Source organism: Burkholderia sp. AU33545, assembly GCF_020419685.1.
Lineage (GTDB): Bacteria > Pseudomonadota > Gammaproteobacteria > Burkholderiales > Burkholderiaceae > Burkholderia > Burkholderia diffusa.
On record NZ_JAIZRQ010000004.1, the window covers coordinates 685,942 to 740,580 of the forward strand.

Annotated in this window: 53 protein-coding genes and 1 pseudogene (1 of these 54 only partly in view); 26 read left to right on the plus strand and 28 right to left on the minus strand. The window is 69.0% G+C overall.

The features are described from left to right. Nucleotides 1-125 precede the first annotated feature (125 nt). Nucleotides 126-557, plus strand: a complete 432-nt coding sequence (locus LGM71_RS17060) for an Lrp/AsnC family transcriptional regulator (protein WP_006753967.1) — start codon at nt 126-128, stop codon at nt 555-557. Between the two features lie 62 nt (nt 558-619). Here the strand turns inward: LGM71_RS17060 and LGM71_RS17065 are convergent, their stop codons facing one another. Then, nucleotides 620-1,543, minus strand: a complete 924-nt coding sequence (locus LGM71_RS17065; protein ID WP_175814659.1) for a LysR family transcriptional regulator — start codon at nt 1,541-1,543, stop codon at nt 620-622. Between the two features lie 255 nt (nt 1,544-1,798). Between LGM71_RS17065 and LGM71_RS17070 the strand changes: the two genes are divergently transcribed. Further along, nucleotides 1,799-2,650 carry an SDR family oxidoreductase gene (locus LGM71_RS17070; protein ID WP_124620780.1) on the plus strand — a complete coding sequence of 284 codons (852 nt, stop codon included), beginning with the start codon at nt 1,799-1,801 and terminating at the stop codon, nt 2,648-2,650. Between the two features lie 150 nt (nt 2,651-2,800). On the opposite strand, the gene LGM71_RS17075 is transcribed toward LGM71_RS17070, so the two are convergent. Genes LGM71_RS17075 through LGM71_RS17090 form a run of 4 tightly spaced genes read right to left on the minus strand, consistent with a single transcriptional unit; the run spans nt 2,801 to nt 6,420 of the window. Continuing rightward, nucleotides 2,801-3,394 (minus strand): peroxidase-related enzyme, encoded by a 594-nt coding sequence (locus LGM71_RS17075; RefSeq protein ID WP_226115476.1) that lies wholly within the window; start codon nt 3,392-3,394, stop codon nt 2,801-2,803. Continuing rightward, a complete protein-coding gene (locus LGM71_RS17080; protein ID WP_226115477.1) occupies nt 3,391-3,921 on the minus strand; it encodes a CMD domain-containing protein in 531 nt (176 codons plus the stop codon). Before LGM71_RS17080 ends, LGM71_RS17075 begins: the two co-directional genes overlap by 4 nt. A 46-nt stretch (nt 3,922-3,967) precedes the next feature. Beyond that, nucleotides 3,968-5,410, minus strand: coding sequence for an NAD(P)-binding domain-containing protein (locus LGM71_RS17085; RefSeq protein WP_226115478.1), 1,443 nt, complete (start codon nt 5,408-5,410; stop codon nt 3,968-3,970). Beyond that, the gene (locus tag LGM71_RS17090; RefSeq protein WP_226115479.1) at nt 5,407-6,420 is read right to left on the minus strand and encodes a LysR family transcriptional regulator; all 1,014 of its coding nucleotides are present in this window, start codon (nt 6,418-6,420) and stop codon (nt 5,407-5,409) included. The genes LGM71_RS17085 and LGM71_RS17090 overlap by 4 nt, the downstream gene beginning before the upstream one ends. 60 nt (nt 6,421-6,480) lie before the next feature. Here LGM71_RS17090 and LGM71_RS17095 point away from each other — a divergent pair, with 60 nt between their 5' ends. Genes LGM71_RS17095 through LGM71_RS17115 form a run of 5 tightly spaced genes read left to right on the plus strand, consistent with a single transcriptional unit; the run spans nt 6,481 to nt 11,449 of the window. Beyond that, nucleotides 6,481-6,762 (plus strand): hypothetical protein, encoded by a 282-nt coding sequence (locus LGM71_RS17095; protein ID WP_226115480.1) that lies wholly within the window; start codon nt 6,481-6,483, stop codon nt 6,760-6,762. 13 nt (nt 6,763-6,775) lie between these two features. Beyond that, nucleotides 6,776-7,969, plus strand: a complete 1,194-nt coding sequence (locus tag LGM71_RS17100; RefSeq protein WP_175814671.1) for an ABC transporter substrate-binding protein — start codon at nt 6,776-6,778, stop codon at nt 7,967-7,969. A 38-nt stretch (nt 7,970-8,007) separates the two neighbouring features. Then, complete coding sequence (locus LGM71_RS17105) at nt 8,008-9,819, plus strand: ABC transporter permease (protein WP_226115556.1); 1,812 nt, start codon at nt 8,008-8,010, stop codon at nt 9,817-9,819. 11 nt (nt 9,820-9,830) lie between these two features. Beyond that, nucleotides 9,831-10,688, plus strand: a complete 858-nt coding sequence (locus LGM71_RS17110; protein WP_226115481.1) for an ABC transporter ATP-binding protein — start codon at nt 9,831-9,833, stop codon at nt 10,686-10,688. Continuing rightward, nucleotides 10,685-11,449, plus strand: coding sequence for an ABC transporter ATP-binding protein (locus LGM71_RS17115; protein ID WP_174909045.1), 765 nt, complete (start codon nt 10,685-10,687; stop codon nt 11,447-11,449). The genes LGM71_RS17110 and LGM71_RS17115 overlap by 4 nt, the downstream gene beginning before the upstream one ends. A gap of 92 nt (nt 11,450-11,541) precedes the next feature. Here the strand turns inward: LGM71_RS17115 and LGM71_RS17120 are convergent, their stop codons facing one another. Together LGM71_RS17120 and LGM71_RS17125 are read right to left on the minus strand one after the other, a co-directional pair. Then, entirely contained in the window at nt 11,542-12,963 is a 1,422-nt protein-coding gene (locus tag LGM71_RS17120) for a sensor histidine kinase (RefSeq protein WP_226115482.1), read from the minus strand. Then, a complete protein-coding gene (locus LGM71_RS17125) occupies nt 12,950-13,615 on the minus strand; it encodes a response regulator transcription factor (protein ID WP_124901449.1) in 666 nt (221 codons plus the stop codon). Before LGM71_RS17125 ends, LGM71_RS17120 begins: the two co-directional genes overlap by 14 nt. 236 nt (nt 13,616-13,851) lie before the next feature. Between LGM71_RS17125 and LGM71_RS17130 the strand changes: the two genes are divergently transcribed. Further along, the gene (locus LGM71_RS17130) at nt 13,852-14,868 is read left to right on the plus strand and encodes an ABC transporter substrate-binding protein (RefSeq protein WP_059601225.1); all 1,017 of its coding nucleotides are present in this window, start codon (nt 13,852-13,854) and stop codon (nt 14,866-14,868) included. Between the two features lie 107 nt (nt 14,869-14,975). After that, on the plus strand, nt 14,976-16,295 hold the full coding sequence (locus tag LGM71_RS17135) for an MFS transporter (protein WP_151049970.1): 1,320 nt from the start codon (nt 14,976-14,978) through the stop codon (nt 16,293-16,295). A gap of 150 nt (nt 16,296-16,445) precedes the next feature. On the opposite strand, the gene LGM71_RS17140 is transcribed toward LGM71_RS17135, so the two are convergent. Together LGM71_RS17140 and LGM71_RS17145 are read right to left on the minus strand one after the other, a co-directional pair. Next, nucleotides 16,446-18,242 (minus strand): sensor histidine kinase, encoded by a 1,797-nt coding sequence (locus LGM71_RS17140; RefSeq protein WP_226115483.1) that lies wholly within the window; start codon nt 18,240-18,242, stop codon nt 16,446-16,448. Beyond that, a complete protein-coding gene (locus LGM71_RS17145) occupies nt 18,239-18,886 on the minus strand; it encodes a response regulator transcription factor (protein ID WP_151049967.1) in 648 nt (215 codons plus the stop codon). Before LGM71_RS17145 ends, LGM71_RS17140 begins: the two co-directional genes overlap by 4 nt. Nucleotides 18,887-19,168: 282 nt before the next feature. Between LGM71_RS17145 and LGM71_RS17150 the strand changes: the two genes are divergently transcribed. The 4 genes and pseudogenes from LGM71_RS17150 (at nt 19,169) to LGM71_RS17165 (ending at nt 22,625) form a co-directional block, all read left to right on the plus strand. After that, nucleotides 19,169-19,621, plus strand: a complete 453-nt coding sequence (locus LGM71_RS17150) for a hypothetical protein (protein ID WP_124620809.1) — start codon at nt 19,169-19,171, stop codon at nt 19,619-19,621. Between the two features lie 102 nt (nt 19,622-19,723). Then, the gene (locus LGM71_RS17155) at nt 19,724-21,742 is read left to right on the plus strand and encodes an LssY C-terminal domain-containing protein (RefSeq protein WP_226115484.1); all 2,019 of its coding nucleotides are present in this window, start codon (nt 19,724-19,726) and stop codon (nt 21,740-21,742) included. Nucleotides 21,743-21,745: 3 nt separating this feature from the next. Then, nucleotides 21,746-22,039: pseudogene (locus LGM71_RS17160) on the plus strand (helix-turn-helix domain-containing protein); the annotation flags it as partial. 76 nt (nt 22,040-22,115) lie between these two features. Next, complete coding sequence (locus LGM71_RS17165) at nt 22,116-22,625, plus strand: GNAT family N-acetyltransferase (protein WP_174909023.1); 510 nt, start codon at nt 22,116-22,118, stop codon at nt 22,623-22,625. Nucleotides 22,626-22,633: 8 nt separating this feature from the next. Here the strand turns inward: LGM71_RS17165 and LGM71_RS17170 are convergent, their stop codons facing one another. Continuing rightward, nucleotides 22,634-23,587: a leucyl aminopeptidase gene (locus LGM71_RS17170; RefSeq protein ID WP_151049958.1), complete on the minus strand. Its 954-nt coding sequence runs from the start codon at nt 23,585-23,587 to the stop codon at nt 22,634-22,636. Nucleotides 23,588-23,645: 58 nt separating this feature from the next. Next, complete coding sequence (locus LGM71_RS33175; RefSeq protein WP_006752127.1) at nt 23,646-23,768, minus strand: hypothetical protein; 123 nt, start codon at nt 23,766-23,768, stop codon at nt 23,646-23,648. Between the two features lie 192 nt (nt 23,769-23,960). On the opposite strand from LGM71_RS33175, the gene LGM71_RS17175 reads away from it, so the two are divergent. Continuing rightward, a complete protein-coding gene (locus tag LGM71_RS17175) occupies nt 23,961-24,194 on the plus strand; it encodes a hypothetical protein (protein ID WP_226115485.1) in 234 nt (77 codons plus the stop codon). Nucleotides 24,195-24,271: 77 nt separating this feature from the next. Beyond that, the gene (locus tag LGM71_RS17180; RefSeq protein WP_226115486.1) at nt 24,272-25,519 is read left to right on the plus strand and encodes a YbfB/YjiJ family MFS transporter; all 1,248 of its coding nucleotides are present in this window, start codon (nt 24,272-24,274) and stop codon (nt 25,517-25,519) included. A gap of 45 nt (nt 25,520-25,564) precedes the next feature. Here LGM71_RS17180 and hpaC read toward each other — a convergent pair whose 3' ends face one another. Beyond that, the gene (hpaC, locus tag LGM71_RS17185; RefSeq protein ID WP_059601253.1) at nt 25,565-26,110 is read right to left on the minus strand and encodes a 4-hydroxyphenylacetate 3-monooxygenase, reductase component; all 546 of its coding nucleotides are present in this window, start codon (nt 26,108-26,110) and stop codon (nt 25,565-25,567) included. A 331-nt stretch (nt 26,111-26,441) separates the two neighbouring features. Here hpaC and LGM71_RS17190 point away from each other — a divergent pair, with 331 nt between their 5' ends. Beyond that, on the plus strand, nt 26,442-27,074 hold the full coding sequence (locus LGM71_RS17190; protein WP_124620829.1) for a response regulator transcription factor: 633 nt from the start codon (nt 26,442-26,444) through the stop codon (nt 27,072-27,074). Nucleotides 27,075-27,107: 33 nt separating this feature from the next. Here the strand turns inward: LGM71_RS17190 and LGM71_RS17195 are convergent, their stop codons facing one another. From LGM71_RS17195 to LGM71_RS17215, 5 genes are all read right to left on the minus strand, one after another. Beyond that, nucleotides 27,108-27,851: an SDR family NAD(P)-dependent oxidoreductase gene (locus LGM71_RS17195; RefSeq protein ID WP_226115487.1), complete on the minus strand. Its 744-nt coding sequence runs from the start codon at nt 27,849-27,851 to the stop codon at nt 27,108-27,110. Nucleotides 27,852-27,907: 56 nt separating this feature from the next. Beyond that, nucleotides 27,908-29,032: an amidase gene (locus tag LGM71_RS17200; protein ID WP_175814687.1), complete on the minus strand. Its 1,125-nt coding sequence runs from the start codon at nt 29,030-29,032 to the stop codon at nt 27,908-27,910. Nucleotides 29,033-29,064: 32 nt separating this feature from the next. After that, entirely contained in the window at nt 29,065-29,598 is a 534-nt protein-coding gene (locus LGM71_RS17205; RefSeq protein WP_226115488.1) for a nuclear transport factor 2 family protein, read from the minus strand. 8 nt (nt 29,599-29,606) lie between these two features. Further along, nucleotides 29,607-29,984 carry a hypothetical protein gene (locus tag LGM71_RS17210; protein ID WP_011356094.1) on the minus strand — a complete coding sequence of 126 codons (378 nt, stop codon included), beginning with the start codon at nt 29,982-29,984 and terminating at the stop codon, nt 29,607-29,609. 63 nt (nt 29,985-30,047) lie between these two features. Then, on the minus strand, nt 30,048-31,241 hold the full coding sequence (locus LGM71_RS17215; protein WP_226115489.1) for an acyl-CoA dehydrogenase family protein: 1,194 nt from the start codon (nt 31,239-31,241) through the stop codon (nt 30,048-30,050). A gap of 140 nt (nt 31,242-31,381) precedes the next feature. Here LGM71_RS17215 and LGM71_RS17220 point away from each other — a divergent pair, with 140 nt between their 5' ends. Then, complete coding sequence (locus tag LGM71_RS17220) at nt 31,382-32,935, plus strand: ATP-binding protein (RefSeq protein WP_226115490.1); 1,554 nt, start codon at nt 31,382-31,384, stop codon at nt 32,933-32,935. A gap of 62 nt (nt 32,936-32,997) precedes the next feature. On the opposite strand, the gene LGM71_RS17225 is transcribed toward LGM71_RS17220, so the two are convergent. The 3 genes from LGM71_RS17225 to LGM71_RS17235 all read right to left on the minus strand — a co-directional run bounded on the left by LGM71_RS17225 (nt 32,998) and on the right by LGM71_RS17235 (nt 35,233). Further along, on the minus strand, nt 32,998-33,384 hold the full coding sequence (locus LGM71_RS17225; protein WP_059601269.1) for a tautomerase family protein: 387 nt from the start codon (nt 33,382-33,384) through the stop codon (nt 32,998-33,000). A 65-nt stretch (nt 33,385-33,449) separates the two neighbouring features. Beyond that, nucleotides 33,450-33,953, minus strand: coding sequence for an aromatic-ring-hydroxylating dioxygenase subunit beta (locus tag LGM71_RS17230; protein ID WP_226115491.1), 504 nt, complete (start codon nt 33,951-33,953; stop codon nt 33,450-33,452). Further along, the gene (locus LGM71_RS17235; RefSeq protein WP_226115492.1) at nt 33,950-35,233 is read right to left on the minus strand and encodes an aromatic ring-hydroxylating oxygenase subunit alpha; all 1,284 of its coding nucleotides are present in this window, start codon (nt 35,231-35,233) and stop codon (nt 33,950-33,952) included. The genes LGM71_RS17230 and LGM71_RS17235 overlap by 4 nt, the downstream gene beginning before the upstream one ends. Before the next feature lie 324 nt (nt 35,234-35,557). Here LGM71_RS17235 and LGM71_RS17240 point away from each other — a divergent pair, with 324 nt between their 5' ends. The 6 genes from LGM71_RS17240 (at nt 35,558) to LGM71_RS17265 (ending at nt 41,407) form a co-directional block, all read left to right on the plus strand. Beyond that, the gene (locus LGM71_RS17240) at nt 35,558-36,892 is read left to right on the plus strand and encodes an MFS transporter (RefSeq protein ID WP_124620843.1); all 1,335 of its coding nucleotides are present in this window, start codon (nt 35,558-35,560) and stop codon (nt 36,890-36,892) included. Between the two features lie 49 nt (nt 36,893-36,941). Next, a complete protein-coding gene (locus LGM71_RS17245) occupies nt 36,942-38,135 on the plus strand; it encodes an acyl-CoA dehydrogenase family protein (RefSeq protein ID WP_174909002.1) in 1,194 nt (397 codons plus the stop codon). Between the two features lie 37 nt (nt 38,136-38,172). Beyond that, the gene (locus tag LGM71_RS17250; RefSeq protein WP_059601279.1) at nt 38,173-38,700 is read left to right on the plus strand and encodes a flavin reductase; all 528 of its coding nucleotides are present in this window, start codon (nt 38,173-38,175) and stop codon (nt 38,698-38,700) included. Between the two features lie 3 nt (nt 38,701-38,703). After that, nucleotides 38,704-39,414, plus strand: a complete 711-nt coding sequence (locus tag LGM71_RS17255) for an ethyl tert-butyl ether degradation protein EthD (protein WP_226115493.1) — start codon at nt 38,704-38,706, stop codon at nt 39,412-39,414. A gap of 67 nt (nt 39,415-39,481) precedes the next feature. After that, on the plus strand, nt 39,482-40,402 hold the full coding sequence (locus LGM71_RS17260; RefSeq protein WP_226115494.1) for a LysR family transcriptional regulator: 921 nt from the start codon (nt 39,482-39,484) through the stop codon (nt 40,400-40,402). 87 nt (nt 40,403-40,489) lie between these two features. Then, complete coding sequence (locus LGM71_RS17265) at nt 40,490-41,407, plus strand: LysR family transcriptional regulator (RefSeq protein ID WP_226115495.1); 918 nt, start codon at nt 40,490-40,492, stop codon at nt 41,405-41,407. Nucleotides 41,408-41,460: 53 nt separating this feature from the next. Here the strand turns inward: LGM71_RS17265 and LGM71_RS17270 are convergent, their stop codons facing one another. Beyond that, on the minus strand, nt 41,461-42,444 hold the full coding sequence (locus LGM71_RS17270; protein WP_226115496.1) for a PDR/VanB family oxidoreductase: 984 nt from the start codon (nt 42,442-42,444) through the stop codon (nt 41,461-41,463). A gap of 159 nt (nt 42,445-42,603) precedes the next feature. After that, complete coding sequence (locus LGM71_RS17275) at nt 42,604-44,001, minus strand: spinster family MFS transporter (RefSeq protein WP_226115497.1); 1,398 nt, start codon at nt 43,999-44,001, stop codon at nt 42,604-42,606. A gap of 410 nt (nt 44,002-44,411) precedes the next feature. On the opposite strand from LGM71_RS17275, the gene LGM71_RS17280 reads away from it, so the two are divergent. Continuing rightward, nucleotides 44,412-45,542 (plus strand): porin, encoded by a 1,131-nt coding sequence (locus LGM71_RS17280; protein ID WP_226115498.1) that lies wholly within the window; start codon nt 44,412-44,414, stop codon nt 45,540-45,542. Nucleotides 45,543-45,574: 32 nt separating this feature from the next. On the opposite strand, the gene LGM71_RS17285 is transcribed toward LGM71_RS17280, so the two are convergent. Together LGM71_RS17285 and LGM71_RS17290 are read right to left on the minus strand one after the other, a co-directional pair. Further along, complete coding sequence (locus LGM71_RS17285; RefSeq protein WP_226115499.1) at nt 45,575-46,606, minus strand: LysR family transcriptional regulator; 1,032 nt, start codon at nt 46,604-46,606, stop codon at nt 45,575-45,577. Beyond that, entirely contained in the window at nt 46,603-47,577 is a 975-nt protein-coding gene (locus LGM71_RS17290) for an AraC family transcriptional regulator (protein WP_226115500.1), read from the minus strand. Before LGM71_RS17290 ends, LGM71_RS17285 begins: the two co-directional genes overlap by 4 nt. A 149-nt stretch (nt 47,578-47,726) precedes the next feature. On the opposite strand from LGM71_RS17290, the gene LGM71_RS17295 reads away from it, so the two are divergent. Together LGM71_RS17295 and LGM71_RS17300 are read left to right on the plus strand one after the other, a co-directional pair. Further along, nucleotides 47,727-48,833 (plus strand): NAD/NADP-dependent octopine/nopaline dehydrogenase family protein, encoded by a 1,107-nt coding sequence (locus LGM71_RS17295; RefSeq protein ID WP_226115501.1) that lies wholly within the window; start codon nt 47,727-47,729, stop codon nt 48,831-48,833. Next, the gene (locus LGM71_RS17300; protein WP_226115502.1) at nt 48,830-49,840 is read left to right on the plus strand and encodes a 3-hydroxybutyryl-CoA dehydrogenase; all 1,011 of its coding nucleotides are present in this window, start codon (nt 48,830-48,832) and stop codon (nt 49,838-49,840) included. Before LGM71_RS17295 ends, LGM71_RS17300 begins: the two co-directional genes overlap by 4 nt. Before the next feature lie 134 nt (nt 49,841-49,974). Here the strand turns inward: LGM71_RS17300 and LGM71_RS17305 are convergent, their stop codons facing one another. The 4 genes from LGM71_RS17305 to LGM71_RS17320 all read right to left on the minus strand — a co-directional run. Beyond that, nucleotides 49,975-51,312: an MFS transporter gene (locus tag LGM71_RS17305; protein WP_059601302.1), complete on the minus strand. Its 1,338-nt coding sequence runs from the start codon at nt 51,310-51,312 to the stop codon at nt 49,975-49,977. 172 nt (nt 51,313-51,484) lie between these two features. Beyond that, the gene (locus LGM71_RS17310) at nt 51,485-52,531 is read right to left on the minus strand and encodes an ABC transporter substrate-binding protein (protein ID WP_124901425.1); all 1,047 of its coding nucleotides are present in this window, start codon (nt 52,529-52,531) and stop codon (nt 51,485-51,487) included. Further along, nucleotides 52,528-53,679, minus strand: a complete 1,152-nt coding sequence (locus tag LGM71_RS17315; protein ID WP_226115503.1) for an NAD(P)/FAD-dependent oxidoreductase — start codon at nt 53,677-53,679, stop codon at nt 52,528-52,530. The genes LGM71_RS17310 and LGM71_RS17315 overlap by 4 nt, the downstream gene beginning before the upstream one ends. After that, nucleotides 53,672-54,639: the 3' portion of an NAD(P)/FAD-dependent oxidoreductase gene (locus tag LGM71_RS17320; protein WP_226115504.1), read on the minus strand. The gene runs 472 nt beyond the window's last position; the window shows 968 of its 1,440 coding nt (coding positions 473-1,440); its start codon lies off the right edge, out of view — the gene reads right to left on this strand; it ends in the stop codon at nt 53,672-53,674. The genes LGM71_RS17315 and LGM71_RS17320 overlap by 8 nt, the downstream gene beginning before the upstream one ends.

Here is a 54,639-nt window from a genome sequence, read left to right on the forward strand (position 1 = left end):
CAGATTTATCGATAGACTTGTCAAAATGCCGGCCATATCCGGCAGTTTGCCCGGTTCGCGCTGGTCGGAATGCGCAGCCTCCGGCACGCTGGCGGCCGGTTCACGCTCAACAGGAAGACCCCTTCATGATCACGCTCGACGACGTCGACCGGCAGCTGATCGCGCTGCTGCGCGACAACGCGCGACTGCCCGTCGTCGCCCTGGCGAAGGAATTGCGGGTCGCGCGCGCGACCGTGCAGAACCGGCTGACGCGGCTGGAGAAAAACGGCGTGATCGTCGGTTATACGGTACGGCTCAAGCCGGCGGCCGAACGGCACCGGATCCGCGCGCTGATGTCGATCGCGGTGCAGGGCAACCGCGGCGCCGAGGTGGTGAAGGTGCTGCGCGGGCATCCGAATGTCGCGTCGATCCACAGCACCAACGGTCGCTGGGATCTCGTCGCCGAGCTGCATGCCGATTCGCTCGAGCATTTCGATCGCGTGCTCGGCGCGATCCGGCTGATCGACGGCATCGCGAGTACCGAGACGAGCATTCTGCTGTCGACGCACAAGGCATGACGCGGGCCGTGCGGTCGGCATGAATCGACCGCGCGTGACAGGCCGGCGCCCGTCGATTCCCGTCAGCCGAACGTGTCGACGCGCGCCCGCCAGTCGCTTCGCGAAAACGACTCCGTCAGAAACTCGACGAACGCGCGCACCTTCGGTGGCGTGAGGCGCGCGTGCGCGTAGTACACGCAGATCGTGCCGGCCGTCGCCGGATAGCGCGTGAGCACGCGCACGAGCCGGCCGTCGTCGAGATACGGCAGCACATGATGCGCGCCGAGCCGCGCGAGCCCCATGCCTGCCACGGCCGCATCGCAGATGGCATCCAGATCGGTCAGCACGACGCGTCCGTCGATCGGGACCGTCACCGTTTCGCCATTCAACGTGAACGCCCAGTCGCGCACGCGGCCCGTCGTCGCGGAGCGCAACCGGATGCAGTCGTGGCGCGACAGCTCGGCGAGCGTCGCCGGTTCCCCGTGCGTCGCGAGATACGCGGGGGATGCGACCGTCAGCAACCGGATCGGCACCAGTTCGCGTGCGACGACGTTTGCGTCGTCCTCGACGCCCGAGCCGATCGCGGCGTCGAAGCCTTCCTTCACCAGATCGACGTGGCGGTTCTCGAGGCTCCAGTCGAGCCGGAGGTCCGGAAAGCGTTCGAGAAACGCCGGCATCAGCGGCAACACGTACTGGCGCCCGAACCCCGGCGCGATGCTGATGCGCAGCGTGCCGGCGGGGCGCGCGTCGCGCTCGGTCAGGGTCGCCATCGCCTGGCTCAGCGCGTTGGCCGCCGCCGACGTTTCGGCGTACAGCCGTTCGCCGGCCTCCGTCAGCGTGAGGCTGCGCGTCGTGCGGCGGAACAGCCGCGTGCCGAGGCTGCGCTCCAGTTTCGCGACATGCTTGCTGACGGCGGCAGGCGTGACGCCCAGCCGGCTGGCCGCCGCGGAGAAACTGCCGGCTTCCACGGTCCGGAGAAAGCTTTCCAGCACACGCAGATCGTTCATGACGATTCGATCGAAATCGTTGAAATTAATTCGACACATTATGGACTATTCGGCATGAATGAGCGCGACTAGGATGAGGTCCGTCGTGTCGTGTTCCGCGGACAGCCGGCGCATCATCAGCTATCCGTGACGAACACGAACGGGCGCGGAGCTGCTTGCGCGCCGGCACGGCAGCGATGGCGGCTTCGTATGTCGAAGCGGTCGTCGCGGCCCGGCAATGCGGCGCGAATTCCATTTGCGATCAGGAGGCACATCATGTCCCACACCATTCTCGTGACCGGCGCGACCGGGAACATCGGGCGCGAACTCGTCGCGCAACTGAAGGCGGCCGGCGCGCATGTGATCGCCAGCTCGAACAGCGGCAGGGCGGTCGAAGGCGTCGAAACGCGTCGCGCGAACCTTGCCGACGCCGCGAGCCTCGCGCATGCATTCCAGGGCATCGACACGCTGTTCCTGCTGCTGCCGCTGCAGGCCGACATGGTGACGCTGGCCGGCAATGCGGTTGCGGCGGCCCGGGCAGCCGGCGTCACGCATATCGTCCGCTCGTCGGGCGCGGGTGCCGACGCCGCGTCGCCGGTCGCGATCGGGCGCGTGCAAGGCGAAATCGACCGGCTCGTGATGGAGTCGGGCATCTCATACACGATCACGCGGCCCAACTGCTTCATGCAGAACTTCGTGACGTACTACGCGGGCATGATTCGCGCCGGCGCACTATATCTGCCGCAGGGCGACGGGAAGGTGTCGTTCGTCGACGTGCGCGACATCGCCGCCGTCAATGCGACGATCCTGCGGCACCCGGCCGCTCATGCCGGCCGGATCTACGAGCTGACGGGCGGCGAAGCATTGTCGAACGCCGACGTGGTCGCACGGATCGGCACGGCGCTCGGTCGCAAGGTCGAGTACGTGCCGGTGACGGACGAGGCGGCGATCGAATCCATGCGCGCCGCGGGTGCCGACGCGTGGTCGATCGATGTGCTGATGAGCCTGAACCGGATGATCGCGGCCGGCCACGCGGCGGCCGTCAGCGCCGACGTGCAGGCGCTGCTCGGGCGCGCGCCGATCGCGTTCGAGCGGTTCGTTGCGGATCACGTCGATAGCTGGCGCTGAGCGTAGGCGACGCCGCGCAGGTGCGGCGGCCTTCGCGGCGTCACGCGCGATGCACGTCGGATTCGCGCATTCGGTGTCGGCGACGCATCGCATGATCGATGCGTCGGGCGACACGCAGGCAGCGTATGCCGTCGGGGGCGCGTCGCCGAATCAGGCGTCGATTGCCGGCTCCGGAAACACCGGTTCGCCCAGCGTCAGCATCAACCGGTTCGCCCACGCGAAGATTGCGACCGCATGCGACAGGTCGAGAATGTCCTCGTGCGTCAGCCCTTCGGCTTCAAGCGCGGCGATGTCGTCTGCATCGACCGTATCGGGCCGTTCGGTCAGCGCGATCGCATAACGCACGATCGCGCGTTCGCGTGCCGTCGTGCCGGCTGTCGCCGGATCGTCGAACACCTGCTCGATCGCATCGGTGCGTTTCGCGAGCTGTGCGAAGCGTTGCGCATGCACCGACGCGCAATACACGCAGCCATTCACGCGCGACACGGCCGTGCTGGCGAGTTCGCGCTCCGCACGCGACAGCCCGCCGGGGCCGTACATGATCGCGTTGAACACGCCCGAGCGTTGCCGCAGGATGTCGGGCAGGTGGACGAGCAGCAGGTAGTAGTCGGATGTCTTCGCGTGCGGGTGACTCGCTTCGAGCACCGCCAACTGATCGGGTGTCGCGGCATCGAGCGATACCGTGTCGAGCCACGCGCGCCAGCCGAGCGTGGCGGACGTGAAGCCGTGGGCGGGCGTCGTCATGCGGCCTCCTTGGCGGCACGCGCCTGAAGCGCTTGCGCGGCAATCGCGACGCGCAACTGATACGCGACGAACGCAACGAGCTGCGACAGCGCGACGATCGCGGCCGTCGTGAGTCCGGCCGACTTCAGCGCGTCGAGATCGGACGGGCGCGCATCGACGGGCGCGTATGTCAAAAGCCGCGCATGAACGAGGATCGCGCGAAGGCGCGGGGCAAGCGCGTCGAACGCATCGGTATCGGCGCGCGCGATGTCCTCGACGGTGCCGCCCGCATCGAGCAGCCGCGTGCGATACGCCGAGGCCAGTGCGTGCGCGTTCGATCGCTGCGCGACATACCGCGCCGCATGCAGTCTTTCGACCAGCGAAAGATCGGGCAGCGTGGGATCGAACAGCACGGCTTCGCTCAGCCGCGTATGGCGCAGCACCTTGTCGCGTGCGCGGCGCAGCGCGGTGACGGCATCGCCGTCGCGCAGGCCGGCCACCGCGTCGATCGTATCCGGCGCGGCGGCCGGCGTGATGGATTCAGTCATCGTTTCGGGTTTCCCTTCGTTATCTGTGTCATCGATGAACGCGCGCTCACGCATCGGCATCGCGCCATTCGTCGCCTTGCAGCTCCGCATTCGCGTATGCGACCAGCGCGTCGAAATGCCGGTCGCGGTCGGCGTCGAACAGCCGGCTCGCAATGCCGCGCGCCAGCCGTTCGGCGCCCGCGCTGATGGCGGGGATATCGCCGGACAGCTTGCCGTGGCTCAGGCTCGCCGCATGGTTGAAGCAATGGATCTGCGTGACGGCCGGGCACGCACCGGGCTCGCGTTCCTGGAACGCGAACGCGGGGCCGAGATCGGGCGATTCGGCGAGTTCGTCGAGCTGCTTGCCCGGTTCCGGTCGATAGCGATCCTTCCAGCGCCGCACGTGCGAGCCGAACGACGCGAATTCCGCGCGCGTCGTCCAGTCCGAATGAAAGCCCGTCGCGAAGACCAGGAAGTCGACGGTGTAGCGCCCGCGCGGCGTCGTCACGACGAGGCCGTCCGCCTGTTCGGCGAGCGTCTCGATCGGGCTGCCTGCGTGAAAATGCGCGTGCTCGTGGCGCGACACGCGCAGCACGCTGTCGCGCGGCGGTGGCGTTTGCGACGTCAACGCGTAGTGCATGAAGCGCCACTTCGTCGCATCGTCGAGATCGGCGTAGCCGTGCACGAGGCCCGGGCTGCCGATGCCGGTCAGCTTGTTGATGCGCGGAATGTCCGCGCGGCGGAAGAACAGGTCGACGCGCGCGGCGCCGGCTTCGAGCGCGGTGCCCGCGTTGTCGAATGCCGATGCGCCCGCGCCGACCACGCCGACACGCTTGCCCGCAAGCGCCGCGAAATCGATCGGCTCGGACGAGTGGGCCCAGCGCGTACGCGGTGCGCGTTGCGCGACGGGCGGCGCGTAAGGGCCGCCGAGGCCGTCGCGGCCGGTCGCAAGCACGACGTGCCGCGCGAGCAGCGTCTGCGCCTCGCAGTTGCCGTGCACGTCGAGCGCGAGCAGCCCGTCGTCGCGCGGGCGCAGCGCGACGAGCGTCGTATCGTTGCGCACCTGCAGGTCGAGCACGCGCCGATACCAGCGCAGGTAGTCCATCCACTGCGTGCGCGGAATCTTGTAGAGCGCGTCCCACGCGTCGCGGCCGTGTTGCGCTTCGAACCATGCGCGGAACGTCAGCGCGGGCAGGCCGAGCGCCGGGCCCGCGAGCTGCTTCGGCGAGCGCAGCGTGTCCATCCGCGCGAACGTGACCCACGGCCCTTCGTAGCCGGCCGGCGCGCGGTCGATCACGCACTGGTTGTCGATGCCGAGCAGGCGCAGTTCGGCGGATGCCGCGAGCCCCGCCATGCCGCCGCCGACGATCGCGACGTCGAGCACGCGCGTGCCGTCGGCCTCGCGCGGCGGCACCCACGACGGCGCTGGCAGGTCGAGCCAGCGCAGGTCTTGCGCGAGCCGTGCTTCGAGTGCTTCAAGTGCTTCAAGTGCGTCGGGCGGCGTCGTCATGCGGCCTCCGGGCGGGTGCGGCGTGTACGTGTCGTGTGGGGCGGGCGCGGTGCGCGCTCGTTGCGCAGCCGGTCGCCGCGCAGCAGCGCGTCGTGCGCGGCGGCGTCGTGAAAGATCACGTCGTCGAGCAGCGCGCGCGTGGTGCGATGCAGCGCGTCGAGCAGCGCATCGACGGCGGCGGTGCGCGCCTTGCCGGCCGGCGTCGCGACGCCGAACGCGAACGGGACGTCGACGTCGAGCGCTCGCGCGACGACGCCGTCCACCGGCAGCGCGACGCCCGTCGCCGGGTCGACGATGCCGATCCCGATGCCCGCGCGCGCGGCCATCACCGCATTCAGCGACGCATTGGTTTCGATGAACACGCGCGCATCGACGCGCGCGGCTGCGAATGCCGCATCGATCCGCTGGCGCAGGCGGTGCCGGTTCGCGACCGTTACGATGCGGCGGCCCGCGAGATCGCGCAGCGCGATGCGCGGTTTCGTCGCGAGCGGGTCGCCGGCGGGCAGCACGGCGACGCATGGTGTCTGCGCGATCCAGTGCACGTCGAGCCCCGCGTGCGCCATCGGCAGCGTGACGACACCGATGTCGGCCGTGCCGCCCAGCACTTCGTGCACGACGTGCTCGGCCGATTCGCTGCGCAACTGGTAGTGCGGCGCGTGCGCGCCGTCGGGCAGCGCGGCGAGCGCGGCCGGCACGAGCGTGGCCGCGAGCGACGGCGTCGCCGCGATGCGCACGGGTTCGGTCGTTTCGTCGCCGAGCGCGCGCGCCCGCGCCTCGATCGCGCGCAGGCCGACCAGCGAGCGCTCGACTTCCTCGTACAGCAGGAATGCGCGCCGCGTCGGCGTGACGCGCGGGCCGTGCCGGTCGAACAGCGCGTAGCCGAGATCGGCTTCGAGCTCCTGGATCTGCCGCGTGACGGCCGGTTGCGAGCGGCCGAGCAGTTCGCCCGCGCCGGTCACGCTGCCGGCCGACATGACCGCGGAAAAAGCTTCGAGTTGATGCAGCTCCATGACGCGTTCCGATGATGCGATTTGCGCATTGTAGGAGTGTGAGCATGCGCGATTCATATAATGATTTTTGCTATCGACAGCGCGGAAACTGCGAAGCGCGCGATCGTCACGATGGTCGATGCTGCGTGCCGGCACCTCGGCTGCGAGCGGCGCCGCGCGGGAAACGTCAATCGAATCAACGCGATGCGATGCCTGCTCACGCACCGCGCGATACGCGCCACGCGGATGGCCGTTCGCGAACGTCATCCGCATCGCGCCGCACGCGATATCGATATGCGCAAAACTTCGTTGGAACGCCCTGAACCGGATGGTTACATGCCCTCACTCTTTTCGACTGACTGAAGGTGGGGGCGGCATGAACGTTTCGGGGAACGACGCACGCGGCGCATGGCGGCGCGTGCTGGGCACGGTGGCGGCGCTCGCTGCCGCATGGGGCTTGTCGACGGGCGGCGCGCTCGCGGCAGGCGTCTCGGGCGAGCCGGTGGTGATCGGCGTGAGCGGGCCGCTCACGGGCCAGGACGCGCAATACGGCGAGCAATGGAAGCGCGGCTTCGATCTCGCGCTCGACGAGATCAACGGCAGCGGCGGCATTCACGGCCGGCCGCTCGCGGTCGACTTCCAGGACAGCCGCAGCGATCCGCGTCAGGCCGTGGCGATCGCGCAGAAGTTCGTCGCCGATCCGCGCATCGCGATCGAGCTGGGCGATTTCTCGAGCGCGACGTCGATGGCCGCGTCGCCGATCTACCAGCGCGGGCAACTGATCCAGTTCGGCTTCACGAATTCGCATCCGGATTTCACGAAGGGCGGCGATTACCTGTGGAGCACCGCGCTGAGCCAGGCCGAGGAGCAGCCGCTGCTCGCGCGCTACGCGGTGAAGGAGCTCGGCTTCAAGCGGATCGCGGTGCTGTACCTGAACACCGACTGGGGCCGCACCAGCAAGGACATCTTCGCGAAGGCGGCGGCCGGGCTCGGTGCGCAGGTCGTCGCGGCCGAGGGCTACCAGCCGGCGGAGAAGGATTTCCGCTCGACGCTCGTGCGGATCGGCGCATCGAAGCCCGATTCGATCGTGCTGATCTCGTACTACGCGGACGGCGCGCAGATCGTGCGGCAGGCACGCACGTCGGGCGTCACGCTGCCGATCGCGGCGGTCGGCTCCGTGTATTCGCCGAAGTTTCTCGAACTGGGTGGCGCGGCCGTCGACGGCGTCTATACGGAATCGAACTTCTTCCCGGCCGAGCCGCGCCCCGAGGTGCAGGCGTTCGTGCAGCGCTATCGCGCGAAATTCCATGCCGATCCCGATTCGTTCGTTGCGCGCGCATACGATGCGCTGATCCTGTCGGCCGAAGTGCTGCGCCGCTACGGCACGACACGCCAGGCCGCGCACGACGGTTTCGCGAAAGTGAGCGACGTGCCGAGCGTGATCTTCGGCAAGGTGCGCTTCGATCCGCAGACGCGCCGCGTCGCCGGCGCGCGCACCGTGTATCTGGTCGTGAAGCAGGGGCAGTGGGCGCTGTGGGACGGCGCGAAGCCGCAACTCGCCGCGCGCTGATTCCGAATCAACTGCATGCAAGTGACGGACGCATCGTGATGGCATCCTGGCTCGACTACACGCTCAACGGCCTCATCGTCGGCAACATCTACGCGCTGCTCGCGGTCGGGCTCGCGCTGATCTTCGGCGTGTCGCACCTGATCAACTTCGCGCACGGCTCGGTCTACATGGTCGGCGCGTTCATCGGCTGGCTGTGCCTGACGCGCTTCGGGCTGCCGCTGCCGGTCGCGCTTGCGGCGGTCGTCGTGGGCTGCGGCGCGCTCGGCATCGCGATCGAGCGGATCGGGCTGCGGCCGCTGCGCCACGCGGCGCGGATCGCGCCGCTGCTCGCGACGATCGGCATCAGCTTCATCCTCGACCAGTTCGCGCAGCTCGCGTTCGGCGCGGACCCGCGCGCGGTGCCGACGCCGCTGCCCGACTGGCACCTGCGGATCGCCGGCGCGACGCTCGGCTCGCTCGACCTGCTGATCGCGGGCATCGGCATCGCCGCAGCCGCGCTGCTATACGGCTTCCTGCGCTTCACGCGCCTCGGCTGGGCCGTGCGCGCAACCGCGCAGGATCGCGACGCGGCGCTGCAGATGGGCGTCGACGTCGACCGCGTGAACCAGACCGTGTTCGCGATCGCGTGCGCGCTCGGCGGCGTGAGCGGGCTGCTGGTCGGCATGTACTACAACAGCATCGATCCGGCGATGGGCTTCCAGGCGACGCTGAAGGGCGTCGTCGCACTGCTGATCGGCGGGCTCGGCAACGTACCGGGCGCGATCGCGGGCAGCCTGCTGCTCGGTCTCGTCGAAAGCTACGGCGTCGCGCTGTTCGGCACGAGCTATCGCGATCTGTTCGCATTCGGACTGCTGATCGTATTCCTCGTATGGCGCCCGAACGGCTTGTTCAGCGCGAACCGCGCGTTGCCGCCGGAACCGATGACGGGCACGTTCCTCGCGGCCGCGAAGGCCGTTCGTGTGCCGCGCCCGGTGATCGTCGTGCTGATCGCCGCGGCGGCCGTGCTGCCGTGGCTCGGTGCATCGCCGTACGTGCTGCAGACGCTGACCAACGCGTGGCTGTACGGGCTGCTCGCGCTGAGCCTCACGCTCGTCGCGGGCACGGTCGGGCAGATCTCGCTCGGTCACGCCGCGCTGCTCGTGATCGGGGCGTATGCGTCGGCGCTGCTGTCGTCGGATCTCGGCTGGTCGCCGGCCGTGACGATCCCGTGCGCGGGCGCGATCACGGCCGTGCTCGGCACACTGCTCGTCTATCCGGCGTTCCGGCTGCGCGGGCACTACGTGTCGATCGCGACGCTCGGCATCGGCGAAGTGGTAAGCCTCGTGATCCTGAACTGGGACGGCCTCACGCGCGGCCCGCTCGGCATTACCGGCATCGCGCCGCTGCCGTGGGCGACGACCGCGCGCGCCGCGTACTGGTTCACGTTCGCGGTGCTCGTCGTCTTCGCGCTCGTGCAGGTGCGGCTGCTGCGCTCGCATCTCGGCCGCACGCTGCGCGCGGTGCGCGAGGACGACGTTGCCGCACGCGCGCACGGCATCGCGCCGAACCGCTACAAGGCGATCGCGTTCGCGGTCGGCGGCGTCGCGGCCGGCGTGAGCGGTGGGATCGCCGCGCACCTGTACAGCTACATCAATCACCAGACCTTCGATTCGCAGGTGTCGATCCTCGCGCTGACGATGGTGATCCTCGGCGGGCTCGGCAACGTGCTCGGCGGCATCGCCGGTGCGGTCGCGCTGATCGGGCTGCCGGAGCTGTTCCGTTGGGCGGCCGACTACCGGATGCTGATCTACGGCGTCGTGCTGCTGCTGCTCGTCCGGTTCCGGCCGCAAGGCCTGCTCGGCGCGGTGTGAGGAGGAATGCGATGACGACCACCCGACCCTTGCTCGACGTGCAGGGTTTGACGCGCCGCTTCGATGGCGTGACCGCGCTCGACGGCGCGAGCCTGACGCTTGCCGACGGCGAACTGCTGAGCGTGATCGGGCCGAACGGCGCCGGCAAGTCGACGCTGTTCAACCTGATCGCGGGTGCCGACCGGCCCGATGCCGGCCGCGTGACGTTCGACGGCCGCGACATCACGGGCACGGCGCCCGAACGGCTCGCGGCGCTCGGCATCGCGCGCACGTTCCAGCACGGCCGCGTGTTCGGCAACCTGAGCGTGCTCGACAACGTGCTGATCGGCGCACATGCGCGTCTGCGCGCGGCCCGGCCCGGCTGGCCCGCGCTCGGCGCGGCGGCCGAGGTGCTGCGCGCGCTCGTGCGGCCCGCGTCGGTGCGGCGCGAGGAGGCGGCACTGCGTGAAGAAGCGCGCGCGATCGTCGCCGGGTTCGGCGAACGGCTCACGCCGCGCATCGATCATCCGGCGCACAGCCTGTCGTATGCGAACCGGCGACGCGTGGAGATCGGCCGCGCGCTCGCGCTGCATCCGCGCCTGCTGCTGCTCGACGAACCGACGGCCGGGATGAACGAGACGGAGACGGCCGAGATGCTGCAGCTGATCCAGTCGCTGAAGGCGCGCGGCCTGACGATCCTGCTGATCGAGCACAAGCTCGAACTCGTGATGCGCGTGTCCGACCGCGTGATGGTGCTCGACAACGGCGTGAAGATCGCTGAAGGCGCGCCGAGCGACGTGCGGCACGATCCGCGCGTGATCGAGGCCTACCTCGGCCGGCGTCATGCGGGCGGCGCACCGGCCGACCGCGCGGCACAGGCGGCCGCATGACCGCACTTTCTTCAGGGCCCCACACGACCATGACCGATGCGCTGCTGAAACTCGAACACCTCGATACGTTCTACGGGCCGGTGCAAGTGCATTTCGACGTGAACTTCGAAGTGGGCCGCGGGCAGATCGTCAGCCTTCTCGGCGGCAATGCGAGCGGCAAGTCGACGACGATGAAGCTGATCCTCGGGCTGATGCGGCCGCGTCGCGGTGTCGTGCGCTTCGACGGCGACGACGTGACGGCGCTCGCGACGCCGCAGCGCGTGCGGCGCGGGATCGCGGCCGTGCCCGAGGCGCGGCGGCTGTTCGGCGACATGAGCGTGCGCGAGAACCTGCTGATGGGCGCGTATACGCGCGGCGACCGCACGGCGGTGGCGGAAGACTACGAACGCGTGCTCGACCTGTTTCCGCGTGTGAGGGAGCGGCTCGCGCAGCGCGCGGGCACGCTGTCGGGCGGCGAGCAGCAGATGCTCGCGATGGCGCGCGCGCTGATGGCGCGGCCGAAGCTGATCTGCATGGACGAGCCGACGATGGGGCTGTCGCCGCTCTATGTCGACAAGGTGCTCGAACTGATCGACGCGATCAACAAGCAGGGCGTGACGGTGTTCATGGTCGAGCAGAACGCGAGCCTCGCACTGGAGATCGCGCATTACGGATACGTGCTGCAGACCGGGCGCGTCGTGCTCGAAGGGCCCGCGAAGGCGCTGCTCGACGACGAGCGCGTGCGCGATGCGTATCTGGGCGGGGAGGTGGTGGCGCTGTAGTTGGCGTGGCTCATCGGCAACCGAACCATGATGACCTGCGGCTCACGAGTTGAAGCAAGTGCCGGTTCGACCGTGAGCCGGGTTTCACCGGCCTATGCCCGCCTCGCGCCCATCCCCGCCGCTCGCGGAAACGTCATCACCACCGCGAACCCGCCGGCGTCCGGAAACGCGAACCCGATGCGCCCGCCGTGCGCTTTCATGACTTCCTGCACGATCGCGAGCCCGAGCCCCGACCCGGTTCGATGCTCGCTGCCGTCCGGCGCGATCCGGACGAACGGCTGCAATGCCGCCTCCCAATGCTCGCGCGGAATCCCCCGCCCGTTGTCGGTGACGGTCAGCGTCACCGCTTGATCCGCGTTGCCCGCGCTGGCGACCGACACGACGATGTCGTCTGCATGCCCATGCAGCAGCGCGTTGTGCAGCACGTTCGACAACGCCTCTTGCAGACTGATCGCATCGCCGTCGATCCACGCATGCGGGGCGTCGCTCGCGAACGCGACGGCCACATCGCGCGTGTCCGCGAGCGGAATCGTGCGGCCGAGCACGTCCTTCGCAAGCGCGACGAGTTCGACGGGTTGCAGCGGCACGACCTCGGTGCGATGAATCACCATCGCATGATTGAGCAACTGCCCCGTGAGGCGGCCGACGTCCGCGCTGGTCGCGCGCAGCGCGTCGAGCCGTGCCGCATGGCGCGCGGGATCGGATTCCCCGTCGAGCAATTCGATCTGCGCGTCGAGCCGCGCGAGCGGTGTGCGCATCTGGTGCGCGGCGTCGGCGATGAAGCGCTGCATTGCGTTGATGCGCTCGGCCAGGCGGTGTATCAACCCGTTGATCGAGCCGATGATCGCGTCGATCTCGCTCGGCGTGTCGACGGCCACGGGCCGCAGGTCGGCCGGGTCGCGCGCGGCGATGAGCGTGCCGATCTGCGCGAGCGGGCGCAGGCCGCGCCGGATCGCGAGGCCGCTCGCGCCGATCGCGAGCACGCTCATCAGCAGGATCAGCGTCCACACCTTGATGCTCATGTCGTTCGTGAGCTGCTGGCGCGCGTTGGTGGTTTGCGCAACGGTCACGAGCGCCCAGCCCGGCGTGCTTTCCTCGGGCATGTAGCGCGCGATGGTCGCCGTGCGGATCCGGTGCCCCTGGTAGACGGCGTTCGCGAACGCGGGGCCCTGTTTCGCGGCGGCGAGCGTCGCGGGGCTCGCGAGATCGTTGTAGCCGGCCACGACGACACCGCGCGAATCGACGACCTTGTAGTAGACGAGGTCGTAGCGCGACAGCGTCGACAGCGCGGCGACGGGCGGGTTCAGCGCGAGCACGCCGCCTTGCACGTAGAGGTTCTCCGCGACCTGGATCGACGCGCCGGCGAGCAACTGGTCGTACGCGCGTTCGGCCGCGACGCCCGCGTAGTAGCGCGCGATCGCCGCGAGCGCGAGCGCGCCGGTCGCGACGACGAGCGCGATGAACAGCAGCGTGCGCCCGAACAGGGTCTTCGGGAACCAGTCAATGCGCGGCAATCTGATACCCCATCCCGCGCGCGGTGCGGATCTCGACCGAGCTGCCCTGCAGCTTCCTGCGCACGCGTGTCACGTACTGCTCGACCGCGTTCGCGGTCGGCTCGTTGCCGAAGCTGAACAGCTGGTTCAGCAGTTCGTCCTTGGAGAAGATCCGCTGCGGGCGGCTTGCGAGAATCTCGAGCAGCGCGAATTCCTGGCGCGACAGCGACAGCGGCTGGCCGTCGAGTTCGGCAAGCCGGCTGCTGCGGTCGATCACGAGGCCGCCGAGCGTCAGCACGTCATTCGCATGGCCGCTGTTGCGGCGCAGCAGCGCCTGCACGCGCGCATCGAGCTCGCGGTAGTCGAACGGCTTCACGAGATAGTCGTCGGCGCCGAGGCCCAGGCCGCTCACCCGGTCGTCGATCGCGGAACGCGCGGTAACGAGCAGCACCGGCGTCGTGCTGCCCGACGCGCGCAGGTTACGCAGCACCGAGAAGCCGTCGAGGCCGGGCAGGTTCGCATCGAGCACGACGAGATCGAAGCGCTCGACGCGCAGCAATCCGTTCGCGGTCGAGCCGTCGGTTTCGAGATCGACGGCATGGCCGAGCCGCGCGAGGCGGCTGCGGATCGCCGCGCCGATTTCGGCATCGTCCTCCACGACGAGAATGCGCATGGTGCCGTTTGCAGGTAGATGAGTTACGGGTTTTCCCGAGGCCGGGATGTCAGCATTTTCTCAGACTCGCTCGATAACCTGTGTTCAGCCGGAACGAGCGATGACGGCATTAATACCAGAGGAGACGGCAACATGCAGCATGTCACGGGCACGACGAAGGCGCGGCCGAATGCACGGCGAAGCCTGACGCGGGCTGCCGCGTCGTCGCTTGCCGCCCGCGGTACGCAGGCGTGCGCATGACGACGTCGCCCCGACGCCGCGCGTTGCTCGCCGCCGGCCTCGGCATGCTTGCCGCACCGTCGCTGGTGCGCGCGAAGCCGCGCACGGTGCGGATCTCGAAAGGCTACGGCGTGCTGTACCTGCCGCTGCTGGTGATGGAGAAGCAGCGCTTGTTCGAGCAGCACGCGGCGCGGCACGGCGTGCGCGAGGTCGCGGTCGACTGGGTGCTGCTCGACGGCGGCAATTCCGTCAACGACGCGATGATGGCCGGCACGCTCGATTTCGCGGGCGCCGGCGCGCCGGGCTTCATCGAGCTGTGGGCGCGGGCACGGGGGATTCCGAACGTCGAGGTGATCGGTATCAGCGGATTGTCCACGACGTCGCTGTCGCTCAATGCGAATCGGCCGGGTCTCGCGTCGCTGCGCGACTTCACGCCGTCCGACCGGATCGCCGTACCGGGCATCCGCACGTCGCTGTCGGCGGTCGTGCTGCAGATGGTCGCGAGCCGCCAGCTCGGTGCGAAGCATTTCGCGCAACTCGATTCGATCACCGTGAACCTGCCGCATCCGCAAGCGATGCAGGCGCTGATCCGCCGCGAGAACGGCGTCACGGCGCACTTCACGTCACCGCCGTTCTCGACCCTCGAGTTGCGGCAGCCGGGCATTCATCGCGTCGTGAATTCGGTCGACGTGCTCGGCCCGCTGACGCTCGACGTCGTGTTCGCGCCGAAGCGGCTCGTCGATACGGAGCCCGCGCTGGCCTCGGCATTTCTCGGCGCGCTCGACGAAGCGAACCGCCTGATCGCGCAGGACCCGCGCGCGGCGGCCGCGCTGTATGCGGCCTCGTCGGGTGTCGGCGTGTCGCACGACGACGTGATGCAGATGCTCGCCGCGCCGGACACGCGTTTCTCGGTGCGGCCGAACCAGCTGATGGACTACGTCGAATTCCTGTATCTCGCCGGCACGATCAAGGCGAAGCCGCGCGCGTGGCACGAGATGTTCGCGCCGATGCTCGACGACTACCGGACCGGCTGATCGCCGCCGTCCGTCGCCCGATTTCATCGAACACCCCCGCGCCCGCGCGTGCATCGCGCGCGGCGCCGATTCAACCGACAAGCAACCGATTCACGGAGGAGCCCGCAGTGAATACAACCGAAACCCTGGACCCCGCGTCCGCCGAAGAGCAGCGCATCATGTCGAAGATGGCGCGGCGCCTGCTGCCCATCCTCGTCGTGATGTTCCTGATCGCGTTCATCGACCGGCAGAACGTCGGCTTCGCGAAATTGCAGATGGTGCACAGCCTCGGGATGACCGAGGCCGCGTTCGGTCTCGCGTCGTCGCTGTTCTTCATCGGCTACCTGCTGTTCGAGGTGCCGAGCACGCTCGCGCTGCATCGCTATGGCGCACGCGTGTGGCTTGCGCGGATCATGCTGACGTGGGGCCTCATCACCGTGCTGATGGGCTTCACGACGTCGATGCCCGCGTTCTGTTCGCTGCGCTTCCTGCTCGGGATCGCGGAGGCCGGCTTCTATCCGGGCGTGATCTATTACCTGACGCTGTGGTTTCCGCAGAGCTACCGCGCGAAGGTGCTCGGCATCTTCACGCTGGGCAGCGCGCTCGCGAACATGCTCGGCTCGCTGGTCGGCGGCGTGCTGCTGGGCCTGAACGGCGTGTGGGGGCTCGCGGGCTGGCAGTGGGTGTTCGTGGCGACGGGCATCCCGGCGGTGATCGTCGCGATTGTCGTGTTTCGCGTGCTGCCGGCGTCGTTCCGCGATGCGCCGTTCCTCGACGAACGCGAGAAGCAGATCGTCGCGGCCGCGCTCGAACGCGAGAAGCCGGTGCAGGCAGAACATGCCCAGCCGTGGAAGGCGCTACTCGATCCGCGCGTGATGCTGTTCGCGGCGACCTACATGCTGATGTCGACGTCGTTGTACGGCGTCACGTACTGGCTGCCGACGATCGTCAAGTCGTTCGGCGTGTCGAGCAGCACGAACGGCTTGTTGAGCATGCTGCCGTGGGCGCTCGCGGTATTGCTGCTGCTGTGGCTGCCGTCGAAGCTGCGCCGCGCGAAGAGCATCCTGCGCACGATCGCGATCGTCGCGGCGCTCGGTGCGCTCGGCTTCCTGCTGAGCCTCGTGCTGCCGTCGACGCCGCTGCGCTTCATCGCGCTCGTGCTCGGCGGCGCGTGCATCCCGCTGCTGTATCCGTGCTTCTGGTCGATGCCGCCGCGCTACTTCACCGGCGCGCGTGCGGCGGCGAGCGTCGCGGCGATCAACTCGATCGGCAACCTCGGCGGCTTCTTCAGCCAGAACCTGATGCCGTTCGCGGGCAAGGTGACGGGCACCGCGTTCGGCCCGATGATCGTGCCGATCGTGTGCCTCGCGCTGCTCGGGATCGGCGCGCTGGTCGCGTGGTCGCGCTCGGAGCGGGCGATGTCCAGATCCAACCTGGGACGATGCTGAAAGCCGCACGCGCAGCGATGGAAATTGATTGGGCGAGTGGCGACGATCGACGAAAACGTTCGAACAACTCACCATCCTGACCGTTCGTCATCAGCGGGAAAGGACGACGACTGACCCCCGCAGCGGCATTCCGCCGCTGCATCCTCACCCTTACCCCTGCGTCCGCGACGCCCCCGGTGCTTCATGCGCGATCGCCACATGCGCCGACGCCACCGGAATGTCCACCTCCACCGTCGTTCCCTCGCCGAGCGTCGTATCGATCCGCAGCGTCCCGCCGACGAGATACGCGCGCTCGCGCAAGCCGACCAGCCCGAACGATCCCGACTTGCGCGGCGCACCGGGATCGAATCCCGCACCGTCGTCTCGAATCGTCAGCGTGATCGTCTCGTCACGATAAACGAGCGCCACGGTCGCGCTCGACGCAGCCGCGTGCCGCGCGACGTTCGCGAGCGCTTCCTGCGCGATGCGGAACACGGCCGTCGCATACGGTTCGTCGAGGTGCAATTCGCCCGGCTCGACGTGCAGCGCGCACGCCATGCCGTGTCGGTGCCGGAAATCCTCCACGAGCCATTGCATCGCGGCCGCAAACCCGAGGTCGTCGAGCATCAGCGGGCGCAGGTCAGTCGCGATGCGCCGCGTGGCCGTCACCGCGCCGCGGGCGAGCGCATGCATCGCCGCGATCTTGCGCGCCAGCGTCGCATCGTCCTGCGGCACGTGGTCGAGCAGCCATTCGAGATCGTTCTTCAGCGTCGCGAGGGTCTGCGCGAGTTCGTCGTGCAGTTCGCGTGCGATGCGGCGCTGTTCGGCCTCGCGTGCGCTCGCGCTGATCGCCGCGATCTCGCGCAGCTCCTCGCGCGACGCCTGCAGCGCCCGCTCCGCGCGCACACGCTCCTCGACTTCGCGCCGCAGGTCACGGTTCGACGCGCTCAACTGCGCGGTGCGGGCTGCGACACGCTGCTCGAGCCGTTCGTTCGCCTCGTTGAGCTGCGCGCTCTTCTGCACGACGAGCAGGTGCTGATAGCGCGCGCCGGCCAGCGCGCGCACCGTCTGCGCATGCAGCCGGCCGTTCTCGAACAGCAGCGCGAACAGCACGACACCGGACGCGACGAGCCCATAGGTCCGCCCGGCGTAGAAGCCGAGGTCGAAGCGTCCGTGGTTCAGCATCGACGACAGCGCGATGTCGAACAGCCATGCGACGAGCACGATCATCACCCACAGGTCGAGCACGGAATGATGGCGCCGCTGCCGCCACATCAGCACGAGCGCGGCAAGATTCAGCGCCCAGACGACCGCGATCGCGTTCGTCATCGTCGAGGCCATCCGGTTGCCCTGCATGATGCGGGGCAGCAGGTCGTGGCCGGCGGTCGCGAGCAGTGCGAGCGCGCCGGTCGCGCCGGCCGTCAGGGCGATGCAAAGCAGCAGCGGAATCGCCGCGCGGCGCTGCTCGAGCGACGGCGGATGCGCGCGCGGGGCCGCGCGCAGCAGCGCGTATGCGGCGACTGCCAGCGGAAAGCCACCGTGCCAGAACAGATAAAGCCACGCGGTGGTCTGTTCACCCGCGCCGAGCAGGCCCGTCGGCGCGAACAGCCCCGGAAAGGTCAGCATGTGCGTGCCGGCCATGAAGCCCGTGAACAGGTAGCCGCCGGCGAGCGCGAGCAGCGATTTCTCGCGCAGGATCGCGTACTGGCCGAGCAGCAGGCCGGCCGTCACCATGTCGTTGACGACGATCGCCGACTGGTACACGGGGATGAAGCCCGACACGTGGGCAAGCGGCATGCCGGCGAACGGCGCGAGGGCGATGAAGATCATGGCCGACACGACGACTGTCGCAATCGCGAGCCGCCGCTCCCGCCGGTCGGGCGGCAGCGACGACATGAACAGGCGCGACGGCTCCGACGCGTCGTCGTCATCGGCCGCGGCCGGGCGGAAGCGGAATGCGGGCATCATGCGTCGTCGATGCCGAGATCGAGATCGTGGCGCATCGCGTAGCGCACCAGCGCGGCTTCGTGCGGCAGTTCCATCTTCTCGAGGATGCGCGTCTTGTAGGTGCTGACCGTCTTCGCGCTCAGCGTGAGGTCCGCCGCGATCCGCGTGACCGTCTGGCCCGCGACGATGCGGCGCATCACGTCGAGTTCGCGATCGGACAACCGCTCGTGCGGCAGGATTTCGGACGGCGCGCGCATCGTGTGCGCGAGGCTTTCGGCCGCCGACGCGCTCACGTACACGCCGCCGGCCGCGACCTTGGTGACGGCCTGGACGAGTTCGGCGGTCGCGCTGTCCTTCGTCAGGTAGCCGGTCGCGCCGGCCTTGAACGTGCGCGCCGCGTACTGCGTTTCCGCATGCATCGTCAGCACCAGCATGCGCAGCGATGGCACCTGCGTCTTGACCAGCCGGATCAGCTCGATACCGGTCGGCGCGGGCATCGACAGGTCGAGCAGCAGCACGTCGGCGGCGCAACGCTCGGCCAGCGCGAGCGTGGCCGCGCCGTCGCTCGCCTCGCCGACGATCTCGAAACCGCCGGCCGTTTCCAGGATGTGACGCAGTCCGTCTCGCATGACTGCGTGATCGTCAGCCAGAATTACCCTGATCATCTAGCGGCCCTCTTTTGGATGACGCGGCTGCGGTTCTTCTGATCAATATATGCCGCCGAATCGGGAAGTGGTGCTCCCGCGGGACATTTTTGAGACATCTGGGGGTCGAATGTGTCTTGAAGCGAAATAATCGTCGTGAAATGGCTCGGGCGGTAGGGGCAGACGGGGAGGGTATTCCCGAGGAATCGTCACGGCCGGGCAGACGGCGTGCCTCGCGGCCCACCCTGATTCAGGGATAAACTGGTGCCCGATTGCATCGTCCAGACCCGAGGAGCCGCCACGATGATCGATCTTGCCGACATCCTGCCGTCCGCGTTGCCCGCCGCCGTCGCGTGGGCCGACGCGCAGGCGGCTCACGGGCTCGCACGGGGCGTGCCGCTGACGCCCGCGCAGGCCGACGACGCGCGTACCGTGGGCGTCGCGCAACCGGAGCGAATCCGCGTCGTGGTCGCCGACCGGCTGCCGTTCCCCGACACGCCGGCGCTGGGCGCGATCGCGCGCGACACCGGTCTGCTGTCGCCGGGGACGATCGGCCTCACGCTCGGCCATGCGGTGTTCGTGCTGCGCGGCCACGACACGCGACGCCTGCTCACGCACGAATTCCGCCATGTGCATCAGTACGAGGAAGCCGGGTCGATCGGCGCGTTTCTCGCGCGCTATCTGCACGAGATCGCGACCGTCGGCTACCACGACGCGCCGCTCGAGGCCGACGCGCGGCAGCACGAGTTCGACTGACGCCACCGGCCGGCGCGAACGCGCACACACGCCCATGAACCTTCCTCACGCCATCGCCGGCCCGATGCGGAACCGTCGCGCCGCCACGCCGCGCGGCCCGCGATGAGCGACACGATCCACGCGTGGCTCAGTGCGATTGGCGCGCACCCGGCGCTGGTGCTGGCGATCGTGTTCGCCACGGCCTGTGCCGAGGCGATCGCGTTGATCGGCACGGTCGTGCCGGCCGGTGCCGTGATGTTCGCGGCCGGCACACTGATTGGCGCGGGCGCGCTCGACGGCTGGACGGTCGTCGGCGTCGCGGCCGCCGGCGCGATCGTCGGCGACGGGATCAGCTACGAGCTCGGACGCCACTACGGCGGTGCGATCCGGAATGGATGGGTCCGGCTGGGCTACGCGGATGCGTATGCGCGCGGCGAGCAGTTCGTGCTGCGCCACGGCACGAAGAGCATCGTGCTCGCGCGCTTCCTGGCGCCAGTGCGCGCGGTCGTGCCGGTGGTCGTGGGGTGCGCGACGCTGCCGCGCCGGTCGTTCTATCCGGTCAACGTCGTGTCGGCGCTGATCTGGGCGCCGGTGCACATCGCGCCGGGCATCCTGTTCGGCGCGTCGGCGCTGCTGGCCGCGGCGATCAGCGTGCGGGTCGCCGCGATTCTGCTGGTGGTCGCCGCGCTGGTCGCGCTCGTGTGGATCGGCGTGCGTGTCGCGCTGCGGCGCGGCTGGCCGCTGCTGCACCACGCGCTCGTCGCGGCCATGTACGCGTGCATACGCCGCTGGCCGCGGTTCGGCGCGCGGGTGCACGACATGTTCGTGCGCGTGCGCCGCCTGCCGGGCGCGGTGCCTGTGTTCGCGCTGCTGTTCGTCGGCTGCGTGTGGCTGTTTGCCGGCATCGTTCAGGACGTCGTCGCGAACGATCCGCTGATGCACGCCGACATCGCGCTATATGCGTTCCTGCAGAACCTGCGCACGCCGCCCGTGGATGCCGCGATGCGCGCGCTCGCGGTGCTGCACGGACACGATACCGGGCTGATCGTCGCGGCCGCATTTCTCGTCTGGCTGATGATCCATCGCTGCTGGGTGACGTCCGCATGGTGGCTCGCGACGGTCGGCATCGCGGTCGTGCTCGTGCCGGCGTTCGGCGCCGGCTTGCCCGGCACGATGCCCGCGAACCTGCCGCCCGGCGCACTGCACATGCCGCTGCCCGACGCCGATGCGGCGTTCGCGATGCTCGCGAGCAGCGGCATCGGCTGGGTGCTCACGCGCGACCGGCCGGCGCTGTGGCGCATCCCGGTCGTGACGGCGGTCGTGCTGTGGATCGTGCTCGGTGGTTTCGCGCGACTGTACGTCGGCGATACGTGGTTGTCGGGCTTGCTCGGCGGCTGGAGCCTCGGGCTCGCGTGGTTCGCGATGCTGGCGGGCGCCTATTCGTACTGGCGCGTGCGCGAGCACGTGCAGCCGCGGGGCGCACTCGTCGCGGTGCTCGTCGTGCTCGCGACGACCGGCGTCTGGACCGTGCCCGCGCAATGGCAGCTCGATCGGGCGGCGCGTCCGCACGTGGGCGACGTCGTCGCGATGACCGTCGATCAGTGGCTGCGGGGCGGGTGGCAGCGCGTGCCGACGCGGCGCTCCGAGATCGGCGGCGATCGCGAGGAATATCTGCCGCTGCAATGGTGCGCGACGTCGGACACGCTCGATCGCCATCTGTCGCTGGCCGGCTGGCAGCGCGCGACGCCGTGGTCGCCCGCCACGACACTGCGCTGGCTGCTGCCGCAGGCGCCGGCCGATGCGCTGCCCGTGCTGCCGCGCTACACGCATGGCCAAAGCACGCGCCGGGTGTTCGTGCGTGTCGATCCGGCCCGTCCGGACAGCCGCCTCGTACTGCGGCTGTGGCGTTATCCGTATGTGCTGCAGGACGCGCTCGGCACGCGGCCGCTGTGGTACGGCGCGCTGTATCGCGAGACGCTGCATCGGCCCGCGCGACTGATGACGATCGTGCGCACGACGACCGTCGACGATGCGGCGACGATCGCGCAGGCGCTGAAGATCGAGCCGACGATCGAGCAGCCGCCTGCGGGGATGAGCGCGGCGCCGGCCGCGATGCTGCTCGTGTGGATGGTGCAGCCTTGAAGCGCGTGCGCGAACAGCCTTGCATTCGATCGCGCGTTTCTCGATCGGCCGCTGCCGCATGCGAACCCGTTGACGGTTTCGATGTGCGAGCAGATATGCAGCCAACTGGTCGACGCGCAGGCGCGCGGCATGATGGCCGAGACGCTGCTCGGCGATGCGCACTTGTCGCTGACGGAGGTGGCCGAGCGGCTCGGCTTCAGCGACCTGTCGAGTTTCTCGCAGGCGTTCAAGCGCTGGTATGGCGTGCCGCCGGGCGCTTATCGCAGCGGCCTGTTGCGCGACGGCGGCCCGCAATGACGCTCCGACACCGTGTCGCACCACGCGCGTCGGCTCGCACGCGCGCATTCCCCGATCCCTTCACGAGAGAACCCGCATGATCACGCTTCGCCCGATGACCGAAGACGATTTCCCCCGCTTCTGGCCCACGTACCACGCGATCGTCACCGCGCAGGAGACCTATGCATTCGATCCGGCGGCGACGCGGGAGGCCGCTCGCGCGCAGTGGCTCGACGCGCCGCTCTGCACGTGGGTCGCCGAGGAGGATGGCGTGCTGCTCGGCTCGTACTACCTGAAGGCGAACGCGGCCGGGCCCGGCAATCACGTGTGCAACTGCGGGTATATGGTTGGCGAGGCCGCGCGCGGCAAGGGCGTCGCCCGCCTGATGTGCGAGCACTCGCAGCAGGTGGCGCGCGAACGCGGCTTTCTCGCAATGCAGTTCAATTCGGTGGTCGCGACCAACGAGGTGGCGGTGGCGCTGTGGCAGAAGCTCGGCTTCGAGATCGTCGGCCGCTTGCCGCGCGCGTATCGCCACGCGCGGCTCGGCTTCGTCGATTGCCTGGTGATGTACAAGTGGCTCGGCGACACGGCGGCCGCCGAAGCCTGATTCGACAGTCAGACGGCGAACGCGCCGTCGAACACGATCCGCTCGTCGAACGCGAGCGTGCCGCGCGCGAAGATCAGGTCGAGGTGGTGGCTGCCGTTCGCGCCGCCGCCGAGGCCGAGATGCAGCCCCGGATGGCGTTCCTCGAACCCGGCGTTGCGGCCGTACAGCGCGCGGATGCCCAGGTTCGTGCCGATGCCGAATTCTTCGATGCGCCGGTGATTGTCATGCCGGTCGAGGTACGACGCGAAGTCGCGCCGGAAGCCCGCGTCGTCGCTGTCGAAATCGACGATCAGGCTGTCTTCGACGTGCAGCGTCGCGAGTCGCTCCGTCACGCGGTACTTGATCGCGAACGGCACGGTGCCGAGGAACGTGCCGCTGAATACGATCGAGCCGTGCAGGTCGGTGACGTGCGTCGCGATCTCGCCGGGCACGACGTCGAGATTGCCCATCCCGTCCACGCTCGTCCATTTCTGGTCCGGTGAAAGCGAGCCGGTCAGCGTGTTGCCGGCTTCGTCGATGAAGTGGATCCGCGATGCGCGCGCGGCCGCTTCGATCAGCCGGCCGTTGCGCGCGGCGATGTCGTCGAGCGATTCCGCGAACGCTTCGTCGAGATGTGGGCCGTAATCCTTGAACAGTACCGACTTGCTCCAGTGCTCGACGATCGCGGGACGGATCGCGGCCAGGAACGGCGGGCCGCTCGGCGACGGTGTCGGCAGGCACGACGAGTCGTACAGCAGCACGAACAGATCCGCGCGCGCGAGCGCGGCGGCGATGTCGGCGGGCGGGGTGGTTTCGAGGCAGAGGGTCGTCGCGTCGAACGAGTCGGGCAGGGCGGAAAACGCGCGCAACGCGACGTCGCGGTTGCGGGTGTCGTAACCGACCAGGAGTTTGCCCGTTTCGCCGCGTGCGAGCTTGTCGCGCAGCGCCGGGTGACAGCCGAGCGCGCGGTGCAGGTTCAGCATGCGTGTCTCCGGAAGCGGCGGAAGGGCCGCGGCCCTTCCGCGGGAACGGGCTGGCCGCTCAGACTGGCCAGAGCGCGGTGCCGAACGGCACCACGGCATCCTCGACCATCATGTCGACGGCCTCGGGGTGCGTGTCTTCCTGCATCCAGTCAAGCAATTCGATCTGCCGGGTTTCCTGCATGTCAATTCTCCTGTGGTGAACATGAGCGATTCAACATGAAAGCGCGGTAAAGGGATTACCGCCGCTCGTCCGGAATTTTTTGAATACCGGGCGAGTGGCGTCGATATTAGTCTGATGATTTAGCGAATGCAACGCGTTGCATCGTTTTTAGCTGCGGTGTGCTAAACAAGCTGGTTCGCTGCGTATCGTGCGATGAAGGCGAATGAATCGGATCGTGAAGGCCGTGGATTAATTGTTTTGAATATCGAGGCCGTCAATGATGAATTCATTCATGTGATTCATTTAAATTGCGAGTGCAATCGCGTCGATCGTTTCGGGTTTCATCATTCGCGAACGATGCGCACGCGGCTGACGTCCATGCGAATTGTCCGCCAGCAGTCGACGAGCCGGCTCCGGCGGCTGCCACGATTTTCTGGCACCATCTGACGACTTCGCGTGCGGGCCGCAGCCGCGCGCGCACCGCCGTCCCGGCGGCACGATTCGAACCACGATGGAGACATGCGATGCGCACAGCGCCGCAACCGGAGCACGCCGGCCGAGCAGGGCCGCATGCCGGCGCCGCCGAATCCGACCGGATGGCAGCATGGCGGCTCGCGATCTGCCTGTCGCTCGGCAGCGCGATCGCGCTCGGCCTCGCGCGCTTTTCGTATGCGTTGCTGCTTCCGCCGATGAAGGTCGATCTCGGCTGGAGCTTCGCGCAGGCCGGCGCATTGAACACTGCGAACGCGGCCGGCTACCTGATCGGCGCGCTCGTCTTCCCGTTCCTGTCTCGGCGCTGGCGCACCGGCACGCTGCTGGCGACCGGCTGCGCGCTGACCGCGGTGCTGATGGCCGCATGCGGGTTCTCGTCCGGCATGAACACGCTGCTCGTCGAACGGCTCGCGACAGGCGTCGGCAGCGCGCTGATCTTCATCAGCGGCGGTGTGCTGGCGGCGCGGCTCGCGTCCGCGTCGCCGCGCGATGCGGGGCTGCTGCTCGGGCTCTATTACGGCGGCACGGGGTGGGGCATCGTCGCGTCGTCGCTGCTGGTGCCCGCGACGCTCGTACATCGCACGCACGGATGGCAACCCGCATGGTTCGCGCTCGCGGTCGCGTGCGTGCTGTTCTCGGCGATCGCCGTGGCGGCGGCGCGTCGCATCGAGCATGCGCACGCGGCACCGGCCGTGCGGCGCGACGGCGCCGCGCCGGCGGCGGGCGCGAGCCCCGCGCGCTTCGCGCTCGCACTCGCGGGCTACGGACTGTTCGGCGTCGGCTACATCGGCTACATGACGTTCATCGTCGCGCTGCTGCGCGGCACGGGGATGAGCGGCACGGTCGTGTCCGCGTTCTACGTGATGCTCGGCGTCGCGACCATCGTGTCGGCGCGGCTGTGGTCGGGGTTGCTCGACCGGATGCGCGGCGGCCAGGCGCTGGCCGTGCTCAATGCGTTGCTCGGCGTGGCGACGCTGATGCCGGCGCTGTTCGCGCATCCGGCGGCCGCGTTCGCGTCGGGCGTGCTGTTCGGCGCGACGTTCCTGTCGGCGGTCGCGTCGACGACCGCGTTCGTGCGCCACAATCTGTCGCCGGAAGGCTGGGCGAAGGGCATCAGCGCGTTCACGACGATCTTCGCGTTCGGGCAGATCGCCGGGCCCGTCGCGATCGGCTGGGTATCCGACAGCGCGGGGCTCGCGCGCGGGCTCGTGTATTCGGCGCTGACGCTGTTCGCGGGCGCGGCGCTTGCGGCGGGACAGCGCGCGTTGCGCTCGGCGTAGCCCTGCGCGATCGGCGAGCGCGGCACCGTTTCGTTACCCCGACCGTTACCGCACGCAGGCGGTACGCGATACGCGATGGAACGCGCGGCTGAAGTAGATGAGGCTGTCGCCGTCGTTGCGCACGCGAATCGACGTCGCCTCGATGAACATCACCGAATGCGAGCCGACTTCCTTCATGTCGGCGATCGTGCCTTGCAGGCTCGCGAGCGCATCGCGCAGCACGGGCACATCCTGCTCGCCGCGATCCCACACCGGCAGCTCGAAGCGGCGCTCCATCGGCAACTCGGTGAGTCCTGCGAAATGCCGCGCGAGCAGTTCGTGCTCGGCCGGCAGCACGTTGATGCACACATGACGATTGCGCTCGAAGGTCGCATGCATCGCGCTCGACCGGTTCAGGCACACGAGCAGCGTCGGCGGCGCGTCGGTGACGGAACAGACGGCGCTCGCCGTGATCCCGCAGCGGCCGTGCGGCCCCGCGGTCGTGATCACGTTGACGGCCGCGCCGAGGTGGGCCATCGCTTGCCGGAAGGCCTGTTGCGCGGCGGTGGGTTCGGCGCGCGCCGGTTGCGGGGTATCGGTCGGTGCTGACATGGGCGCTCCTGGGTGAATGAGGTGGCGATCGTGCGAGCCGTCGATGCGGCATCGAATCGTCGACGATGCAGCAAGCGTACGTCGCGAAAAAGCCGGCGAACATTCGCACGAGTGACGATGAAGATGGCGTTCTCGCCAATGCATCTAAAGGTTCTACCTAGATGCGCGGCACGGCGCGCGGAAAAAAGTGCGATGGAGCATTGATGCGGCACTTGAAGGGGTATTCAGCGCATTTTCTGCTCGTTATGATGTGCCGCACACCCCGACGAACGACGCCTGCCTCACCCGCGGCGCGTGCGATGCCGATACCGATATCTTGCGAGACACCCCGATGACGTCACCCGCTCCGATCGTATACATCGTCGACGACGACAGCGGCATGCGGACGTCGCTCGCCTGGCTGCTCGAGTCGGTCGGCATCGCGTCCGAAGGCTTCGCGAATGCCGCCGATTTTCTCGCGCGCTTCGACGTGAACCTGGTCGCGTGCCTGGTGCTCGACGTGCGGATGCCGGAGAAAAGCGGTTTCGACGTCCAGGCGGAACTGAACGCGCGCGGCGCGACGCTGCCGGTGATCTTCGTGAGCGGACACGGCGATATCCCGATGTCCGTGCGCGCGCTGCAGAACGGCGCGATCGATTTCGTCGAGAAGCCGTACAACTCGCAGCAGATGCTCGAGCGCGTGCAGCGCGCGTTGCGGCTCGCGCAGCAGCGGCACGCGGTCGGCCAGCGGCATCGCGAGCTGCGCCAGCGGCTCGACGCGCTGACCGCACGCGAGAAGGAGGTGCTGCGCGGCGTCGTCGACGGCAAGGGCAGCAAGCAGATCGCGTCGGATCTGTCGATCAGCGTGAAGACCGTCGACGTGCATCGCGCGAGCATCAAGGAGAAGCTCGGTGCGACGTCGATCGCCGCGCTGGTGCGCGACGTGATGGTCGTGTGGGGGGACGACGGCGACACGCCGCGCTAGATGCACGAATGCGCGCCGTCGCGCGCGCCGCGTTCAACGCATGTATAACCCGCCGTTGATGTCCCAGCACGCGCCGTTCGCGAAATGCGCGTCGCCCGACGCGAGCAGCACCGCCGCATCCGCGACGAAACCGGCCGATCCGAGCTTGCCGCCCGGCAGGCTCGCGAGCACCTGCCGCAGCTTTTCCGGCGCGACGCTTTCGTAGACGATCGGCAGGTCGAGCGGGCCCGGCGAGATCGCGTTGACGGTCACGCCCTGCGCGGCGAGGTCGCGCGCGAACACCTTGGTCAGCGTCAGCGTGCCGCCTTTCGCGGCCGCATAGTGTGCGCCCGTCGCCGAGCCGCCGTTCTGCCCGGCGAGCGACGCGATGTTGACGATGCGGCCCGCGCCGCGTGTCGCGAAGTAGTGGCCGAACACCTGGCAGCCGAACAGCACGCTGCGCAGGTTCACGTCGATCACCTGGTCGAACTGCTCGGCCGTGATTTCCATCGCGGGCACGACCTTCGATGCGCCGGCATTGTTGACGAGCACGTCGATTGCGCCCCAGCGCGCGACGAGCGCATCGCGCGCGGCTTCGAAATCGCGTTTCGACGTGACGTCGAGCGGCAGCGCGATCGCGCGTTCGCCGCTCGGGTCGATTTCGCGCGCGTGCGCATGAATGGCGGCGGCGGCGATGTCGGCCAGCGCGACGCGATAGCCGGCCGTGAGGAAGCGTTCGGCGATGACGGCGCCGAGCCCGCGCGCGGCGCCGGTGACGAGGACGACTCGGTCTGACATGGTGCGTGATTCCCTGGTTCGCGGGCGCGTGGCCGAAGCGGCACCCGCATCGTGGTTCATGCGGCAAGCGCCGTTTCGAAGTGTGCCGCAATCGCGCACACCTGTTCGTCCGCGCCCTTGCGGCCGACGATCTGCAACCCGGCCTTCAGCGGTGTTCCGGCGAGCGGCAGCGGCAGGCTGAGCGCCGGATGGCCGCTCAGGTTGAACGGCCGGATCAGCGACGACATCGCGATGACCGATACGCCCTCGCGCGCCTGTTGAAGCGTGATCGGCAACGCGGGCAGCGTCGGCAGCACCAGCACGTCCGCGCGTTCGAGCGCGGCATCGACCTGAGCGGTGAAGCGCGCGCGTACGGCTTCGGCTTGCACGAGCGCGGCCGGTGTCGTCTGCGCGGCCATGCGCAGCCGCGCATCGAGATCCGCGCCGAGCTTGCCGGTGTCGACGAGATGCCCGAATGCGCGCGACGTTTCCGCGTTGATGACGGCGAGCCCCGCGGCGAACGCGGCAGGCAGTTCGTCGAGCGCGACATCGTGCGTGCGCAGGCCCGATGCGCGCACCGCAGCATCGAGCGCGGCGGCGATGGCCGGATCGGCATCGGCGATCACGTGCGCGATCGTGCAACCGGCAACGGGCGCTGTCGCGCGCGTCGGATCGAAGCCCGGTGCAATGGCGGCCATCACGGCTGCGAGCGTGCGGACGTCGCGCGCGAACGGTCCGACGCAATCGAGCGTGGTGTCGGTGGGTGCGACGCCGCGCCGCGACACGCGGCCGAACGTCGGCTTCAGCCCGACCACGCCGCAGCAGGCGGCCGGCCCGCGAATCGAGCCGCCGGTGTCGGTGCCGAGCGCGGCGTCGACGACACCGAGCCCGACGAGCGACGCCGAACCGCTCGACGAGCCGCCGGGAATGCGCGTCGGATCCTGCGGATTGACCGGCGTGCCGGTGGTGTCGTTGATGCCGGTCATGCCGAACGCGAGCTCGTGCATGTTCGCCTTGCCGGCGATCTGCCAGCCGGCGTCGAGCAGCAGGCGGACCACGTCCGCGTGCTGCGCGGCGGGCGGCGCGTCGGCGAGTGCGCGGCTGGCCGCGCGGGTCGGATGGCCTGCGATGTCGATCGTGTCCTTGATCGCGATCGTCGGACCCGGGCCGCCCAGCGTGAAGGTATCGATGAAGCCTGTCATGGTGCGATGGCGTGGGAGCGGAGTGAAAGGGTTCAGGATTGCTGCGCGGCGGCGAGTGGCCACGGGCCGTCGAGCACGCGCTCGGTGCGGAAATGGCGGATCAGCCAGGTCGCGCCGCCTTCGGCCGGCGCGAAGTCGACGCTCAGCCGCGCGGCGATCAGCTCCGCCGCGCCGTCCGCGTAGCGCGACGCCTGCAGCATGATCCAGCGGCCCCGTGCGCTCGCATGGTCGGCGCCGACGTCGATCGACTCCGACGTCAGGAAGTGCAGGTTCGCCGCGAAATGCGGATCGGGCGGCAGATAGCGACGCAGCATCGCGACGATCGCATCCGTGCCTTCTAGGCGGCCGAACTTGCGCGCGTACTGCGGGCCGATGCCTTCCCACACCGCGTCGGCCGTGAACAGCGCAGCGAGCGCCGGGCCGTCGCCGGCGTCCTCGGGCACGTCGCACAGCGCCATGTAGCGCGTGATCGTCGCGCGCACCGCGCGTTCGGCGTCGAGCGCCGCCACGCGCCGTTCAAGCGCTTCGAGCGCCGCGATCGAGCGCGAAGAATCGGGGCCGGTCATCGCGCGCCTCACGCTGCGGGTTTCGCGGCCGGCGGCACGGTCAGCGCGCGGCCGACCCGCGCCTCGATCTTGCCATAGCGCCACAGGTTGTATTCGCCGACCGGCGTCGTGCGGTACAGGTTGCAGACCGCGACCGTCGTGTCGAAGTCGGCGACGTCGGCCATGATGTAGAACGTCCACGGCGCGCCGTCGGCCTGGCCGACCACGAGGCGGTCGTCATCCATCACGCCGAGCACGCGCACGCCGGGCATCGCCTCGACGGCGGCGAGCATCGCGCCATACGCTTGCCACACTTCGCCGATCTTCTCGCGCGGCAGGTCAAAGAAGTTTTGCGACACGCCGCAGCAGAACAGCACGCGCAGCGGCAGCGGATTCGAATCGGACATGACAGGTTCTCCTGAAGAATGCGTCGAGCGGCGTTGATGCGAATCGATGCGAATCGACGCGGATTACAGATAGCCGGGAAACGGCGTGACGCCGGTGAACACCGCGCCCGCGCCGTCGAAGTTGCCTTCGCCGAGAAACGCGTGCTGCGTGACGACCATCGCGTCGCGCAAGAGGCGCTGCAGTGGATGCGTGCGATAGATCGCGGCCGTGCCGCCGAGGCGGTACGCACGCTCGACGACGCTCGCGCCTTCGCGTGCGATATGCGTGGCGGCGAGTCTCAGCAGGCTGACCTGCTCGGGCGTGACCGGGTTGCCGGCCAGAATCGATTGCCAGACCGAGTCGGTCGCGTCGTAGAAGAACGCGCGCGCCGAGCGCAGCTGTGCCTCGGCCTTCGCGAGTTCGATGCGGAAATACGCGCGATCGGCGAGGCGCGGCGCGCCGGTGGTCGTCTGGCGGCCGCCCGACATGCGGTTCGCGACGTCGAGCGCCGCGCGGGCCAGCCCGAGGTTGACCACGGCGAGCACCTGCGCCGCATACGCGACGGTCGGATAGCGGTACAGCGGCTCGTCGACGGTCGCCTCGCCGCCGCGCACGAAGGTCCACGCTTCGGGCACGAAGCGGTCGTCGACGCGCAGGTCGTGGCTGCCCGTGCCCTGCATGCCGACCACGCTCCAGTTCTCGACGATCTCGACTTCGGTGGCACGGAACACGGCCGTGCGGGGCTTGTTCGGCGCGGCATCCTGCGCGCCGGGCACCGCGATGCCGACGCCGAGCCAGTCGGCGCCCTTGCAGCCGCTCGCGAACTTCCACGTGCCCGTTACGCGCCAGCCGCCGGGTGCCGCCTGCGCCGGCTGCACGGGGAACAGCCCGCCCGCGAACACCTGGTCGGGGCCGCTCGCGTACAGCTCGGCCTGCGTGGCGAGCGGCAGCGCGGCGAGATAGGCGTTGGCCGAGCCGAAGCTCGCGACCCACGCGGCCGACCCGTCGGCGGTCGCGATCCGCTCGATCATGCCGAGGAACGCGGTGGGCGCGAGCGCATCGCCGCCGAAGCGGCGCGGCGTGCCCGCGCGATAGATGCCGGCCTCCTTGAACAGCGCGATCACGTCGCGCGGCACATGCGACAGGCGGTCGAACTCGTCGCGGCGCGCGGCGACGGTCTCGATCACCGCGTCGAGCGGCGACATACGTGCGGCCGCTTCGCGGACCGCATGCGGCGAGGGGGGCACGGCGTCGATGGCGAGGGCGGCATTGGGCATGGCTGTCTCCTGGGGATGGGGTTCGATTGCGGGGATGGACACGGCATGGACCTAGTCTAGAAACGCCGAAAACACGCAGCAATTGGTGCGTAGGGCTGCGTGACTGGTGTCGCTCCGTGCCGGGCTAAAGAAATCTTCAGATGCGGGCCGCGCACGCCGGTGCTATGTTGGACATCCGGCCGCGCGACGCCGCGTGCCTTCATCCGGATCCGATCATGAGTTTTCCCGACGAAGACGATTTCCACCGGCTGCTCGACGCATTGACCACCTGCGTGCTGCTGCACGACGCGCATACCAAGGCGATCGTGTGGGCGAATCGCGCAGCGTGCATCGCGCTCGGCTTTTCCGTCGAGGAACTGCTGCCGCTGAAGGCGCCGGACATGACGCGTCCTGAACCGAAATACCAGCGCGAGATCGCCGTGAGTGCGTGGGATCGCGCGCTCGTCGACGGGCCGCAGGTGTACGAGTGGTGTTACCGCTCGCGCACGGGCGTCGACATGCTGTCGGAGGCGACCGCCACTTACGTGCCGCTGCGCGGTCGCGACGTCGTGATGGTGCAGTTCCGCGACATCAGCGCGGAAGAAGCGGTGCGCCAGCAACTGCGCCGCTACGAAGCACGGCTGCGCGAGTTCATGCAGGACCTCGATGAAGGGATCGCGGTCGTGACGCCGCACGGCGGCTTGCAGTTCATCAGCGAGTCGGGCCGCCGCGTGCTCGGGCTCGCGCCGGACGAAGCGCTCGGCGAGGTGCTCGACTATTGCAGCGCGGCAGACCGCGACCGGCTCGTCGCGCAGCTGCGCGATGCGCCGTCCGCGTGCCCGTCCGAGCCGCAGCGTTACCGGATCGTGCGGCGCGACGGCTCGGCGTGTTGGCTGCGCATCCAGTGCCGGCAGGTCGAGATCGAAGGCGATCTCGACGGGCTGCTCGTGCAGTTTCGCGACGTGAGCGACGAAGTGGCGATCGAGGATGCGCGGCGCGCGCAAGCGCGGATGCTCGAATACGCGAGCCGCTACAACGCGATGGGCGAGATGGCGAGCGTGATCGCGCACGAGCTGAGCCAGCCGCTCGCGGCCGTGCGCAACTTCATCGAGGGCGCGGTGCAGCGGCTGAACGCGCGCGGGGCCGTCGACGACGCGATCTGGGGCCTGCGCAGCGCGGACCGGCAGGCCGAGCATGCGGCGCTGATCATCAAGAGCGTGCGCGAGTTCATCGTGAAGCGCGAGCCGGTCGTCGCGCTCGCCGATTTGCGCGAGATCCTCGCTGACGTCGCGTATTTCATCGAGCTGCGCGCGAAGGAGGCGGGCGTGACGGTGACGATCGTGCAGGCCGATGTGCCGCTGCCGATCCGCTGCGAGCGCGTGCTGATCGGGCAGGTGATGCTCAACCTCGCCTTCAACGCGATCGAGGCGTTCGCCGGCTGCGAGCGCGCACCGTGCATGCTGACGCTCGGCACCGCGAACGTCGACGGGCACGCCGAGCTGCGCGCGATCGACAACGGACCCGGTATCGCCGAAGGTGCGCACGATCGGCTGTTCGACGGCTTCTCGTCGTCGAAGGCCGGCGGCAACGGGATCGGGCTGTCGCTGTGCAAGAGCATCGTCACGCGCCACGGCGGACGCATCGGCGCGAGCCCGGCCGAAGGCGGTGGGCTCGACTGCCGCGTGACGCTGCCGCTCGCCGGAGCGCACGCGTAGCCGCTGCGCTGCATCGCGTGCATCACATGCGTCACGGCAGGGCAGCGACGCGCGGCACACGGTCAGCGCCCCAGCGCCCGCGCGGTCTGCCCGCCGATCCCGAAGTCGGTGTTCGGGATGTCCTTGATCATCACGCGCGTTGCCTGCAACGGCGCATCGAGCACGTTCGCGGCAGCGTCGGACAGCGCGGCGATCAGCGCGCGTTTCTGCGCATCGGTGCGGCCGGCGATCAGGATCGCGACGATCACCGGCAGCGACGGCGGCGCGCCGTCGGCGGCCGTGCGCCCGCCGAGGCCGATATGCGTCGCGGGCAATTCGGTGAGCAGCACGCGCACCGATTCGATCGGCGCGCTTGTCGCGTCGACGGTCGCGCTGCTGAGCCGCGCAATCAGCTCGGCCTTGCAGGCGTCGTCGTGGCCGGCCGGCAGGAAAACTTCGAGTGTGGGCATGGTCGTCCGGAAAGGTGAAGGTGACCGGTTCACCGTTGCGGATTCGGCGGTGAACCGGCGGCGGCTTACAGCAGGAAGCCGATCGCGCTGAGCGCTTCGGTCGAGTCGATCAGGCGCACGGCCTTCTCCGCGATCCGCATCTCGCCGTCCGCATCGACATGCAGCTTGTGCGTGACATTGGCCGCGAACAGTGTCGCGACGCCACGCTTGTATGCGACGACAACCTGCGCGGATTTCAGCTCGACGGTGTCGGCGCTGCCGCTTTCCAGCGTGAAGCGCGACACGGTGCGCACCGTGCGCGCCGCGTCGGACGCCGACGCCGAATAGCCGGACAGCATCCGCTGCACGCGCTTCTCGCGCATGTCATGGTCGTCGAACACGTAGTTCAGCGTCGCCGCGAAGTCGGTCGCATCGGGATCGATCGGCACCACGTAATGGCCGGCCGGATCCCACAGGTCGAGCCATGCGCGATAGTCGCGACGGTCGAGCATCTCGGCTTCGCGCCACACGAATTCGACCGCGCGGGCGAAGGTCTGCTCGGAAAAAAGGGCGTTGCGGTCATCCATCACTGTTGCTCCATCATTTTTCGCCATTGCTGGTAGGCCTCGCGCATGCCCGTCTCGTCGGTGGCATGCGCGGTCTTTTCGCCGTTCGCGGCCGTCGTCTCGCGGTTCAGCCCGCGGTTCACGAGGATCGCCACGTCGGGGCCCGCATGCGCGCCGCGCTGTACGCGCTCCCAGGCTTCCGCGTCGTCGGGGCTGCCGAAGCCGAACGGGCCCTGGAAGTGCTCGTGGATGCGCAGCCGCTCGCGGTTCGCCTCGTCCGGGCCGCCGTCCATCGCGAGCGCGACGTGGCGGATCTCGGTCTCGTTCGCCGAGATCGGCCGCAGCACGCGGAAGAACGCCATCGATAGCGCGAGGTTCGGAAACAGGTTCAGGTTGAAGCCGACGCCCATCAGCGAGCGCACGATGCGGCGCACTTCGTCCGGCGCGTGGCGCTCGGCGAGCTTCGCCGCGAGCGGCGCGAAGCGCTCGGGCAGCGGCGCGCCGTCGTCTTCGTCGAGATCGATCAGTTCGGGCATGAGCACCGCGAGGCTGTGGCCGTTGCCCAGCGCGCGGCAGAACGCGTCCTCGCTCGTCATGAAGCTCGTGATCGCGGCGGCCGTCTCGTCGTCGATCGACTTCATCCACGACTTGTGCACGACGGGGAAGTGATAGAGGTCCGTCGTGTTCTCGAGCTGGATCTTCCAGTTGCCCTTGAACTTGAACTTGTGCTCGCCGTTCGCCTTGATCGGGTAGCCTGCACCCTGCTTCATGAACAGGTCGATCCACGGTTTCGCGCCGCCGAGGAAATCCTCGAGCGGTTCGATGGCGTCGTTGAAGCTCGCGAAGATCAGCCCCTGGTACACGCCGACGCGCAGCTTCACGAGCGGCAGGTCGCCCTTCTCGCACACGCCTTCGTAGCCGTCGCCATACGGCAGCGCGCGCAGCGTGCCGTCGAGCGCGTACGACCAGCTGTGATACGGGCACGTGAAGCCTTTCGCGTTGCCCTTGTGCGATTCGCACACGGTCGCGCCGCGATGGCGGCAGCGATTCTGCAGCACGTTGATCTCGCCGGTCTTGTCGCGCACGACGATCACTGGCTGGCGGCCGATCGTCGTCGTGATGAAGTCGCCCGGGTTCGGCAGCTCGCTTTCGTGCGCAACCCAGATCCAGGTGCGGTAGAAGATGCGGTCGAGCTCGGCTTCGAACAGCGCGGGATCGTGATACATCGCGGGTGCGATGCGGTCGGGCTGCGCGAAGCCGTGCAGCGCGCGGGTGTCGATCGTCTGGTAGGAAATGTCGCTCATCGTCGTCGTGGGGAAAGAGTCGCGAGGAAGTACGGGTCCGGTCGGGCGGACCTCGCACGGATAACGGGACCAGTTTCGTCGTCGCGTTCTCATCCGTCAAATTGATCTAAAAAAGGCGATCAAATAAGCGCGATGGATAATTAGATGGGCGACTCGCGGCACGGCATGCCCATGCATGCGATTCATGTTCATCATTTTTGGCGGGAATTTGACCGCATTCCGCTGCGCTCTTATCGTGATTCGGACGCAGTGAACAGATTCGATCGCGGACCTGCCACCCGATGCCGGACAGGCAGGACAACTGAACTTATCCCCCAACACACCATGAACTCACCAGCGCCCCTGTCAGCGGTTTCGTTGCCCGTTTCCCGCAGCACGAGTTCGGTCCGACGCGCGGTCGCGACCGCCGTGCTCGGGCAGGCACTCGAATGGTACGACTTCTTCCTGTACGGGACGGCCGCCGCGCTGCTGTTCGGCAAGCTGTTCTTTCCGGTCGGCAGCGATCCGCTGACCGGCACGATCGCGGCGTTCGGCGGCTTCACGGTCGGCTTCGTCGCGCGTCCGATCGGCGGGCTGCTGTGCGGGCACATCGGCGATCGCTACGGGCGCAAGACCGTGATGATGCTGACGATGTTGACGATGGGCACGGCGACGGTCGGGATGGGGCTGTTGCCGACCTATCGCGAGATCGGCATCGCCGCGCCGGTCGCGCTGGTATTGCTGCGCGTGCTGCAGGGGCTCGCCGCCGGCGGCGAATGGAGCGGCAGCATCCTGCTGATCCACGAGAACGCGCCGGCCGACCGGCGCGGTGCGCTCGCCGCATGGAGCCCGTGCGGCGCGGCGTTCGGCTTCGTGCTGTCGACTGCCGCTTTCCTGCTCGTGCAGCAGCTGCCGGCAGCCGACGTCGAGCGCTGGGGCTGGCGCATCCCGTTCCTCGCGAGCATCGTGCTCGTCGGGTTCGGCCTGTGGATGCGCCGCTCGATCGGCGAGAGCGCGGAATTCGCCGATGCGCGGTCGACACGGAAGTCCAGCGCGACGCCGCTCGTCGACGTGCTGCGCGAATGCCCGCGCGAAGTGCTGACCGTGTTCGGGCTGCGGTTCGGCGAAGGCGCGGTCTCGTATCTGTTCTTCGCGTTCTCGCTCGCGTACGGCAAGTTCATCGGTCTCGATGCATCGTGGCTACTGAGCGGGCTCGTGATCTCGATGCTGCTGATGATTCCCGTGACGCTGCTCGCGGGCCGCCTGACCGACCGGATCGGCCGCAAGCCCGTCTACTTGCTCGGCGCCGTCGCCGTAGTGCTGATCGCGTATCCGTACTTCACGTTGCTGCAGTCGGGCCGCTTCTCGCACGTGATCGTCGCCCTGCTCCTGGCCAACAGCATCGCGATCGGCATTCTCGAAGGCGCGCAGCCGGCGTTCATCAGCGAACTGCTGCCTGTGCACCTGCGGTTCTCGGGGCTCGGAATCGGTCGCGAGATCGCGTCGGTGCTCGGCGGCGGGCTGTCGCCGGCGATCGCGACCGCGCTGCTCGCGCACTACCGCAGCGCGACGCCGATCGTCATCTATCTCGTGCTGCTCGGCGCAATCACGGTCGTCGCAACCTGCATCGCACCGGAAACCCATCCGAAGGCGATGCGCGATGCTGCCCGATCGCGCTGACCGTCGCACCGTCTTTCCTCCATACCTTTCGCCTTTTCAGGACATCACCATGCAAGCTCATTCCGCCATCCGTGCCGTCGTGCCCGACGTGCCCGTGCCGCCGCAACCGGCCGACCGGTCACCTTTGCCTCTCGATACGGTGATCGCCGAGGTCGAACGCCGGCGCGACGAATTCGACCGGCTGTCGCACGTGCCGCGCGACGTGATCGCGATGATGAAACGCGCGGGCATCTTCCGCGCCGGCACGCCGGCGCGCTTCGGCGGCGACGCGCTGCCGCCGCACGTATTTCTCGCGATGCTCGAACGGATCGCGATCGCCGACGGTTCGGCCGCGTGGGTCGCGGCATTCGGCTCGGCCAACACGTATCTCGCCGCGCTGCCGCTCGACACGCAGCGCACGATCTACGCGGACGGCCCCGACCAGGTGTTCGCGGGCGGGCTTTACCCGCTGCAGCCGGCCCGGCCCGCACCGGGCGGCTACCGCGTGACGGGCCGCTGGCGCTTCGCGAGCGGCTGCAAGGGGGCGGACTGGATCGGTGTCGGCATCGGCGGTGCGCCGGCCGACGGCGGCGCGCCGGGCAAGCCGTTCACGGCCGTGTTTCGCGCCGAGGACGTCGAGATCGTCGAGAACTGGCACGTGGTCGGCATGCAGGGCACCGGCAGTCACGACCTGGCGCTGAACGACCGGTTCGTCGACGCAGCCTGGACGTTCGTGCGCGGCGGCGAGCCGACCGTCGACGAACCGCTGTATCGCTATCCGGCGGTCGCGTACCAGGCGCAGGTGCATGCGGCCGTGAACGTCGGCATCGCGCGCGCCGCGCTGGACCTGCTCACCGCGATGTCGGGCGCGACGAAGACGACCACCGGCGCGCCGCGCCTCGCCGATCGTCCGTATTACCGCGAAGGGCTTGCGAAGGCCGAGGCCGACTGGCGCAGTGCGCGGGCGTTTTTCTACGAGACGGCGGAAGCCGCGTGGGCGTCGCTGGCCGCTGGCCGGCCCGTATCGCCGCAGCAGGCGAACCTGCTGCGCCTGAGCGCGACGCATGCCGCGCAGGTGTGCGCGAAGGTCGTGATGCAGGCCTACCAGCTTGCCGGCACGGCCGCGATCTATCGCGAGAACCGGCTGCAGCAGCTGGTGCGCGATTCGATCGTGGTCACGCAGCACGCGTTTCTCGGCGAGGCGACCTACGACGGCTCCGGCGCCGTGTTTGCCGGCATCGTACCCGTTACGCCGTACCCGTGATCGGCACCGCGCCGATTCTTCGCAGCAGGAGCACAAGATGAACGAAGCAACGATCCAATGCGACGTCCGCCAGGATTTTCGCGAGGCGATGTCGCGCCTGCCGGCCGGCGTCAATGTCGTCACCACCGACGGTGCGCACGGCCGCTGGGGCATCACCGCGAGCGCGGTCTGCTCGGTGACCGATATGCCTCCGACGATGCTGGTGTGCATCAACCGCGGCAGCCGCGCGCACGACATCATGCGCGGCAACGGGCGCGTCGCGATCAACCTGTTGCCGTCCGCGTGCCAGGAGGTCGCGAGGACGTTCGCAGGCATGACGCCGGCGCCGGGCGATACGCGCTTCGACGACACGCGCTGGCTGGACGGCAAAACCGGCGTGCCGGTGCTGGCCGATGCGAACGTCAGCCTCGAAGGGCGCATCATCGACAGCAAGTCGGTCGGTTCGCATTCGGTGATGTTCGTCGAGGTCGATCACATCGCGCTGCACGCGGCGGCCGACGGGCTGATCTACTTCGGCCGCGCGTTCCACCGGCTCGCGCATCCGCTGGCCGCGCAGGCGGGGTGACGGATGGAAGTCTGCCTGTTCCTGATCGTCGAGCATGGCACCGATGCCGCCGCTGACGTGCCGCTGGCCGGCATCGGCGATGCCGTGGCGGCGTTGCGCGCCACGCCCGGGCTGGAGCGGCTGGTCGTCCATCGGCCCGTCGCATTGGCCGCCGACCGTGCCGACCCCGTGGCGCGGCCGCCATCGCCCGCATGCGTGCTGCAAGGCTATTTCGCCGAGCTCGACGCGCTCGAAGCGACGCTTGCGCCGACGGGCGCCGCATACGCCTGCATGGTGCGATGGCAGGCGGCAGCTTGGCGCGTCGCGCAGCAGGCGATGGCCGTGCGCCGGATTCCGGTGGCGGGCCCGGGTATGGGCCCGGGCGCGCGAAGCTGTACCTTCCTCGTCAGCTATGAAGGCGAGGCCGAGGATCCGAACGCGTGGCTGTCGCACTACCTCGATCGTCATCCGCCGCTGATGGCGCAATTGCCGGGCATCCGCGCGATCGAGATCTACACGCGCGTCGATTACCGGAGCGCGCTGCCGGCGCCGCGTGCGCACGCGATGCAACGCAATAAGGTCGTGTTCGACGATGCCGATGCACTGGCGCACGCGCTGGCGTCGCCGGTCCGCCTGCTGATGCGCAGCGATTTCGATGCGCTGCCGCCGTTTTCGGGCGCGACGCCGCATTTCCCGATGGCGAGCGAAAGTTTTGAGATAACATCGGCCGAGTAGTCTGCGCCGCGTCGCGTGACCGCTTGCCGGTCGTGCCGACGCGCCCCCGCCGCGGCTTGCGAGCGCCATGACCAAATCCCATCCGGTCGTCACCGACCTCAACCTGTTGCGGGTGTTCCTCGCGATTTCGGAGCTGCGCAGCCTCACCGTGGCCGGCGAGCGGCTCGGGCTCACACAGCCGGCCGTCAGCCACGCGCTGCGGCGCTTGCGCAATCTCTTCGACGATCCGCTGTTCGTGCGCACGCCGGCCGGCATGGCGCCGACCGACGTGGCGCGCCAGCTGCACGGCCCGCTGACGCGGGCATTCGGAATCATCGATCTCGCGGTGCAACAGGTCGCGCATTTCGATCCGGCCACGGCCAGCCGCACGTTCCGCCTCTCGATGTCCGACATGTCGGAGTTCTATTTCCTGCCGCCGCTGCTCGCGAAGCTCGCGGAAGTCGCGCCGGGCATTCACGTCGAGATCGCGAGCGCGGCGGTCGAGGCGGTCGGCGCCGCGATGCGCAGCGGCGAGATCGATCTCGCGCTCGGCTACGTGCCCGACCCGGGCCCCGGCTGCGTGAGCGAGACGCTGTTCTCGGACGAGCACGTATGCATGGTTCGAGCGGGCCACCCGCTGCGCAAGCGCGCGCCGACGCAGGAAGACCTGACCGCGCTGCGCTACGTCTACGCGAGCAGCAACGCGACCGGCCACCGCATGGTCGAAAAGTGGCTCGACGAGCTGCACGTCGAGCGCACCGTCGTGCTGCGGTTGCCACATTTCATCGTCGCGCCGGAGATCGTTCAGCACACCGATCTGGCGATCATCTTTCCGCGCAGCGTCGCCGAGCGTTTCAATCGCGGCCGCGCGTTCCGGATCTTTCCGCTGCCGTTCGTGCTGCCGCCGATCGAGATCCAGATGCACACGCACGTGCAGTTCGCGGCGGACCCCGGCATCGCATGGCTGCGCGGTGTCATCCACGAGATGTTCCATCGGCCGGAAGCCTGACGGCGAATTCTCGCCGCCCGCGTAATAATCCGCTTCACTGATTTAGAATGCGTTCACGCATCAATTGGACGAATAGTGGAGGCGGTCATGACATCGGTCGATCATCTCGATCTGAACCTGCTGCGCGTATTCCAGGCGATCGTCGAGGAGCGCAGCCTGACGAAGGCCGGCGAGCGGCTCGCGCTGTCGCAGCCGGCCGTCAGCTATTCGCTCGGCCGGTTGCGTACGCTGTTCGACGATCCGCTGTTCGTGCGCACGCGCGCGGGCATGCAGCCGACGCCGGTCGCGCTCGAACTCGCGGGCATCGTCGGCAAGGCGCTCGACATGGTGCGTGTGGCGCTGCGCTACGCGGAGCGCTTCGATCCGGCCACCAGCACGCGCACGTTCCGGCTGTCGCTGTCCGACGCGGGCGAGATGGCGTACCTGCCGGCGATCTGCCAGGCGCTGCGCGAGCGTGCACCGCGCGTGACGCTGAGCGTGCAGCCGCTGCCGGTGGAGGAGATCGAGGAAGCGTTGCGCGCGAGCCGGCTGGATTTCGCGATCGGCAACCTGCCGGAGCTGATGCCGCGCACTCGTCACCAGGTGCTGTTCGAGGAGACCTACGTTTGCATGACGGGCCGTCGGCGCGGGCTGCAAGGCGGCGCCGCGCTGAGCCTCGACCAGTTCGTGCGCGCCGCGCACGTCAACGTGAAATCGGTCGAGCACAGCCATCACGCGCTCGACGACGCATTGCGCGCGCAGGGCGTGGGCCGCAACATCGCGCTCGAAGTGCCGCATTTCGTCGCGCTGCCGAGCGTGCTGTCGGTCACCGATCTCTATGCGACGCTGCCGAAGCGGCTCGCGCAGATCCTGAACCGCGATAACGCGTTCCGGCTGTACGACCTGCCCGTCACGCTGCCGCCCGCGCCGGTGACGATGCACTGGCACGAGCATTTCCACGAAGACGAGGGCAACGCGTGGATGCGTGCGCTGCTCGCCGAGATCGTCGAGCGGTTCGACGCGTGACGGCTGCGCGGCGCGTGCGCGCCCGCATGTCGGTTTATCCGTGCATCAATGCGTCAGAGATCGAGGACGAGCACCGCCGATCGCGCACGCGACACGCAGCAGCAGATCACCGTATTGCTTGCACGCTCGGCCTTGCTGAGGCAGTGGTCGCGATGATCGGGCTCGCCGTCGAGCACCGGCACCATGCAGGTGCCGCACACGCCTTCGCCGCATGACGTATCGACCTCGATGCCGATCCGCGCGAGCGCGTCGACGATCGACGTGTCGGGCGTGACGCGTACCGACTGCCCGCTGCGCTGCAGGCGCACTTCGAAGCCGTGTGCGGGGCCGGCGCCGGCATGGTCCGCACCGACGGCGGCCGGTTCGGCAGCGAAGCGTTCGAGATGAATCGAATCGTCGGGCAAGCGCGTCGCGGCTGCCGCGACGACTGCATCCATGAACGGCCCCGGGCCGCACGTATAGACGTGTGCGTGCGCATCGACCGATTCGACGCAGCGGCCCAGCTCGGCCGCGAGCGCATCGGGCTCGATGCCGTAGTGGAACGTCACGTGCGACGCGAACGGTTCGGCCGACAGTTCTTCGACGAAGGCCGCGTGCTCGCGGCTGCGTGCGAAGTAATGCAACCGGTAGCGCGCGCCGCGCTTGTGCAGCGCATAGGCCATCGACAGCAGCGGCGTGATGCCGATGCCGGCCGCGATCAGCACGTGCTCGCTTGCGTCATCCGTCAGACGAAACAGGTTGCGCGGCGCGCCGATCGACAGCTCGGCGCCGACGGTCACGTCGTCGTGCAGCGAACGCGAGCCGCCGCGCGACTGCGCTTCCTTCTTCACCGCGAACAGGTAGCTGCCGCGCTCGTCGGGGTTGCCGCACAGCGAGTACTGCCGCGTGATGCCGGACGGCGTGGTGACGTCGATATGGGCGCCTGGTTCGTATGCGTCGAACGGCTGGCCGTCGACGCGCGAAACCCGGAAACAGCGGATGTCCTGCGCCGCGTCGATCAGCGCGTCGATCCGGACTTGGTGGCGGTTCGCTTGCATGGGTAAATCCGTGGGGGAGGAGGAACACGCGGCGCGGCAGACACCGCGCCGTCATGCGATCGAGAATAGGGAGAGGCATCGCATAAATCAAATCGATTAAAAAGCGATGCCTGAATCAGTGAGATGGATGATGGCCGGGCGACCGATTGCGCTCGATGTTCAGCGGGCGGCGATCGCGTTGGCAGCCTCGGCCGCCTGCGGCGCGGCTGCCGATGCAGGGCCGCGCTCGCGATCGAGGCTGCGGCGATAGTGCCGGCACCCGGCTGCCAGCAGCAGCGCGGCGAGCGTGGCCGCCGCTACGTTGACGATCGACATCGAATGGCCGACCGCGGCCGGCGCGCCGAATACGCGATCGGTAAACAGCGCGACCACGGTCGTGCCGATACCGAGCGCGATCAGGTTCGACACGAGCAGGAACAGCGCGGAGATCTGCGCACGCATCTGGTTCGGCGCGAGCGTCTGCATCGCGGCGGTCGACGTCGGCATCGGAAACGACGCGAAGAACATCGCGACGACGAGCATCGCGAGCGACGCCGGCAGGCTGTCGAGCTGCGTGAACAGCGTCGCGGGAATCGCCATGCATGCGGCACCGATCGCGCCGGCACGCATCGGCGCATCGGTGCGGCCGCGCCGCAGCAGCCAGTCGTTGAGCCAGCCGCCGCAGAACACGCCGGCCGTATTCGCGACGAGCAGCACGATGCCGAGCGTGTAGCCGGCTTCGACGGCCGTCATGCCGAAGCGGCGGATATAGAACGCGGGCGTCCAGCTCAGCAGGCAGTACAGCGTCATCGCGTAGAACGAAAAGCCGAGGTAGTGGCACGCGAAGGTTGTGCGATGCGTGCCGACGAAGCGCAGCGAGTCGCGCATGGACACGCGTCGCACGGCGCCCGAGCGATCCTGCGCGAGCCCCTTGCGCTGCGGGTCGCGCACGGTGGCCGCGAACAGCAGCGCGACGAGAATCCCCGGCAGCCCGACGATCAGGAACGTGACCTGCCACGCATGCACCTGCCCGACGACCGGCAGCGTGAACGCGCTCGCGTGCTTGAGCAGCGCGATCACGTAGCCGCCGATCAGGAACGCGACGCCGCCGCCGATGAACGAGCCGAGCGAATACACGGCGATCGCGCGGCCGAGCCTCTCCTTCGGGAAATAGTCGGCGAGCATCGAATACGCGCCGGGCGACAGCGCGGCCTCGCCGACGCCGACGCCCATCCGCGCGACGAACATCTGCACGAAGTGCTGGCTGAACCCGCAGGCGGCGGTCGCGACGCTCCACAGCGCGATGCCGAGCGAGATGATGCGCGGACGTGCGTAGCGGTCGGCGAGATACGCGACGGGCAACCCCATCACCGCGTAGAACAGCGAGAACGCGAACCCGTTGAGCAGGCTGAACTGCGTGTCGGTGAGATGCAGGTCGCGCTTGATCGGTTCGATCATCAGGACGAGCACCTGGCGATCGACGAACGAAAAGACATACGCGAGCATGCAGATGACGACGACATACCATTCGTACGTATAGCGCTTGCCGTCGGCAGCGCGGGCCGTGGGTGCAGACATGCGGATTCTCCAGGAGCGGGCGGTGGAAAAGCGCGGCGCCGGCCTCGCGGGCCGGGTGCCGTCGCGGCGCGAAAGCGTGCGGGTGACACGATTGGAGAGGCAGCGTAGTCGGCCAAATTCGGCCGCCATAGCCGGAGTGACAGCCGCGCCACACGGACATCTACCGACCCGGATAAAGAAAACACCGAGGCCGTGCGCACGGGGCGCCGCGCAGCGCGCGTGCGGCGGGGCGCGTGCGCATCATGCGGCACATCTATAAGCGTTATAGAGCGGATTGCGTCGACGTCCGAAATTGTCGTTCCTAGACTCGGCCCGTTTTTGATCGGCAGCGTTGGCCCTTCGCGGCGAATGCGCTTCACATCAAGCGGCGCGATGCCGACAGGCGCCGCAATCTCCACGGGACGACCAAGATGAACCATCCGAACGGGCGAGCCGACCGGCTTGCCGCACCGCTTGCCATGCTGGCTGCCACGCTGCTTGCAGGCGTATCGCTGCCGGCTGTCGCACAATCGAGCGTGACGCTCTACGGCCGCGTCGATACCGCGATCGAGTACGCGAACGCCGGGCCGAACCACGTGACACGCATGGGCAGCGGCAACCTGTGGGCATCGCAGTGGGGATTGAAGGGTGTCGAGGATCTCGGCGGCGGCTACGCGACGATCTTCAAGCTCGAGGACGGCTTCAACGCGGCGAGTGGCGCATTGTCGAACAGCAGCGCGTTGTTCGGCCGCGAGGCCTGGGTCGGCATCACGGGGCCGTTCGGTGGCGTGCAGCTCGGCGAGCTCTACACGATCGTGCATACCACGCTCGTCACGTACAGCCTGCCCGGCCTCGGCGCGGGCCTCGCTTGGGGCAACGCGACGAACAACTTCGTCGGACCCGCGTTCCTGCGCGTGCGCAACGCGATGCGCTACACGTCGCCGCGTTATGCGGGCTTCATGCTGCGCGCGATGGCCGCGCGCGGCACCAACGGCGCGGCCGGCCGGCCGGCATCGCTCGGCGACACGTACGGCGCGGGCCTCAACTACGTGCGCGGAGGGTTGTCGGTCGACGTCGACTACATGCAGCAGAAGTTCAGCCCGGTCGCCGCACCCGCGCTCGGCGACACGAGCCCGGCCGCGAACGGCAACTACACGGTCGGCGCGATCTCGTACGACTTCGACGTCGTGAAGATCGCTGCGCTGTACATGCGGCATCGCGGCGGCCCGGACGTCGCGGCCGCGATCGACAGTCAGAGCGCGTATCCTCACAGCGACACGATGGAACTCAGCGCGACGGTGCCGATCGGGCGCGCGTCGCTGCTGCTGAGCATCGGCCACTACCGGAAGGTGGCCGACAGCGACGGCAACGCCGATTCGTACGGCATCCGCTTCGACTATCCGTTGTCGAAGCGCACGGTGCTGTACACGGGCGCCGCGATGGTGCGCAACGGTGCGCATGCGCGCTTCGTCGTGAACGGCGCGGCGGGCGGCGGCGTCGCGGTCGCCAAGCCCGGCGCGACCGCCAGCTCGATCGTCGCGGGCATCCTCACGTCGTTCTGACCGCCGACGGCTGGCCCTGTCCGCCTGCGCCGCTACGCGCAGGCGGGTGGTTGCGGCGCGAGCCATGCATCGAACGGCGCCTGCCGGCCGATATCGAACAACTCCAGCAGCAGCGCACGCAGCCACCGATGGCCCGGGTCCGCATCGAAGCGCCGGTGCCAGTACGCATTGACCGCCCACTCGCCGGCACCGGCGATCTCGTACAGTGCGCACGGCTGCCGCGCGGCGAACGTGATCGCGATCGTTTCCGGCAGGATCAGCGCATAGTCGCCCTGTTCGAGCAACGCAGGCACCACCATGAAGTCGGGGAGCGCCGCACGCACGCGCGGCATCAGTCCGTGCCGCACGAGCAACTGCATCGACTGCGGATGCGTGGACACCGCGACGAAGCGCAGCGTGTCCGGCGCGTCGCCGTCGAGCACGAAATCGTCGGGCAGCGCGACGCGCTGCGCGGTGCGGCGCGGCATCAGCAGCACGCAGCGCTCGTGCAGCAGCGCGGTGCGCTGGAAGTGACTCGACGCGTCCGCGAAATGTCCGAGCGCGAAATCGATGCGGCCCGATTCGAGCGCGACGTTGAGCTGGCATTCGTCGACGTGCAGCGTCTCGATCACCGCGCCCGGTGCGCGCCGGTCGAATTCCGCGAGCAGCGTCGGCAGGAACGCGCTCGCCGCGAAGTCGCTCATGTGTAGCCGGAACACGCGCTGCGTGCTGTCTGGCACGAACCGCGAGCCTTCGTCGAGCACGTCTTGCAGGATCGCGAGGGCCTTGTCGACCGACACGGCGAGCCGTTGCGCGCGCGGCGTCGGCTCGACGCCGGTGCCGGTGCGCACGAACAGCGCGTCGCGAAACATCAGCCGCAACCGGCCGAGCGCGTAGCTGACCGACGGCTGCGTGACGCCGAGCCGCAACGCCGCACGGCCGACATGCCGCTCCGTATAGACCGCGCGAAACGTCTTCAGCAGATTCAGGTCGAGGTCCTGCACGCGCAGGCCGTCGGGCGCGTCCGCGTCGTGCGGCGCGGCTTCATGGCGGGCCGGCGGCCGGCCGGTGGCGGAATGCGTCATCGTGCTTGCCTCGCGGTGACGGAAGGTGCGTGGCCGTAACGCCGAGCGTAGGCCTTCGCGAAATGGCCGAAGCCATGAATGCCGTGCGCGATCAGCACGTCGGTCACGCTGCGTGCGTCGCCGCGCTCCAGCGCGGCGTGCACCGCGGCCAGCCGGCGCTCGCGCACGTATGCGGCCGGCGTGGTGTTCAGGAACGCGTGAAACGCGTGCTGCAGCGTGCGCGGCGCGACGCCCGCGACGGCTGCCAGCGCGGTGAGCGCGAGCGGATCCCCCAGATGCGCGTCGACGTGGTCGCATGCGCGGCGCACGTGCGCCGGCAGCGGCGGCGTGCCGCGCGCCAGCGCAGCGCTGTACGAATGCGGCAGGTGCGTGAGCAGCAGCGACATCAGCCAAGCGGTGAGATCGGCGCCGAACGTCGTCGTCGACGCGCCGATGTGCGGCTGTGCGCCGAGCCGGCACAGGTATTCGAAGGTCGGCAGTACGAGCGCGACGCCCGTGCCGTTGCCGCCGGCAGCGAGATCGAACTGCAGCGGCCGCGTGAGCGTCGCGTGCAGCATGTCCCGCAGCTTGCGTTCGAGTGCGCCGCGTTCGAGTCGCAGCACCAGGTTGCGGCAATCGGGACTCGTGCACAGGCGGCTCGCGCGCGCCGGCGACGACACGGTCAGCTGGCCCGGGCCCGCCCGCGCGACGCCATCGCCGGCCCGCAGTTCGCACGCGCCCGACAGCGTCAGCCGGAACAGGAAATGATCGGCATCGTCGCCGAAATCGATGCGCGTTTCGCGGCCGTAGCAGAGTTCGAGCAGCGCGCCGTGATGCAGCGGCACCTCATACAGCTCCGCATGAAACGGGTCGCGGCCGCGCGCGGCCATCCGGTGCGGCCCGAGCCGGTGCGCGACCGCGCGTTCGACTTCGTCGGGCGCATGCAGCGTGCCGAGCCGGTTCGGCGCATGTCGGGAGAGCGCGATATCCATATGGTGGCCTCGTATTGGATGCGTGAGCGTGGCGGCGTGCGTGTTGTTGCGATTGCGTTGCGCGAACGGGCGTGCCGTTGCGCGTTTCGAAGCGACGCGATATGCGCCACCGCGTAGTCTCGGAACCATTCACTCACCGGGAGACAACGATGAAGGTATGTGTACTGGGCGGCGGCCACGGCTGCCATGCGGCCGCGATCGACCTGTTCGAGAAGGGCCACGACGTGACGTGGTGGCGGCGCGACCGCGAACCGCATGCGCGGCTGCGCGAGCTCGGCGCGTTGCACGTGACCGACTATCGCGGCAAGCGCGCGGTGCCGCTCGGCGACGCGCCTGGCGTGATCCGCCTGACCGACGATCTCGCGGCCGCGCTGCGCGGCGCGCGGCTCGTCGTGGTGCCGCTGCCGGCCGTTTCGCACGACGCGCTCGCGGCGCAGGTCGCGCCGCTGCTCGAGGACGGCCAGGTCGTGTTCCTGCCGCCCGGCACGTTCGGCAGCTTCGTGTTCGTGCGCGCGGCGGCAGACGCCGGCAACCGTGCGCGCGTTGCGTATGCGGAGACGGGCACGCTGCCGTATCTGGTGCGCAAGCACGGCGAGAACGCGGTCGTGATCAGCGCGTATGCGACGCGCCTGCCGACCGGCGTGTTTCCCGCGAACGCGGCCGGCTGGGCGTTCGACGTGCTCCGCGCGGGCTATCCGCCGGTCGAGCCGGTCGAGGATGCGCTGTCGGGCGCGCTGATGAATGCGGGCCCGGTGATCCACCCGCCGCTGATCCTGATGAACGCCGGGCCGCTCGAACACTTCGACGCGTGGGACATCCACAACGAAGGCACGCAACCGTCGATCCGCCGCGTGACGAACGCGCTCGACGCAGAACGCATCGCCGTGCGCGAAGCACTCGGCTATCGCGCGCCGCATTTCCCGCTCGCGGACCACTATGCGACCGACGGCGACGAATGGATGTACGGGCGCGGCGCGCACGGCAAGCTGACCGACAGCGGCGACTGGCGCGAGAAGATCGATCTGTGCACGCATCGCTACATGCTCGAGGACACCCGGCTCGGGCTGTCGTTCATCGTGTCGTGCGGGCGTTGGGCGAACGTGCCGACACCCGTTGCGCAAGGGCTGCTGAGCGTCGCGTCGGCGGTGACCGGGCGCGACCTGTATGCGCAAGGCCGTACGCTGGACGGGTTCGGCCTTGCCGCCCTGTCGCGCGATGCGATGCGCGCGCTGCTCGATGCGGGATACGCCGCATGACGCCCGCCACCGACGTGACGCGCGTGCACGTGCTCGGCGCCGGACGCATGGGGCAGGGGATAGCGCTCGTCTTCGCATTCGCGGGCCTCGACGTGACGCTGATCGACTTCAAGCCGCGCGACGCGCAAGGATGGCGTGTGTTCGAGGATCGCACGCGAGGCGAGATCCTGCGGCCGCTGCATGCGCAGGTCGCGCTCGGGCGTATCGACGACACGCAGGCCAGGGCCGTGGTCGCGCGTATCGCACTGGTCGCGCGAGACGGCGCGGCAGACGCCGTGCGCGGCGCCGCCATCGTGTTCGAAGCGCTGCCCGAAGTGCTCGATGCAAAGGTCGACGCGCTGCGCTGGCTGGGCGCGCATGTCGATGCGCGCGCAACGATCGCGTCGACGACGTCGACGTTCGTCGTCACCGAGCTGCAGCGCCATGTTGCACACCCTGAACGGATGCTGAACGCGCACTGGCTGAACCCGGCGTTGCTGATGCCGCTCGTCGAGATCAGCCGCAGCGGCGCGACCGATCAACGGGTCGTCGATGCACTGGCCGCGCTGCTCGAACGCGTCGGGAAGAAGCCGGTGATCTGCGGGCCGGCGCCGGGCTACATCGTGCCGCGCATCCAGGCGCTCGCGATGAACGAGGCCGTGCGCATGGTGGAAGAGGGTGTCGCGAGCGCCGAGGACATCGACACCGCGATCCGCACCGGCTTCGGCCCGCGCTTCGCGGTGCTCGGGCTGCTCGAGTTCATCGACTGGGGCGGTTGCGACATCCTGTACTACGCGTCGACGTATCTCGCCGGCGAAATCGGCCCGCGCTTTGCGCCGGCCGACAGCGTCGTGCGCAACATGGAAGCCGGGCGCGACGGCGTGCGCACGGGGGCTGGCTTCCACGACTATGCGGACGTCGACGTCGCCGCGTACATGCGGCAGCGGCTTGGCGAGTTTGGGCGCTTGCTCGATCATCTGGGGCTGGCGCCGGTGTTCGACGGTGCGGGGCGGGCATCGGGTATGTAGCCGTCGCGGCAGGGCCGCGTGGGCGCCGGGCGGTGCTGGCAGGGTGGGGATGCCTGCGCCGCACGACGCGCTGCCGCATTGGCCACGGCCGGCTGGCGCACGTGGCCCGACCTGCGTGCGGGCGCGCCGCACGCTCACGCCCCGTCGCCGTGCGAATCGCCAGCCCGCACGACGCGCGTCTCACGCATCGCGCATAGCGTCACGACCGTCACGAGGCCGAGCGCAACGAGGAACAGCGACACTGGCCACGAAGCCTGGTAGCGCGCGAGCAGCGCGGTCGCGATCAACGGCGACATCCCGCCCGCGAAGATCGACGCGACTTCATGACCGAGCGCGACGCCCGAATAGCGCACCTCGGTGCTGAACAGCTCGCCGACCAGCGCGGGCAGCGTGCCGATCATCGCGCCGTGGCTCACCGCGGTTCCGACCGTCAGCGCGAGCCACACGAGCGGCGTCGCGCGCGTGTCGAGCAGCCAGAAGAAGGGGAATGCACACGCGATGAGGCTCAGCGCGCCGATCAGGTACACGGGCTTGCGGCCGATCCGGTCGGACAGGCGGCCCCACGCGAGCATCGCGGCCATTTCGACGACCATCGCGATCATCACGCCGGTCAGCATCACGCCGTTCGGGATGCCGACATATCTGCCGTAGACGAGCGAGAACGCGAGGAAGATGTACGCGCCGCCGTTTTCGGCGACACGGAGCCCCATCGCGAGCAGGATTTCCTTCGGATGGCGGCGGAGGCATTCGACGACCGGTAAATGCGTGTGCGCGCCGCGCTTGCCGGCCTGTTCGTAGTCGCGGCTTTCCGGCAGGTGGCGGCGGATATAGATGCCGATCGCGAAGATCGCGATGCTCGCGAGGAACGGCAGCCGCCAGCCCCAGGTGCGGAACGCGTCGTCGGGCAGTGCCTGTGCGGCGAGAAACGCGGCCGACGACAGCACGAAGCCGCCGCCGACGCCGAGCTGGCTCCACGCCGCGTAGTAGCCGCGCTGCTCGGGCGGTGCGTTCTCGCTGATCATCAGCACACCGCCGCCCCATTCGCCGCCGGACGCGATGCCTTGCAACAGCCGCAGCACGACGAGCGCGGCCGGTGCCCACAGGCCGACCTGCGCGTAGGTCGGCAGCAAGCCGATCGCGAACGTCGACGCGCCCATGATCAGCAGTGTCCACACGAGCGACGCCTTGCGGCCGTAACGGTCGCCGACATGGCCGAACACGATCCCGCCGAGCGGCCGCGCGACGAAGCCGAGCGCGAACGCCGCGAACGCGGCGAGGCTGCCGGCGAGCGGCGACGCGCCCGGTGGAAAGAACACGTGGCCGAACACGAGCGCGGCGGCCGTTCCGTAGACGAAGAAGTCATACCATTCCATCGCGTTGCCGGCGACGGAGGCGATGACGATTCGGCGAAGCTGCCGGTCGGCGAGCGGCCGGGCGGCGCTCGGGGACTGCACGGTGTCGGTCGGGTACATGGCGGACTCTGAAGGGGGCGGGTGCGTGCCGTCTCTGGAACGCATGCGGCACTGCGGGCTAGTGTTGTCGGCACCGCCGCCCCGGTCAAATCCGCAGAAAAAGGGGAGTGTCATCACTCCCGCAAATGATGGTCGCGGCGCGCACGGCCGTGCCCGCGCGCGCCGGCGCCTGTTAACGCTCGATCTGCCGGTTCCAGCGCGTGTCCCACTGCGCGCGGCGCGCGTTGATCGCCGTCCAGTCGACCACCGTCACCTTGCGCACGAGCTCGTCGACGTTGCCGAGGCTTTGCTGCATCGCGGCGGGCATCTTCGCGAGACGGTTGGTCGGGATCTGCTTGCCGGCCTCGGCCGCCTTCGTCTGCGCCGGCGCGGACAGCAGGAACTGCGCGAGCTTCTGGGCCAGTTGCGGATCCGGGTTGTTCGCGACCACGCACAGGTCGACGAGCAGCAGCACCGGGCCTTCCTTCGGGTTCGCATACGCGACCGGAATGCCCTTGTCCTGCAGGTCGCCGACGCCGGTCGGCGTCAGCGGGAACAGGCCGGCCTCGCCGGTCTGCACCATCTCGGAGATCTTCGCCGAGTTCGGGATGTACTCGACGACGTTCGGCCCGACCGTGCTCGCCCACTTGCTGAAGCCGGGCTCGACGTTCTGTTCGTTGCCGCCGAGCAGCCGGTTGATCGCGAGGAAGCCGTGCAGCCCGAACGTGCTGCTCGACGCCGACTGGAACACGACCTTGCCCTTGTACTTTGGATCGGCGAAATCCATCCACGACGTCGGCGGCGCCCAGCCTTTTTCCGCGAACAGTTTCCTGTTGTACGCGATGCCGGTCATCCCGAGCTGCACGCCCGCGCCGACATCATCCTTCATCCGGGCGAACGGGTACAGCTCCTTCAGCACCGGCGAATCGTCGAGCTTCTGGCACACGCCGAGGCTGACCGCGCGTGCCATCACGCCGTCGTCGAGGAAGGCGACGTGGATCTGCGGCTTGTTGCGGTTCGCGAGCAGCTTCGCGAGCACGTCCGATGACGTGCCGGGTACCACGACGACCTTCACGTTATTCGCCTTCTCGAAGTCGGGCAGTACCTGGCTCGTGTAGGCCTTTTCCATCGGCCCGCCGTTCATGCCGACGTAGATCGTCTTCGTTTGCGCGAACGCGGGCGCGCCGGCGCCTGCGATGCAGAGGGCGGCAGCCGCCGCGATCGTTCCGAGCAGTTTCATCGTTGGGTCTCCTCTTGACGGAAAGGGGCGGTCGGCATGGTTCGCGGAGCGAAGCGGCCGATCGAGAATGCATCGAGTGGCGTGGCGGTTTCGCCGGTCGTGACGAAGTCGGCGAGCACCTCGCCGACGCCCGGCGCGAGCAGGAAACCGCCGCCGGAAAAGCCGAACGCATGCAGCAGGTTCGGCGTGGTGCGGCTCGCGCCGATGATCGGGTTGTGGTCCGGCGTGCAGCCTTCGACGCCGCTCCACGTGCGGATCAGCAGCGCGTCGCGCAAGGCGGGCAGCAGCGCGCACGCATCGCGCATCACCGAGCGTGTCGTATCGACCGACGGCTGGCCGAACTCGCCGTCGCCGCTGCCGCGCCCGCCGCCGATCACGCAGTTGCCGCGCGCGACCTGCCGCGCGTACACGCCGCCGCCGTACACGCCGAGGTTGTGCGTGATGAACGGCGGCAGCGGTTCGGTCACCCACATGTTCGGATAGATCGGCTCCATCGGCACGGCTTCGCCGAAGCGCTCTGCGATCGTGTTCGCCCAAGCGCCGGCCGAATTGATCAGCCACGTTGCGGTGCGTGCGTGGTCGCCCGCATGAACGTGAAAGCGCGTGCCGTCGTACCGGACATCGTCGACCGGCGCGTGCTCGAATACGTCGGCGCCTGCCGCGCGGGCTGCACGCGCGAACGCGGGCGACACGACGCGCGGGTTCGCGTGTCCGTCGGTCGCGCACAGCGAGCCGCCGACCGCCGCGCGGCCGAGCCACGGATAGCGGCGACGGAACGCATCGCCGCGCATCACCTGCAGCGGCAGGCCGTGCTCGCCGGCGAGCGCCGCATAGGCGTCGAGTGCATCGAGATCGGCGTCGCTGCGCGCGAGGCGCAAATGGCCCGACACGACGAACTCGCCGTCGATGCCGATCAGCTCCGGCAGGCGATCCCAGATGCGGCGTGCGCGCAGCGCGAGCGGCAGCTGTTCGGCCGGGCGGCCCTGGCAGCGCACGCCGCCGTAGTTCACGCCGCTCGCCTGTGCGCCACAGTCGCGGCGCTCGAACAGGGCGACGCGCAAGCCGCGCCGCGTCAGCGCCAGCGCGGCCGATGCACCGACGAGCCCGCCGCCGACGATGGCGACGTCGTAGTGGCGAAGGTCACTCATCGCGCGCCTCGTCGGGAATCGCCGCGACATCGTCGCCCGCGAGCGCGGCGGAGATCGGAAACGGCTTCACCGGCGGTTGCGCGCGCAACCGACCGACGTCCGCGAGCGAGCGGCCGGTTTCCGCGGCGAGCACGAGTGCGGTCGCGTCGCCGCACATGCGGCCCTGGCAGCGGCCCATCCCCGCGCGTGTCAGCGCCTTCAACCGATTCAGCTCGGTCGCTTCGCCGCCGCGAATGCAGCGTCGCAGCGTGCCCGCGTCGATTTCCTCGCAGCGGCACACGATCGTGTCGTCCGGGCAGCGCGCGGCGAGTGCGGCAGGCGGCGCGAACGCTGCTTCGAGGCCCGCGCGGAACGTGCCGAGCCGGGCGAGCGTGCGTTCCAGCATCGCCGCGTCGGGTTTGCCGGAACGCGCGGGCGACGGCGTCTCGATGCCCGCATCGTCGAGTAGCGCCAGTGCCGCGCGTCGCCCGGACGCCTCGGCCGCGTCGGCGCCTGCGATGCCGGCACCGTCGCCCGCGACGTAGATGCCGCGCACCGACGTGCGGCCGGCCGCGTCGCGTTCTGGCAGCCATGCGCGGTTGAGCGGATCGAAACGGAACCGGCAGCCGGCGAGATCCGCAAGCTGCGTTTCCGAACGCAGCCCGAAGCCGAGGCCGATCGCATCGCAGTCGAGCAGCCGCGGCAGCGCGTCGCCGCCGGCCGCGCGCCAAGCGAGTCCCGTCACGTGCCGCTCGCCGAGCACGCGCTCGAGCGTGACGCCCGTTTCGATCGCGACGCCGTGTGCGCGCAGCCAGCCGATGTAGTAGAGCCCCTTCGCGAACGTGGACGGCATGCGCAGCAGCGCGGGAGCGGCCGCCGCCTGCTGGCGCAGCGGGCTCGTGTCGAGCACCGCCGCGACCTGCGCGCCGGCCTTCGCGTACTGGTAGGCGACGAGGTACAGCAATGGTCCCGTGCCCGCGA

What these genes read in the sequence shown, in the direction of transcription:
- LGM71_RS17235 (WP_226115492.1), bottom strand. Translation starts at nt 35,233, where the DNA reads ATGAGCGACATTTCCTACCAGACGATCGACACCCGCGCGCTGCACGGC.
- LGM71_RS17150 (WP_124620809.1), top strand. Translation starts at nt 19,169, where the DNA reads ATGATCGATCTTGCCGACATCCTGCCGTCCGCGTTGCCCGCCGCCGTC.
- LGM71_RS17060 (WP_006753967.1), top strand. Translation starts at nt 126, where the DNA reads ATGATCACGCTCGACGACGTCGACCGGCAGCTGATCGCGCTGCTGCGC.
- LGM71_RS17270 (WP_226115496.1), bottom strand. Translation starts at nt 42,444, where the DNA reads ATGCAAGCGAACCGCCACCAAGTCCGGATCGACGCGCTGATCGACGCG.
- LGM71_RS17080 (WP_226115477.1), bottom strand. Translation starts at nt 3,921, where the DNA reads ATGACTGAATCCATCACGCCGGCCGCCGCGCCGGATACGATCGACGCG.
- LGM71_RS17195 (WP_226115487.1), bottom strand. Translation starts at nt 27,851, where the DNA reads ATGTCAGACCGAGTCGTCCTCGTCACCGGCGCCGCGCGCGGGCTCGGC.
- LGM71_RS17280 (WP_226115498.1), top strand. Translation starts at nt 44,412, where the DNA reads ATGAACCATCCGAACGGGCGAGCCGACCGGCTTGCCGCACCGCTTGCC.
- hpaC (WP_059601253.1), bottom strand. Translation starts at nt 26,110, where the DNA reads ATGTCAGCACCGACCGATACCCCGCAACCGGCGCGCGCCGAACCCACC.
- LGM71_RS17315 (WP_226115503.1), bottom strand. Translation starts at nt 53,679, where the DNA reads ATGAGTGACCTTCGCCACTACGACGTCGCCATCGTCGGCGGCGGGCTC.
- LGM71_RS17290 (WP_226115500.1), bottom strand. Translation starts at nt 47,577, where the DNA reads ATGGATATCGCGCTCTCCCGACATGCGCCGAACCGGCTCGGCACGCTG.
- LGM71_RS17260 (WP_226115494.1), top strand. Translation starts at nt 39,482, where the DNA reads ATGACCAAATCCCATCCGGTCGTCACCGACCTCAACCTGTTGCGGGTG.
- LGM71_RS17095 (WP_226115480.1), top strand. Translation starts at nt 6,481, where the DNA reads ATGATTTTTGCTATCGACAGCGCGGAAACTGCGAAGCGCGCGATCGTC.
- LGM71_RS17190 (WP_124620829.1), top strand. Translation starts at nt 26,442, where the DNA reads ATGACGTCACCCGCTCCGATCGTATACATCGTCGACGACGACAGCGGC.
- LGM71_RS17285 (WP_226115499.1), bottom strand. Translation starts at nt 46,606, where the DNA reads ATGACGCATTCCGCCACCGGCCGGCCGCCGGCCCGCCATGAAGCCGCG.
- LGM71_RS17145 (WP_151049967.1), bottom strand. Translation starts at nt 18,886, where the DNA reads ATGATCAGGGTAATTCTGGCTGACGATCACGCAGTCATGCGAGACGGA.
- LGM71_RS17170 (WP_151049958.1), bottom strand. Translation starts at nt 23,587, where the DNA reads ATGCTGAACCTGCACCGCGCGCTCGGCTGTCACCCGGCGCTGCGCGAC.
- LGM71_RS17130 (WP_059601225.1), top strand. Translation starts at nt 13,852, where the DNA reads ATGACGACGTCGCCCCGACGCCGCGCGTTGCTCGCCGCCGGCCTCGGC.
- LGM71_RS17275 (WP_226115497.1), bottom strand. Translation starts at nt 44,001, where the DNA reads ATGTCTGCACCCACGGCCCGCGCTGCCGACGGCAAGCGCTATACGTAC.
- LGM71_RS17215 (WP_226115489.1), bottom strand. Translation starts at nt 31,241, where the DNA reads ATGCCCAATGCCGCCCTCGCCATCGACGCCGTGCCCCCCTCGCCGCAT.
- LGM71_RS17075 (WP_226115476.1), bottom strand. Translation starts at nt 3,394, where the DNA reads ATGACGACGCCCGCCCACGGCTTCACGTCCGCCACGCTCGGCTGGCGC.
- LGM71_RS17245 (WP_174909002.1), top strand. Translation starts at nt 36,942, where the DNA reads ATGCAAGCTCATTCCGCCATCCGTGCCGTCGTGCCCGACGTGCCCGTG.
- LGM71_RS17105 (WP_226115556.1), top strand. Translation starts at nt 8,008, where the DNA reads ATGGCATCCTGGCTCGACTACACGCTCAACGGCCTCATCGTCGGCAAC.
- LGM71_RS17115 (WP_174909045.1), top strand. Translation starts at nt 10,685, where the DNA reads ATGACCGCACTTTCTTCAGGGCCCCACACGACCATGACCGATGCGCTG.
- LGM71_RS17070 (WP_124620780.1), top strand. Translation starts at nt 1,799, where the DNA reads ATGTCCCACACCATTCTCGTGACCGGCGCGACCGGGAACATCGGGCGC.
- LGM71_RS17180 (WP_226115486.1), top strand. Translation starts at nt 24,272, where the DNA reads ATGCGCACAGCGCCGCAACCGGAGCACGCCGGCCGAGCAGGGCCGCAT.
- LGM71_RS17065 (WP_175814659.1), bottom strand. Translation starts at nt 1,543, where the DNA reads ATGAACGATCTGCGTGTGCTGGAAAGCTTTCTCCGGACCGTGGAAGCC.
- LGM71_RS17165 (WP_174909023.1), top strand. Translation starts at nt 22,116, where the DNA reads ATGATCACGCTTCGCCCGATGACCGAAGACGATTTCCCCCGCTTCTGG.
- LGM71_RS17140 (WP_226115483.1), bottom strand. Translation starts at nt 18,242, where the DNA reads ATGATGCCCGCATTCCGCTTCCGCCCGGCCGCGGCCGATGACGACGAC.
- LGM71_RS17090 (WP_226115479.1), bottom strand. Translation starts at nt 6,420, where the DNA reads ATGGAGCTGCATCAACTCGAAGCTTTTTCCGCGGTCATGTCGGCCGGC.
- LGM71_RS17210 (WP_011356094.1), bottom strand. Translation starts at nt 29,984, where the DNA reads ATGTCCGATTCGAATCCGCTGCCGCTGCGCGTGCTGTTCTGCTGCGGC.
- LGM71_RS33175 (WP_006752127.1), bottom strand. Translation starts at nt 23,768, where the DNA reads ATGCAGGAAACCCGGCAGATCGAATTGCTTGACTGGATGCAGGAAGAC.
- LGM71_RS17265 (WP_226115495.1), top strand. Translation starts at nt 40,490, where the DNA reads ATGACATCGGTCGATCATCTCGATCTGAACCTGCTGCGCGTATTCCAG.
- LGM71_RS17205 (WP_226115488.1), bottom strand. Translation starts at nt 29,598, where the DNA reads ATGACCGGCCCCGATTCTTCGCGCTCGATCGCGGCGCTCGAAGCGCTT.
- LGM71_RS17300 (WP_226115502.1), top strand. Translation starts at nt 48,830, where the DNA reads ATGACGCCCGCCACCGACGTGACGCGCGTGCACGTGCTCGGCGCCGGA.
- LGM71_RS17125 (WP_124901449.1), bottom strand. Translation starts at nt 13,615, where the DNA reads ATGCGCATTCTCGTCGTGGAGGACGATGCCGAAATCGGCGCGGCGATC.
- LGM71_RS17225 (WP_059601269.1), bottom strand. Translation starts at nt 33,384, where the DNA reads ATGCCCACACTCGAAGTTTTCCTGCCGGCCGGCCACGACGACGCCTGC.
- LGM71_RS17155 (WP_226115484.1), top strand. Translation starts at nt 19,724, where the DNA reads ATGAGCGACACGATCCACGCGTGGCTCAGTGCGATTGGCGCGCACCCG.
- LGM71_RS17110 (WP_226115481.1), top strand. Translation starts at nt 9,831, where the DNA reads ATGACGACCACCCGACCCTTGCTCGACGTGCAGGGTTTGACGCGCCGC.
- LGM71_RS17255 (WP_226115493.1), top strand. Translation starts at nt 38,704, where the DNA reads ATGGAAGTCTGCCTGTTCCTGATCGTCGAGCATGGCACCGATGCCGCC.
- LGM71_RS17250 (WP_059601279.1), top strand. Translation starts at nt 38,173, where the DNA reads ATGAACGAAGCAACGATCCAATGCGACGTCCGCCAGGATTTTCGCGAG.
- LGM71_RS17310 (WP_124901425.1), bottom strand. Translation starts at nt 52,531, where the DNA reads ATGAAACTGCTCGGAACGATCGCGGCGGCTGCCGCCCTCTGCATCGCA.
- LGM71_RS17085 (WP_226115478.1), bottom strand. Translation starts at nt 5,410, where the DNA reads ATGACGACGCCGCCCGACGCACTTGAAGCACTTGAAGCACTCGAAGCA.
- LGM71_RS17200 (WP_175814687.1), bottom strand. Translation starts at nt 29,032, where the DNA reads ATGACAGGCTTCATCGATACCTTCACGCTGGGCGGCCCGGGTCCGACG.
- LGM71_RS17305 (WP_059601302.1), bottom strand. Translation starts at nt 51,312, where the DNA reads ATGTACCCGACCGACACCGTGCAGTCCCCGAGCGCCGCCCGGCCGCTC.
- LGM71_RS17175 (WP_226115485.1), top strand. Translation starts at nt 23,961, where the DNA reads ATGAAGGCGAATGAATCGGATCGTGAAGGCCGTGGATTAATTGTTTTG.
- LGM71_RS17220 (WP_226115490.1), top strand. Translation starts at nt 31,382, where the DNA reads ATGCGGGCCGCGCACGCCGGTGCTATGTTGGACATCCGGCCGCGCGAC.
- LGM71_RS17240 (WP_124620843.1), top strand. Translation starts at nt 35,558, where the DNA reads ATGAACTCACCAGCGCCCCTGTCAGCGGTTTCGTTGCCCGTTTCCCGC.
- LGM71_RS17100 (WP_175814671.1), top strand. Translation starts at nt 6,776, where the DNA reads ATGAACGTTTCGGGGAACGACGCACGCGGCGCATGGCGGCGCGTGCTG.
- LGM71_RS17295 (WP_226115501.1), top strand. Translation starts at nt 47,727, where the DNA reads ATGAAGGTATGTGTACTGGGCGGCGGCCACGGCTGCCATGCGGCCGCG.